Below are 54,883 nucleotides of genomic sequence, written 5' to 3' on the forward strand. Positions count from 1 at the left end.
GATGGCCCCCATCGGCGGGCTGTTGGGGCTCTATGGCGGCTGGCAGCGGGCCCTGGGCCTGGTGGGGGAGGACGGCGGGGTGGTCCGTCCCACCGCCGAGGCCGCCCTGGCCGGTGACTATCCCCTGACGCGCCCCCTCTATCTCTACCTCAACCTGGTCCCCGGCGAGCCCTGGCCGCCCCTGGAGCGCGCCTTTATCGAGCTGGTGCTCTCCGCCGAGGGGCAGGCCATCGTCGAGGAGCTGGGGTTCGTGGCCCTGCCGCCGCCGCGCCTGGCGGCGATTCGCCGAGAGATCGGCCTGGCGCCGCCCTGATCGCTGTCATCGTTTTGTCATCATCCTGACCTAGAGTCACGCTACCTCCATGCCACTCTTCGCTTCCCACGGGCCCCGGCCATGATCGACTTCTCCTCGCTCGCCGTGCGCAGGCGCCAGCGCTGGCGCCGGGTCCGGGATCGCCTGGCGACCCTGCTGATCAGCGCCTGCGGCATCGGCGTGATCGTCGCCGTGCTGGCCATCGGCGTCTTCCTGGTGATGGCCGCCTGGCCGCTCTTCTCCGCCCCACGGGTGACCGCCGAGCCGGCGATGCCCGGCATCGAGGCGGCCCATCCCCTGCAGGCGCCGTTGCCCGCCGGGCTCGAGGCCTGGCTGCGGGAGCAGCGGCTGGAGCGATTGCCGCGCGCCCTGGACGAGCGACTCTGGCTGGCCGAGGCGCATCGCCTGGCGAGGATCGACCTGGTGGGGGAGGCGCCGAGGCTGGTGGCGCGGCTGCCGGTGGTGGCCCCCGAACGGCGCATCAGCGCGGTGGCGAGCCTGGCCGGGGGGCGCAGCCTGATCATCGCCGACGACGCCGGTGGCCTGCGCCGCTGGCTCGTCGAGGAGCGCCCCCCCTGGCTGCGCCTGGCCAAGACCTATCGTGAGCGGGGCGCGACCATCGAGGCCCTCTGGGTACGCCCCGGATCGCGCCAGTTCCTGGTCCGGGATGCCGCGGGGCTGAGCCTCTACGACGCCCTGGCCGGGGAGCGCTGGCGCGGCGAGCTCCCCGCCGGCGAGGCCCTGGGCTTCGATGGCGAGGGGCACCTGCTATGGCGAGGCGAGGAAGACCTCCGGCGCCTGGCCATCGAGGCACCCCATGCCGAGATCGACTGGCACACCCTCTGGCTGCCGCAGCCCTACGAGGGCCATGCCGCCCCCCAGCAACGCTGGCAGAGCGCCGGCGAGGGTAGCCTGGACGAGCCCAAGTATGGCCTGACCCCGCTGGCCTGGGGCACCCTCAAGGCGGCGGCCTATGCCCTGCTGTTCGCCGTGCCCCTGGCCCTGGGGGCGGCGGTCTCCAGCGCCTGCTACCTGCCGCGGCGACTGCGCCATCGCCTCAAGCCGACCCTGGAGTTGATGGAGGCGCTGCCCGGGGTGGTGATCGGCTTTATCGCCGGCCTGGTGCTGGCGCCCTTCGTCGAGCGCCACCTGGCCGGCAGCCTGGCGCTGATCCTGCTGCTGCCGCTGGCGATGCTGCTGGCGGGAGGGCTGTGGGCCTGGCTGCCCGCGGCGCTGCGCCGCCGCCTGCCCCTGGGCTGGGCGGGGCTCTGGCTGATGCCCTGGCTGGCGCTGTGGGTGACCCTGGCGCTGTGGGCCTCGCCCTGGCTGGAGGCGGCCTGGTTCGGCGGCGACCTGCGCGGCTGGCTGGCGGCCTCCCTGGGGGTCGACGTCGAGCAGCGCAACGCCCTGATCGTCGGCCTGGCCATGGGCTTCGCGGTGATTCCTTCCATCTTCGCCCTGGCCGAGGATGCCCTCTCCGGGGTGCCGGCGAGCCTCGGCGAGGGGGCCCAGGCCCTGGGCGCCACCCGCTGGCAGACCCTGTGGAAGGTGCTGCTGCCCGCCGCCGGGCCGGGGGTCTTCTCGGCGGTGATGATCGGCGCCGGGCGCGCCGTGGGCGAGACCATGATCGTACTGATGGCCACCGGCAATACCGCCCTGATGAGCGTCAATCCCCTGGAGGGCCTGCGCTCCTTCGCCGCCAACCTGGCCATCGAACTGCCCGAGGCGGTACCCGGCGGCACCCACTATCGGGTACTGCTGCTCAGCGCCCTGCTGCTGTTCCTCTTCACCTTCGTCGTCAACACCCTGGCGGAGCTGGTGCGGCGACGCCTCAAGCGCCGCTATCGGCGCCTGGGGGCGGGACGATGAGACTCCCGTCGATGCGCCGTGCCGGGCGACCCCGGGGCGAGGGGCCCTGGCCCTGGCTGGCCGCCGGCAGCCTGGCCCTGTCGCTGCTGATGCTGGTGGCCCTCTTGCTGCTGCTGGCGGGGCGCGGCCTGGGGCATTTCTGGCCGGCGCCGGTGACGCTGGTGACCCTCGATGACGGGCACCAGCTGGCCGGTCAGCCGGTGCGCGAGGAGCGCCGGCGCACCCTGGAAGGGCACTGGGTGCACGAGCGCCTCTACCGGGTCGGCAACCGCGACCTGGACGGCGAGGCCTGGCGCTGGGTCGAGGTCGGGCGCATCGTCGCCGAGGAGGCCCCCGAGGCGTGGGCGGTGATCGAACGCCGACGCTGGGGCGAGCTGATCGTGCGTCCCCTGGCCCTGGAGGAGGCGGGACGGCGACTGACGGAGCCGCTATGGCCGGCCTTCGAGGCCCGCCTGGCCCGGGTCCGGGGGCTGGTCGAGGAGCGCGATGCCCTGCGCGAGGAGGTGATCGCACCGCTGGCGCGGCGCCTGGCGGCGGACCATGACGACGCCGCGGCCCGCGAGCGGTTGGCCGCGGCTCGAGCGCGGGTCGCCGAACTGCAGGCGGCCATGGCGCGGGATGCCCTGGTAGTGGAGAGCGCCGCCGGCGAGCGCCTGAGCGTACCCCTGGCCGAGATGACGGCCGCCTGGCGGCCCAATGCCATGTCGCCGGTGGAAAAGCTGCTGGCCTGGGCGGCCAACCTCTGGCACTTCCTCAGCGAGGGGCCCGAGGCCGCCAATAGCGCCGGCGGCGTCTGGCCGGCGATCTTCGGTACCGTGCTGATGGTGCTGCTGATGTCGGCCCTGGTGACCCCCTTCGGGGTGCTGGCGGCGGTCTACCTGCACGAGGTGGCCCCCCAGGGACGGCTGACCGGGTGGGTGCGTATCGCCGTGCGCAACCTGGCCGGGGTGCCCTCCATCGTCTATGGCGTCTTCGGCCTCGGGGTCTTCGTCTATGGCCTCGGCGGGCGCCTCGATGCGTGGTTCTTCGCCGAGTCCTTGCCGTCGCCCACCTTCGGCACCGGGGGCCTGCTGTGGGCCTCCCTGACCCTGGCCCTGCTGACCCTGCCGGTGGTGATCGTGGCCACCGAGGAGGGGCTGGCGCGCATCCCCGATCAGCAGCGCGAGGCGGCCCTGGCCCTCGGCGCCACCCGCGCCGAGATGCTGCGCCGGGTGGTACTGCCCATGGCCCTGCCGGCGATGCTCACCGGGGTGATCCTGGCCATCGCCCGGGCCGCCGGCGAGGTGGCGCCCTTGATGCTGGTGGGAGTGGCCAAGCTGGCGCCCCAGGTGCCGGTGGACGGGGACTTCCCCTACCTGCACCTGGAGCGGAAGTTCATGCATCTGGGCTACCATGTCTTCGATGTCGGTTTTCATGGCGGCGACGTGGAGGCGGCCCTGCCGCTGGTCTATGCCACGGCGCTGCTGCTGGTGGGAGTGATCCTGGTGCTTAACCTGACTGCAATATTGCTGCGGCATCATCTGAGGGCGCGGCATGCGGCGCCGGGGGCCCGATGAGTCGAGCCATGTCCGAGACGCTGCTTTCCCGGGCGGCCGGGGAGACCCGCTCGGCGATCATCGAGATCCCGGCGGCCCAGGGCTGCCTGGAGATCGATGACCTCTCCCTGCGCTATGGCGAGCAGCCGGCGCTCCGGGGCTTGTCGCTGCGGGTACCGCGACACAGCGTCACCGCCTTTATCGGCCCCTCGGGCTGTGGCAAGTCGACCCTGCTGCGGGCCCTCAATCGGCTGCATGATCTCAATGACGAGGTCACCCAGAGCGGCCGGGTGCTGCTGGAGGGGGAGGATATCCACGGGCCGGGGGTGGCGGTGGCACAGCTGCGTCGCCGGGTGGGGATGGTCTTCCAGACCCCCAACCCCTTCCCCATGTCGATCTACGAGAACGTGGCCTTCGGGCTGCGACTCCAGGCGCCGCTGAAAAAGCGCCGCCGCGACGAGATCATCGAGTGGGCGCTGGTCTCCGCGGCCCTCTGGGACGAGGTCAAGGATCGCCTGCACGACTCCGCCTGGACCCTCTCGGGGGGGCAGCAGCAGCGCCTGGTGATCGCCCGGACCCTGGCGGTGCAGCCCGAGGTGCTGCTGCTCGACGAGCCCGCCTCGGCCCTGGACCCGATCTCCTCGCTGAAGATCGAGGAGCTGATCCGCAATCTCAAGTCGCGGCTCTCGGTGATCCTGGTCACCCACAACATGCAGCAGGCGGCCCGGGTCTCCGACTACACCGCCTTCCTGGAGGGCGGCGAACTGGTGGAGTATGCCGCCACCGATGACCTGTTCACCAATCCGCGGCTGACCCGCACCGAAGACTACATCACCGGCCGGATGAGCTGATCCGGCGGCTTCAGGAGAGTCCCATGGACATCACCAGCGATACCCATAGCCAGCATATTTCCCGCCAGTTCAACCAGGAGCTCGAGGAGCTCAAGACCCACCTGATGGCCATGGGGGGCCTGGTGGAGCAGCAGATCCAGGAGGCGGTGAGCGCCCTGCTGGACGGCGACAGCCGCCTCGCCGAGCGGGTCCGCGACAACGACAAGGCGGTCAACGACATGCAGTTGAAGATCGACGACGAGTGCACCCGGGTGCTGGCCCGTCGTCAGCCCGCCGCCTCCGACCTGCGCCTGGTGCTGGCGGTGATCCGCGCCACCTCCGACCTGGAGCGCATCGGCGACGAGGCCAGCAAGATCGCCCGCAATGCCCTGGCATTGATCGAGTCGAGCCAGAACGCCAAGGGCGTGGTGGAGGTGCGCCATATCAGCGAGCACGTGCGCAAGATGCTGCGCGATGCCCTGACCGCCTTCGCCCGCTTCGATATCGAGCTGGCCCTGGAGGTGGTGCGCGAGGACGACTCGGTGGACAGCGAGTATGCCAGCGCCATGCGCTCGCTGATGACCTTCATGATGGAGGATCCGCGCTCCATCTCCTCGGTGCTCAGCGTGATGTGGATCCTGCGTGCCCTGGAGCGTATCGGCGATCATGCCGACAACCTGGCGGAATACGTGGTCTATCTGGTCAAGGGGCTGGATATCCGCCATGTCGATCCCGAGACGCTGGATGAGGCCGCCATCAAGCGGTAGGCCGTTCACAGGAGCATTAAAGTAGGAATGGCTCAGGGGCGCTGGGGGGAGGCCGGAGTAAAGCGTCTTTTTCAGGGACGAAAAAGTCGAGTGTCCATGGACGGATTCACAGCGTCTTTGCGTAGTGCCTCCCCCCTGGATAGCCCCGGGCCGCCATGGATGATGGTGTCTGGCCGCAGTTGATGGCCGCGGGGCTTGACCGCCGGGGCGCGAGCCCCTCCAATGCAGCGACCGCCGCGAGTGCCGGCGGTCGCTGTCGTTTTGAGGAGAGATACCCCCATGCTCGATGCCCTGACCGCGGTGCTGCGTGGCACCCGCCTGGTATTCCGCCCCGGCCTGCGCCGCTACGTGTTCGTTCCCATCGCCATCAACCTGGTGGTCTATGCGCTGCTGCTGCGCTATGTGCTGAGCCATTTCGGCGGCTGGCTGGATGGCTGGATGGCGATGGTGCCGGCCTGGCTCGACTGGCTGAGCTGGTTGATCTGGCCGCTGTTCCTGATCAGCCTGGTGGTGATGGTCTTCTTTACCTTTACCCTGGTGACCCACCTGATCGCCGCGCCCTTCTACGGCTTCCTCGCCGCCAGGGTGGAGGTGCTGACCACCGGCCGCGAACCCCTGGACGATCGCGGGCTGCTGCGCACCGCGGTGGATGCCCTGGGCCGTGAACTGGTCAAGCTGGCCTATATCCTGCCGCGCATGGCGCTGCTCTTCCTGATCGGCTGGATTCCCGGCCTCAACCTGTTCGCGCCCCTGCTCTGGGCGCTCTTCTCCGCCTGGATCATGGCCATCACCTACCTGGATTACCCCATGGACAACAACCAGGTGAGCTTCGCCGAGATGCGCCGGCGCCTGGCACGGCGCCGCTGGCCGACCCTCACCTACGGCGGCTGGGTCACCCTGATCACCTGGATCCCCCTGGCCAACCTGATCCTGCTGCCCGGCGCCGTGGCCGGCGCGGTGCTGATGTGGGACGCCCACTACCGCGGCCTGACGATGCGCCAAGAGGGTAGCTGAGAGGGAGAATGGGAAGGGGCGCCGGGGACAAGCCGTAGCGAAGCGTCATTATCAGGGACGAGAATGCCGAGCGCCCAGGGAAGGGTTTACCGCGTCTTCGCGTGGGTTGTCCCCGGATAGCCCCGATATCGGCTTTTCTGGCGAGTTTGCCAGGGCCGGGGCGGGCAGCAGCCGCTCGGCCGGGAAGTGACAGGGGGATTGATAAAGAGGCGCCCCCTCAGGAGGAGTTTGCCAGGGCCGGGGCGGGCAGCAGCCGCTCGGCGGGGAAGTGGCAGGAGAAGCGGGCCCCCTCGCCGGGGTGGGAGTCGATCTCCAGGCGGGCGTCGTGGCGCAGCAGCACATGCTTGACGATGGCCAGGCCCAGGCCGGTGCCGCCGGTGGCGGTGCTGCGTCCCTTGTCGACCCGGTAGAAGCGCTCGGTGAGGCGCGGCAGATGCACCGGGTCGATGCCCTCGCCGTCGTCCTCCACCTCCAGGCAGGCGCCCTCCGCGGTAAGACGCCAGCACAGGGTGATCCGCGTCCCCTCGCCGGCGTAACGCACCGCATTGAAGACCAGGTTGGAGAGGGCGCTGCGCAGCTCCTGGGCATTGCCCAGCAGCCGCTCCGTCGCCGGGGCCTCCACCGCCAGTTGGTGCACTCCTCCGGAGAGGGCCTCGCCGTCGCGGCGTACCGCCGCCATCAGTTCGCCGAGGTCCACCGCTTCGGCGGGTTCCCGATGCTGCTCGTTCTCCAGGCGTGACAGCAGCAGCAGGTCTTCCACCAGGGTCTGCATGCGGGTGGCCTGCTGCTGCATCTGCCCCAGGCCCCGGGCGAAACGCGGCGGCAGCAGGTCGGCGTGGTCGGCGTAGGTCTCCAGGTAGCCGGTCATCACCGTCAGGGGGGTGCGCAGCTCGTGGGAGACATTGGCCACGAAGTCGCGGCGCATCATCTCCAGGCGGTGCAGGCGCGAGATATCCCGCGCCATCAGCAGGCGCTCGTTGTCGCCATAGAGGGTGATCTGGAACTGCAGGATCAGGTCTTCGCGCAGCGGCGAGGGCAGGGTCAAGGGTTCCTGGTAGTCGCGGGCATTGAAGTAGCCGATAAAGCGCGGGTCGCGCAGCAGGTTGGTGATGTGCTGGCCGCGGTCATGGGAGGCCTTGAGGCCCAGCATGCGCTCGGCGGCGCTGTTCCACCACTCCAGGTCGCCGTGGGAGTCGAGCATCACCACGCTGTCGGTCATCGCCTCGGAGGAGTCCTGGATGCGCTTGAGGGTATCGCGCAGGCGGCGCTGGGTGAGGCGCTGGCCCTTCTGGTACTTGTAGAGGCGATCGAAGAGCTCCCCCCACAGGCCGCTGGCGGCGGGGGGCTCGTCCTGGGGGCGCTCGCTCAGCCAGCGATGCAGGGCGCGCAACTGCCAGAGCTGGCGTCCCAGGCCCAGGGCCAGCCCCAGGGCCAGGCCGGCGGCGGGATGCCCCAGGGGCCAGCCCAGCAGGCCGAAGCCTGTGATCAACAGGCCGAGTCGCCAGAGTTCGCGATGCCAGTTATGCACGGACGGGCTCCGCAGGTCGGAGGTTCAGGGGGCGGTGGTCAGCACCGCTTTTGGCATCAGAATACTAGGCTTCGACGGAAAAGTCGGTGGCCCAGCGTCTAGGCCTTGGCGGAGAAGCGGTAGCCGGTACCGCGCACCGTCTGCACCAGGTGCTGATGGTGCTCGCCCAGGGCCTTGCGCAGGCGGCGGATATGCACGTCCACGGTGCGCTCCTCCACGTAGACGTTGCCGCCCCACACCTGGTCGAGGAGCTGGCTGCGGGTATAGGCGCGCTCCTGGTGGGTCATGAAGAACTGCAGCAGGCGGTACTCGGTGGGGCCCATCTCCACCGCCCGGCCGTTGGCGCTGACCCGGTGGCTGGCGGGATCCAGCACCAGGCCCTCCACCTCGACGGCCTCCTCGACTCCCTTGGGGGTGGTGCGGCGCAGCACGGCCTTGAGGCGGGCCACCAGCTCCCGGGGCGAGAAGGGCTTGGTGATGTAGTCGTCGGCGCCGGCCTCCAGCCCCTGGATCTTGTTGTCCTCCTCGCCCTTAGCGGTGAGCAGGATGATCGGCAGTTCGGAGGTGGTGGTCTCGCGCTTGAGGCGCCGGGCCAGTTCGATGCCGCTGGTGCCGGGCATCATCCAGTCCAGCAGCAGCAGGTCGGGCTGGTGGTCGACGATCATGGCGTGGGCGTCCTGGGCGTTGTCGGCCTCGAGCACCCGATAGTCGGCCATCTCCAGGGCCACGGCGATCATCTCGCGGATGGACGCTTCGTCATCGACGATCAGAACGGTCTTGGCGGTCATCTTGGGCCTCGGCTGGCTATGACGGTGTGATGACGATTAGAGCCTGACAATATGACAGCACCATGACAAGGCGAGTTTGTCTCGGGGCTAACCTGAGGGCAGGCACTCCGGAAGGCCGGCCCCGCGCAAAGACGCTGTGAATCCTTCCCTGGACGCTCGACTTTTTCGTCCCTGAAAAAGACGCTTTGCTCCGACCTGCCCCCAGCGCCCCTCACGTTCAAAGCTCTAACAGTATGTCCAGGTGGCCAATTAACCCTGGGGCCAGAGGCTTAGCGCCAGGCCGGCGAAGAGCACCAGCCCCGACCAGTGGTTGTTGAGGAAGGCCTGGAAGCAGCGTTCCCGGGAGCGGTCATGGATCAGCGCCTGCTGGTGGACGAAGGTGGCCGCCATGGCCGCCAGCCCCAGCCAGAAGAAACCGCCCAGCCCCAGGCCCCGACCCGCCCAACCGAGCAGGCCCAGGGTGGTCAGCTGCAGCAGGCCGATGATCGCCTTGTCGGCGCGACCGAAGAGCACCGCCGTGGACTTGATGCCGATCTTCAGGTCGTCGTCCCGGTCGACCATGGCGTACTGGGTGTCGTAGGCCACCGTCCAGGCGACATTGGCGGCGAACAGCAGCCAGGCCTCCATCGGGATATGGCCCAGCGCGGCGCCGAAGGCCATGGGGATGGCCCAGGAGAAGGCCGCCCCCAGGAACAACTGAGGCAGGTGGGTATAGCGCTTCATAAAGGGGTAGATAAAGGCCAGGCCCACCCCCACGAAGGCCAGCAGGATGGTAAAGAGGTTGGTGAAGAGCACCAGCACGAAGGACGCCACCACCAGGGCGGCGAACAGCGTCTTGGCTTCCTTCTCGGTGATCCGCCCCGTGGCCAGGGGACGCTCCTTGGTGCGCTTCACATGGCCGTCCAGGTGGCGGTCGGCGAAGTCGTTGATCACGCAGCCGGCGGCGCGCATCAGGTAGACCCCGGCGATAAAGATCAGCAGCAGCTTGCGCTCGGGAATGCCCTCGCTGGCCACCCACAGCGCCCAGAGGGTGGGCCACATCAGCAACCAGGTGCCGATGGGCCGGTCGAGGCGCATCAGGCGCAGGAAATCGGGCAGGCGGCGCAGGCCGCGGGGCTGGGTCGAGTCCATCGTGTCCTCCTGAAGCGATGGCGCTAATCCTAGCAGCCTAGCCGGGCTAAGCCGACAGCCTCCTAGCGCGATGGCAGCCCCAGCTCCTCGGCCATCGATGCCAGGAAGTACTCCTGCACCAGTACCATGAAGTCGCCGTGGCGGAAGACCGAGCGGCGCCCCCAGGGGCCATGCCCCGGGTGGAAGGGGGCCGGCCGCCGGGTCAGCTCGATGGGGCCGCGCTCCAGGTCCGGCTGGCGGAACAGCCAGCTGCCCAGGGAGCGCTCCCCCAGGCCGTCCAGGCGCTGGCCACGTAGCTGGGTCAGGGGGGCCACCGAGCGGGCCACCACCCAGGGGCGCTCGCCCAGGCACAGGGCGACCTCGCGCAGCCAGGCCAGGCGACGCGGCGCCAGCCCCAGGGCCCGGGCCTCGTCGCGCCGGGGCACTCCCGGGCGCTGACTCAGCAGGCGCACCCGGAAGGGGCGCTCGCCGCCGGCGGCGGTCAGGCGCTCGGTCAATGAGTCCTGGGACGCCAGCCACTGCCACCAGGGGGCGCTGATCAAGGGCCTGAAGGCCGCGGCGGGTTGCCAGTGGGGGATGGCGATGGGAAGAAGTGGCCTGTCGCGCACCGTGCCGCTCCGGGTCGAGTCAAGGGGCGGCTAGTGTACCATGGGGGGCCATCCCCTCTCGCTGCCAGGAGCCCCATGGACACGCCCCTGATCATCCTCGGAACCGGTATGGCCGGCCTGGGTCTGGCCCGCCAGTGGCGGGCCAGGAATCCCGACCATCCCTTGACCCTGATCACCGCCGATAGCGGCGACGACTATTCCAAGCCGCTGCTCTCCACCGGCTTCGCCAAGGGCCTGCCCCCGGAGCGGCTGGCCCAGCGTTCGGCCCTCGAGGTGGCCGAGCAACTGGGCGCCGTGGTGCGTACTCACACCCGGGTCACCGCCCTCGACCCCGAGGCCCGCTGCCTGTGGATCGGTGAGGAGCGCCTCGACTACGGGCAACTGGTGCTGGCCACCGGTGCCGCGCCGCGACCGCCCTTCGCCATCCCCGCGGGGCTCGCCGACCGGGTCTTTACCATCAATGACCTGGACGACTATCGCGCCTTTCAGACGGCCCTGGCGGGTCTCGGCCGTCCGGCCCGGGTGGCGATCATCGGCAGCGGCCTGGTGGGCTGCGAGTTCGCCAATGACCTGCAGGCCGGCGGCCATCGGGTGGCGCTGGTCGCCCCGGAGCCGGCGCCCCTGGCGCGGCTGCTGCCGGAGCCCCTGGGGCGAGCCCTGGGCGAGGCAATGGCAGAAGCAGGTATCGCCCTGCATGCGGGGCGCTCGCTGATGGCCATGGAAGCCGAGGCGCAGGGCCTGGTCCTGAGCCTGGATAATGGTCACTCCCTGACCGCGGACCTGGTGCTGGTGGCCACCGGCCTGGCGCCGCGGGTCGAGCTGGCCGAGGCGGCGGGGCTGACGACCGGCGCCGAAGGCATCGTCACCGATCGCTACCTGGCGACCTCGGCGGCGGGCATCTATGCCCTGGGCGATGCGGCCTGCGTGGCCGGTATCAACGCCATGTATGTGCAGCCCCTGCAGGCGGCCGCCAAGGCATTGGCGGCGACCCTGAGCGGTGCCCCGACCCCGGTGAGCTATGGTCCCTGGCCGGTGCTGGTCAAGACGCCGCTGCTGCCGGTGGTGTCGCTGCCGCCCAGAGAGGCACCGGCGCGCTGGCGTATCGAGGGGGAGGGGCGAGATCTCGCGGCCCTGGCCGAGGATGTAGACGGACGTTTGATGGGTTTCGCGTTGACAGGCGCCGCCGTGAGGCGGAAAGTTGAGCTGGCGCGAGCCGCACCGCCGTTGCTAGTCTAGTGACGTTACGCGTGGGGAGGGCTCCCGCCGGTATCCCCGGGGGTCGCCCCCTTCGGGGCTTCGATTACCGTTACCCTTGAAGAACAACGAGAGCGGCGGATGCCGCCTTGCATATCCAAACCAGGAGGGCTGTATGCGCAAACCAGAACTCGCCTCGGCGATCGCCGATCGTGCCGATCTTTCCAAGGACAAGGCCAGCCAGGTGTTGAACGTGATTCTCGACGAGATCACCGGCAGCGTGGCCAAGGGGCAGGATGTCTCGCTGATCGGCTTCGGCTCCTTCACCGTGCGCGAGCGTGCCGCGCGCACCGGCAAGAACCCTCAGACCGGCCAGCCGCTGACCATTCCGGCCAGCAAGACCGTGGCCTTCAAGCCGGGCAAGGCGCTCAAGGACGCCGTCGCCAAGTAAGGTCGTCCATCGCGGGCCCGGCAGCCAGCCGCGCCGGGTCCGGGTTCTCGCCTCGCAAGGAACGCCATGAAGCTGCGTCTGATGTTGTGGATCCTGGGTTGGTTGCTCAAGCGCGCCCTGCGCCGCAAGCCGGCCTTCCGCGAGTCCCTGAGCCAGGCCAGGGGGCTCGACTGGGGGATCGCCACCGAAGACCTCTCCATCGCCCGCTATTATCGGATGTCGCCCCGTGACATCCAGACCGGCAAGGGATTGCCGGTGGATCTCGACCTGGAGCTGCGCTTCGAGGACGAGGCCGCCGCCCTCAAGGTCCTGCGCAAACCGACCCAGCAGGCCTTCCTCGACGGCATGATGGCAGGCACCGTGCGCCTGGTCGGCGACTCCGCCGATCTCACCAAGCTGCAGAAGCTGCTAAAACACCTCTAAGCGCAGAGCTACAAGGGTCAAGGGCCTTCGGCTGCAAGCTACAAGGAAACCCTGGTAATCAGCCGTGTGAGGGGATACTTGCTCCTTGCTCCTTGCTCCTTGCTCCTTGCTCCTTGCTCCTTGGCGTTACACCTGCCCATAACGCCCGGCTTCATCGCCGAGCCAGCGCTGAATCAGCGGATCGCTGGCCTCCGGGGCCTGCTCCAGCAGGGCCTTGGCCAGCTCGGTGACCCGTTCCAGCAGGTCCCGGTCCCGCTCCAGGTCGGCGATCTTCATCTGCGCCAGGCCGGTCTGGCGGGTGCCCAGCACCTCGCCGGGGCCGCGCAGCTCCAGGTCCTTCTCGGCGATGCGGAAGCCGTCGGTGGTCTCGCGCATCACCGCCAGGCGCTCCCGGGAGTGGGCCGACAGCGGCGGATGGTAGAGCAGCACGCAGAAGCTCTCGGTGGCGCCGCGCCCCACCCGGCCACGCAACTGGTGCAACTGGGAGAGCCCCAGCCGCTCCGGGTTCTCGATGATCATCAGGCTGGCATTGGGCACGTCCACCCCCACCTCGATCACCGTGGTGGCCACCAGCAGGTCCAGCTCGCCGGCCTTGAAGGCCGCCATCACCTCGGCCTTCTCCGCCGCCTTCATGCGCCCGTGGACCAGGCCGATGGCGAGTTCCGGGAGCCGCTCGGTGAGCTCGTCCCGGGTCGCCTCGGCGGCCTGGCACTGCAGCGCCTCGGACTCCTCGATCAGGGTGCAGACCCAGTAGGCCTGGCGCCCCTCGGCGCAGGCATGGCGAATACGCGCCACCACCTCCGGGCGGCGCTCGTCGGGCACCGCCACCGTCTGCACCGGGGTGCGCCCCGGGGGCAGTTCGTCGATCACCGACAGGTCCAGGTCGGCGTAGGCGCTCATCGCCAGGGTGCGGGGGATCGGCGTGGCGGTCATCACCAGCTGGTGGGGCGTCAGGCCGGCGGCCTCGCCCTTCTCGCGCAGGGCCAGGCGCTGGTGAACGCCGAAGCGGTGCTGCTCGTCGATGATCGCCAGTCCAAGACGCTGGAAGTGGACGTCGTCCTGGAAGAGGGCGTGGGTGCCCACCACCAGCTGGGCGCGGCCGTCCAGCAGCGCCGCCTTGGTGTCCAGGCGCGCCTTGCCCTTGAGCTTGCCGGCCAGCCAGGCCACCTCGATGCCCAGCGGCTCGAACCAGGCGCGAAAGGTGCGGAAGTGCTGCTCGGCGAGGATCTCGGTGGGCGCCATCACCGCCGCCTGGCAGCCGCCGGCGATGGCGGCGAGTGCAGCCAGGGCCGCCACCACCGTCTTGCCGGAGCCCACGTCCCCCTGCACCAGGCGCAGCATGGGCAGGGGGCGCTGCAGGTCGGCGGCGATCTCGTCGAGCACCCGGCGCTGGGCGCCGGTCAGGCTGAAGGGCAGCTGGGCGACGAAGCGCGCCTGCAGGCCGCGGCCGGAGGGCAGTTCGGGGGCGCCATCGGCCTGGATGCGCAGGCGTACCTGGCGCAGGCTGAGCTGATGGGCCAGCAGCTCCTCCAGGGCCAGGCGGCGAATGGCCGGGTGGTGACCATCGGCCAGGCTGTCGAGATCGGCCTCCGGGGGCGGCTCATGCAGGGCATGCAGGCAGTGGCGCAGCTCCGGCAGGCCGAAACGCTCCCGCAGGGGCTCGGGAATCCAGTCGCGCAGGTCGTCGGGATGACGATCCAGCAGCGCTAGGGCCTGGCCGATCAGGGCCCGCAGCCGCGCCTGGTTGAGTCCCTCGGTGGTCGGGTAAATGGGCGTCAGGTGCTCCTCCACCGGGGCCTCGCCGCTGGCCAGCAGGCGGTACTCCGGGTGGTAAATCTCCAGGCCGGTGGCCCCGGCCCGGGCCTCGCCGAAGGCGCGCAGGGGCACCCCGGGGCGAAACTGCTGCTGCTGGGCCGGCGAGAAGTGGAAGAAGCGCAGGCTGATGATGCCGGAGCCATCCTTGAGCCGCACCAGCAGGCTGCGGCGCCGCCCCTGAACCACGCTGGCGGCGGCCACCTCGCCCTCGATCACCGCCTCCTGGCCCGCCTTGAGGGTGCCCATGGGGGTGATACGGGTGCGGTCCTGATAGCGCAGCGGCAGGTGAAAGAGCAGGTCCGCCAGGGTGGCGATACGCAGCCGGGCCAGCTTGGTGGCCAGCGCCTCGCCGACCCCCTTGAGCGCGGTGACCGGCTGCTGCAGCTCGTTCATGAAGTCCGCCGCTGACGGCACTTGGCGATCGCCTCGGTGAGGGTATCGATGGCCTTGGGCCGTGGGAAGCTGGCCCGCCAGGCGATGGCCACGGTGCGTGACGGCGCCGGGTCGCTGAAGGGGCGACTCTCCACGCCCCCCTGCTCGTAGCGGCCGGTGCCGATGGCGGAGTGGGGCAGCACCGTCACCCCCAGCCGCGAGGCGACCATATAGCGGATGGTCTCCAGGGAGCCGCCCTCGGCGGTCAGGGTGTTGCTGGGGCTATTGAGCTTGGCGCTGATCGCCGGACAGGCCTCGAGGATCTGGTCGCGGAAGCAGTGGCCCTCGCCGAGCAGCAGCAGGCGCTCGCCGAGCAGCTCCTCCTTGTCGATGCTGGCCTTCTCGGTCCAGGGGTGGCTGGCCGGCATCAGCACCTCGAACTCCTCGTCATAGAGGCGCTTGGTCAGCACATCGGTCTCGGTGAAGGGCAGCGAGATGATGATGGCGTCCAGCTCGCCGCTGCGCAGCTTGCGGCGCAGGGTGGCGGTGAAGCCCTCCTCGATATAGAGCGGCATCTGGGGGGCGCTGCGGGCCAGCTCGGGAATCAGGTCGGGAAACAGGTAGGGACCGATGGTGTAGATGGCGCCGATACGCAGCGGGCTCGCCAACTGGTCCTTGCCGGCATTGGCCAGCTCCCGGATCACGCTGCTCTGTTCCAGCACCCGTTGGGCCTGCTCGACGATGCGCTCGCCCAGGGGGGTGACCTGCACCGTGGACTTGGAGCGCTCGAAGAGGGGCACGCCCAGCTCCTCCTCGAGCTTCTTCACCGCCACCGACAGGGTCGGCTGGGAGACGTGGCAGCGCTCGGCGGCGCGCCCGAAATGGCGCTCCTGGGCCAAGGTTACGATGTAGCGGAGTTCTGTTAGAGTCATGATGGTGCCTCGGCGGCATCCTCTCGGGGCAGTAATGTGTTATCCGATAGGGACTTTTTATCAAGGGGCAAGGGAAAGGTGAAGAAAACAACGACATTGATCGTCGGTTGCGGCGATATCGGCATCACCCTGGCACGGCAACTCAAGGCCCAAGGCACGAGCGTCACCGGCGTGCGGCGCCGCCCCCAGGCCCTGACCGAGGCGGGCATCGCCGCGGTGGCCGCGGACGTCCAGGACGCCGAGAGCCTGGCGACCCTGCCGGACGCCGAGGTGCTGGTCTATGTGATCAGCGCCGACCGCTTCGAGGAGGAGGCCTATCGGGCCGCCTACCCGGACGGGCTCAAGGCGGTGCTGGCCGAGTATGCCGGCCGCAAGCGGCCGCCTAAGCGGGTCTTCTTCGTCTCGTCCACCAGCGTCTATGCCCAGCAGGCAGGCGAGACCGTGGACGAGCACAGCGAGGTGGCGCCCCATGGCTTCTCGGGGCAGCTGATGCTGGAGGCGGAGCAGGCGCTGCTGGCCCATGACCTGCCGGGCACCGTGGTGCGTTTCTCCGGCATCTATGGACCGGGGCGCGATCGCCTGATTCGCCAGGTCCGCGAGGGGCGCATCGCGCCGGCCAGCCCGGCGATGTACTCCAACCGTATCCATCGTGACGATTGCACCGGAGTGCTGGCCCACCTGATCGACCTGGCCCTGGCCGACCAGCCCCTGGAACCCCTCTACCTGGCCTCCGACTGCGAGCCGGCGCCGCTGCACGAGGTGATGCAGTGGCTGGCCGACAAGCTCAGGGTGGAGCCCAGCCAGGTGATCCAGTCGCCGCTGCGGCGCCGGGCCAGCAAGCGCTGCGACAACGCCCTGCTGCTCGAGAGCGGCTACCGCTTCCGCTACCCCAGCTTCCGGGAGGGCTATGCCCAGGTACTGGAGGCGGGCGGCTTCCTGCCCAAGCCCAAGTAAGTCGGATAAACGAGCCACAGGCGAGAGCATCCGATGTGGTCTAGCCGCCGCCGCGGAGCTCGTTGGGTGTGCTCGCCTTGGCTCGCGTACCCAACCTACAACGCCAGGCGGTAGTTCAGTGAGTAGACCTCGAAGCCGCCGACTGGAGAGGGGGGCGTTTTGTGCCGTCTGCTCCGGCAGGATTCAGAACGCCAGGCGGTAGTTCAGTGAGTAGACCTCGAAGCCGTCATTGGGCCGCTTTATCCGCCCATTGGAATAGTGGGTGGCGCTGAGGCCCAGCTCGCCGCCATGGGCCAGTCGCCATCCCGCCGCCAGTCGGTTCTCGAACTGGAAGGCGGTGGAGAGGGCCCGGTACTCCAGGCGCGTCTCGAGGAAGAGGCCGGCGCCGAGTCCCGCCTCCAGATAGGCCCCGCCGGGCGCGCCCAGGTCGTAACGGAAGGCCGGCGTCACCACCCAGGCGGCGTTATCGTCCGCATCATCGCCGGGCAGCAGCAGCACCCCCGTGGCCAGGCGCAGGTCGAGACGCGGGTGCCAGCGGCTAAGGTCGAATTCCCGATCCAGGGTCAGGCGCAGCGCCGGCGTGCTCTCGCTGGTATAGCCGAGGCCGACGTTCAGATCGGCCGGGGCCGGCGCGCTCAGTGCCAGCAGGGCCACGGCGATGCCGGCTCCTGGTGCATGATGTCTTGGCATGTTCCCTCTCTCCCTCGGCGGCAATATCAGTGCCGGCCACTGCTGGCCAGGCCACGGTATCGGTGGCGCCCTCCTTCGGCCAGCGACTGAACCAGCTCGATTCCAGTGTAGTGCCAGTCGAGGCGTGGGCGCGGCAGCCTGGCCAGGACGCAGGGATCACGTTTCTCCGGGGCGGCGTGGCGCAGCAGGGTGACATGGGGCAGGAAGGGGCGCCGGGGCGGGGCGAAGCCCAGCGGCGTCAGGGCCTGCCAGAGGTCGTGGTGGAGCGCCTCCAACGGAGGGCAGGGGCGGCTCGAGCCGAGCCAGAGGATGCCACCACGGGGGAAGCTGCCATAGCGATCCGCAGACCAATGGCCGGAGGGGCAGGGGAATGCCTCGGTGAGCCGAATCAGGGCATCGAGGCGGGATTCGGGCACCTCACCGAGGAAGGCCAGGGTCAGGTGCAGTGAGGCGCGAGGGGTGGCACGCCCGCCGCAGTGGCGGCGGGCCTGCTCGGCCAGGGCGGCGAGGCGCTCGCCGAGGGCCGGGTCGGGGCGCAGGGCGAAGAAGAGCCGCACGCCGGGTCGGCTCAGTCGCCGATGACCATCACCGCTTCGGCCTCTACCTGGCTGCCCTTGGGCAGGGCCTTGACGCCCACCGCGGCGCGGGCCGGGAAGGGGGCGCTGAAGAACTCCTCCATCACCTGGTTGACGATGGCGAAGTTGCCGAGGTCGACCAGGTAGAGGTTGATCTTGACGATCTCGCCCAGGGAGCCGGCGGCTTCCTCGCAGACCGCCTTGAGGTTGGTGAAGACCTGGCGGGCCTGGGCCTCGAAGTCATCGGAGACCAGCTCCATGGTGGCCGGGTCCAGGGGGATCTGGCCGGACAGGTAGACGGTGTTGCCGGCCTTGATGGCCTGGGAGTAGGGGCCGATGGCGGCGGGTGCCTTGTCGGTGTTGATCACGGCCTTGTTGCTCATGGGGGTGTCCTCGCTGTGGTTGTGTAGGAAAAAGCGGGCCCCGCCGCCCGGCAGGGGCGGCGGGGCCGGAGGTTGTCGATCAATTGCGGACGCGGCCGACGCGGCCCACCTGGGGCAGGTTGCGAATCCGCTTGATGATGCGCGCCAGATGGATCCGGCCGCGTACCGCCAGGGTCAGGTTGACGATGGCCAGGCGCGCGTCGCGCTCCTCGATGCCGATGCGCTCGATATTGGCATCGGCATCGGTGACCAGGCTGGCCAGCTCCGCCACCAGGCCGCGCCGGGTCTCCATCTCGATGCGCAGCGCCACCGGGAAGTCCTCGGCGATCGTCTCCGACCATTCCAGGGGGAAGAGTTTTTCCGGTTCCCCCTTGAGGTCGTTCAGATTGCGGCAGTCGGCGCGGTGTACCACGATGCCCTTGCCCACCGAGAGATGCCCCAGCACCGGGTCGCCGGGCAGCGGGTGACAGCAGCGGGCGAACTTGATCACCATGCCCTCGGCGCCGCTGATCACCACCGGGCTGTTGCCCTGGGCGGCCCGAGGGGCAAGGGGCGCCTCGCGTCCCTCCGGCAGGGCCTCCACCAGCTGGCGGGCCAGGGCATAGGCCATGCGGGTCCCCAGGCCGATGGATTCCAGCAGCTCGTCCTCGTGCTTGACCGAGAGCGCCTCCAGCTGGGCGGCCAGGTGCCCTTCCGGCAGCTCCTCGAGGCTGGTCTCGAAATCCGCCAGCGCCTTGTTGAGCAGGCGACGGCCGAGCTGCACCGACTCGGTATGCTGCTGGTGCTTGAGGGCGTGGCGAATCGCCGAGCGCGCCTTGGCGGTGACCACGAAGGAGAGCCAGGTGGTATTGGGCTTGGCCCCCGGGGCGGTGATGATCTCCAGGGTCTGACCGCTCTCCAGGCGGGTGGAGAGCGGCGCCAGGTGACGATCGATGCGGCAGGCGATACAGCTGTTGCCGATATCGGTATGCACGCTGTAGGCGAAGTCGATCACCGTGGCGCCCTGGGGCAGCTCCATGATGTCGCCCTTGGGGGTGAAGACGTAGATATCGTCGGGGAAGAGGTCGTTCTTGACGTGCTCGATGAACTCCAGCGAGTCCCCGGCGTGACGCTGCATCTCCAGCAGCCCCTTGACCCACTGCCGGGCCCGGGCGTGGCTGCCCTCGGCGATGGGGTGATCGGTCTGGCCGGCCTTGTAGAGCCAATGGGCGGCGATGCCGTTGTTGGCCATGGCCTCCATCTCGCGGGTGCGGATCTGCACCTCGATGGGCATGCCGCTGGCGCCGAACAGGGTGGTATGCAGGCTCTGGTAGCCGTTGGCCTTGGGGATGGCGATATAGTCCTTGAAGCGCCCCGGGACCGGCTTGTAGAGGTTATGCACCACGCCGAGGATGCGGTAGCAGCTGTCGACGCTGTCGGTGATGATGCGGAAGCCGAAGACGTCCATGATCTCGGCGAAGGACTTCTGCTGATCGCGCATCTTGCGGTAGATGGAGAGCAGGTGCTTCTGGCGACCCACCACGTTGCCGGCCAGGCCCTCGTCGTCCAGGCACTGCTGGAGGCTGGTCTGGAGCTGGCGAATCGCCGAGCGGCGATGCCCCCGGGCCTTGCTCACCGCCCGCTTGATGCGCTCGGCGCGCATCGGGTAGATGGCCTGGAAGGAGAGGTCCTCCAGCTCCACGCGGATGGTATTGATGCCCAGGCGGCTGGCCACGCGGGCGTAGATCTCCAGGGTCTCGCGGGCGATGCGGCGCTTCTTCTCCGGGCGCAGGGCGCCCAGGGTGCGCATGTTGTGCAGGCGGTCGGCGAGCTTGACGATGATCACCCGGATATCCCGGGACATCGCCAGCACCATCTTCTGGAAGTTCTCCGCCTGGGCCACCGCCTTGTCCTCGAAGGCGATCTGGGTCAGCTTGGAGACGCCGTCGACCAGTTCCGCCACCGGCTCGCCGAACTGGGCGGCCAGGGCCTCCTTGGGCACGCCGGTATCCTCGATGACGTCGTGCAGCATGGCGGCCATCAGGCTCTGATGGTCCATGTGCATATTGGCGAGGATATTGGCCACCGCCAGGGGGTGGGTCACATAGGGCTCGCCGGAGCGGCGACGCTGACCGTCGTGGGCCTGCTCGGCGTAATAGAAGGCGCGCTTGACCTGCTGGACTTCCTCGGCGGGAAGGTAGCTACCGAGGCGGTCGGCCAGGTCGTCGATGGTAAACATGGGCGCGCCTTATTGCTGCGAAGGGAAGGAAGACACGAGGAACGGCGGCGCCGTTACTCGCCGTAGCCTGCTTCCGCTTCCGGCCGCGGACGCACCGGCGCCTCCACCGGTTCGTTGAGCACCTGGTCGTCGATCTTGCCGGCGGCGATCTCGCGCAGGGCCATCACGGTGGGCTTGTCGTTGTCCCAGGGCAGCAGGGCATCACGGGAACCGCGGGCCAGCTGACGGGCGCGCTGGGTGGAGATCATCACCAGCTTGAAACGGTTTTCCACGTGATCCAGACAATCTTCAACGGTAACTCGCGCCATGAACGGTATCCTGATGTTGCACTGCCGGCGTGCGCGCGGCGTGTATTCGGGGGGACAAAAAAGTCTACTCGACCCCATGATCCTGTGACAAGAGCGCCTCGATCAGCGTCGCCTGGCCGGCGCGAACCCGCGCCAGCCGGCTGCGACTCGTCAGCACCAGGGCGCACAGCTCGTCCAGGGCCACGGCGAAGTCATCATTGATGATCACATGATCATACTCGTCATAGTGTGACATTTCGCTGATGGCGTCGCGCATGCGCCGGGCGATCACCTCGGCATCGTCGGTGCCGCGGCCGGTGAGGCGTTCTTCCAGGGCCGCCCGGGAGGGGGGCAGGATAAACACCGACTGGGCCTCGGGGAACTGCTCGCGGACCTGACGGGCGCCCTGCCAGTCGATCTCCAGGATCACGTCCTGGCCGGCGGCCAGGCGCGCCTGCACCGCCGGACGCGAGGTGCCGTAGTAGTTGTCGAAGACCCGGGCGTGCTCGACGAAGTCGCCGCGCTCGATCATCGCCTCGAAGGCGGGGACATCCACGAAGTGGTAGTTGACCCCGTCGACTTCGCCGGGGCGCTTGGACCGGGTGGTATGGGAGACGCTCACCTCGATGCCGTCGAGGCGCTCGAGCAGGGCGCGCACCAGGCTGGTCTTGCCGGCGCCGGAGGGGGCGGAAACGATAAAGAGGGTGCCTTGGGACATGTCGGGCTCCGGGTCGCGGGGCGAGGGGCGGCGGGGCCGCCCGCAACGGAAGCCAGGCATTATACGCCCCCGGAGGGCGGGCCGTCATGGCCCGCCGTGCCCGGTTCAGGGCGTCCCGGGCGCGGGGACGGCGGCGCGTCGCTCCAGGCGACGCCCCACCAGGAAGACCCCCAAGCCGCCGGCGGCCAGCGCCGCGCCGACCAGGCCGCTGGCGGACCACACCGCCCCGGCCTGGATCACCAGCGCCGCCAGCCAGGCGCCCAGGGCGTTGGCGCAGTTGAAGGCGGCATGATTCATCGAGGCGGCCATGGTCTGGGCATCGCCGGCCACGTCCATCAGGCGGGTCTGCAGCGCCGGGCCCAGGGCAATGCTGGTGCCCACCAGGCCGACGAACAGCAGGCCGGTGACCAGGTGGTTGGCGGCGAAATAGAAGCCGCCCTGGACCAGTAGGCACCATAGCAGGGTGCCCGGGATCGCTCGGTTCAGGTCGCGGTCGGCGGCTCGGGCGCCTACCAGGTTGCCGGCGATGGTGCCGACCCCGAAGATCGCCAGTGCCAGGGGACCCAGGGACTCGCGCATGCCGGCCTGGCTGGCCAGGGTCGGCATCACGTAGCTGAACACCGCGAACATGCCGCCGAAGCCGATGCCGGCGATGCCCAGGGTGATCAATACCCGGGGCTTGGCCAGGGCGGAGAGCTCGCGGCGCGGACTGGCGGTGGCGTCACGCGGCTGGGGCGGGACCCAGAGGTGAATCAGCGCCGCAGTGGTCAGGGCGATCCCGCCGACGCCGACGAAGGCGCTGGGCCAGCCCAGCCACTGGCCCAGCCAGGTGGCCAGCGGGGCCCCCGCCAGGATGGCGCCGGTCAGGCCCAGCATCACCCGGCCGATGGCTCGGGCGCGCTGGTCGACGGGCACCGCCGCCGCGGCGACCAGGGCGGCGACGCCGAAGTAGGCGCCGTGGGGCAGGCCGGCCAGGAAACGCAGGCCGACGAAGGGCCAGAAGGCCGTCGCCAGGGCGCTGGCGATATTGCCCACGGCAAACACCAGCATCAGGGCGATCAGCAGGGTGCGGCGCGGCACCCGGGCGGCCAGGGCGGCGATCAACGGGGCCCCCACCACCACGCCCAGGGCATAGCTGGAGATGGCATAGCCCACCTCGGCGGTGGCCACCTGCAGGTCGGCGGCGACCCGCGGCATCAGGCCCATGATCACGAACTCGCTGGTACCGATGCCGAAGCCGCCCAGGGCCAGGGCGAATTCGGCCAGCCGGGGGTGGCGCGCCGCGGTGGCGGAAGGGGCGGGTGACGTCATGAAGCCTCCAGAAAAGCGAACGACTCCGGCGGCGGGCCGGAGTCGCGTAGTAATAATACGAAATTATAGGGCAAAGACGATTAGGAGGCGAATCGTCCCTGCCGGGGGGAGCGGCAGATCAGGCACCGCCGGATGGGCGCCCGCACTATATATTCTCGTATATGGACAGCCCCGGGGCCGCGAAATAGGTTGGCAGGGTGTTCGGGCACCCCCGAACCCAACAACAACCAGCAATCGCGAGGAAGCCATGGGACGCCTGACGAACAAGGTCGCCTTGATCACCGGCGGTGCGGGGGGCTGCGGCCGGGCCGCCGCCGAACTCTTTGCGCGAGAAGGGGCCAGGGTCGCCATTCTCGATCTGCCGATCAGCGACGGAGAGAATGTCGCCGCCGGCATCAATGATGCGGGAGGCACGGCCTGCTTCGTGCCGGCCGATGTCTCCGATGCCGAGCAGGTTAACCAGGCGGTCACCCGGGCCGAAGCAAATTTCGGCGCCATCACCGTGTTGATGAACCATGCCGGCACCATCGCTGCCGGCCCCTTCCTGGAGACTCGAGAAGCCGACTGGGACCGCCTGATGAACATCAACGTCAAGGGGATGTTCCTGACCACCCAGGCCGTGCTGCCGGGCATGATCGCCGCGGGCGGCGGCAGCATCATCTGTACCTCCTCCATCTCTGGCGTCGTCGGCACCCCGATGGAGGTGCTCTACTGCACGACCAAGGGCGCCTGCCACATGTTCGCCCGAGCTATTTCGGTCGAGTACCGCGACCAGGGCATCCGCAGCAACGCCATCTGTCCCGGCTTCATCGGCACTGACCATGGCCACCGAGAGATCACATCTAGTTCCTCGCGCTGGAAGGCCACTTCCTTCAACACGTTGGCCTTGGTCGCTTCCAGCAGGGCATCGAGCCGGCGCAGTACCACCATCGGCAGGATCACGTCACGGTACTTGCCACGCACGTAGACGTCGCGCAGGCAGTCGTCGGCGATCGACCAGATGAAGGAAACCAGCTTGTTATGGGCGGCGTGATTCATGGTGTTGGGGCTTTCCCTGGCTTATTCGATGTTCTGAATCTGCTCGCGCATCTGCTCGATCAGCACCTTGAGCTCCACGGCGCAGCGGGTCGTCTCGGCCACCACCGACTTGGAGGAGAGGGTGTTGGCCTCGCGGTTGAGCTCCTGCATCAGGAAGTCGAGGCGCCGGCCCACGGGCCCCTGCTGGGTCAACTGGCGCTCCACCTCGGCCACGTGGGTCTCCAGGCGGTCGAGCTCCTCGTCCACGTCGGCCTTCTGGGCCAGCAGGGCGATCTCCGCCTCCAGGCGCTGGGGGTCGAGCTCGGCCTGGAGGGCGGTCAGGCGCTCCTGGAGCTGGCTGCGCTGGCGCTCGAGGATCGTCGGCAGCAGGCCGCGCACCGTGGCGACCTGCTCACCGATGCCGGCCAGGCGCTCGCGGATCAGCTCGGCCAGCTTGGCGCCTTCCCGGGCGCGGCCTTCGATCAGGTCGTCCAGCGCCGCCTCGAAGAGTTCGCCGGCCGCGGCCTTGATCGCCTCCAGGTCCGGCTCGGCGGCCTCGACGACGCCGGGGTGGTCGAGCAGCGCCAGGGCGTCCGGCATGGGGGCGTCGGGGATCTCGGCGCGGACCTGCTGCAGGGCGAAGCCGAGGGCGGCCAGGCGCGAGCGGTTGATGGTCAGCGCCTCGCCCTCGCCGGCGGACTCGAAGCGCAGGCTGCACTCCACCTTGCCCCGGGCCAGGCGGCGGCGCAGGGTCTCGCGGAAGGCCGGTTCCAGGTCGCGCAGGCTGTCGGGGAGACGGAAATGGGGTTCCAGGTAGCGCTGGTTCACGGAGCGCAGCTCCAGGTGCAGGCTACCCCAGGCGGCGTCCCGGCTCAGCCGGGTGAAGGCGGTCATGCTGTGAACCATGGGAACTCCTGATGGCGGGCGCAGGGAGGCGACAGTGTAACCGATTAAGGGTGTAGAATAAGCGCCCTGCCAGAGGTTCCAGGGCCATTGTCGCTAGCATCATGGCCGAGGCGCGCTGGGAGCAGGTCGAAGCGAAGCGTCATTATCAGGGACGAGAATGCCGAGCGCCCAGGGAGGGGTTCACAGCGTCTTCGCGGAGTTGCCTGCTCCCAGGTGACCCCGAGCCCCATGCTGGATGATGGCTCGGCCCAGAGATTTCACCCGAAGATGAGAGGTTCTATGCGCCCCAGCGGACGACAGCCCGACCAGCCCCGCGAGATTCGCCTGACCCGCGACTACACCCGCCACGCCGAGGGCTCGGTGCTGGTGGAGTTCGGCGACACCAAGGTGCTGTGCAACGCCAGCGTCGAGGCCGGGGTGCCGCGCTGGCTGCGCGGCAAGGGCCAGGGCTGGATCACCGCCGAGTACGGCATGCTGCCCCGGGCCACCCACACCCGGGGCGGTCGCGAGGCGGCGCGGGGCAAGCAGGGCGGTCGCACCCTGGAGATCCAGCGGCTGATCGGCCGCTCGCTGCGCGCCGCGGTCAACCTGAAGAAGCTCGGCGAATTCACCATCACCGTGGATTGCGACGTCATCCAGGCCGATGGCGGCACCCGCACCGCCTCCATCACCGGTGGCTGCGTGGCCCTGGTGGACGCCATCCGCTACCTGCAGCGCAAGAAGCTGATCAAGTCCGATCCCCTCCAGCAACTGGTCGCCTCCATCTCGGTGGGGCTGTTCAAGGGCCAGCCGGTGGTGGACCTGGACTACCCGGAGGATAGCGGCGCCGATACCGATATGAACGTGGTGATGACCGAGGGGGGCGGCCTGATCGAGGTGCAGGGCACCGCCGAGGCGGGCCAGTTCAGCCGCGCCGAGCTCAATGCCATGCTCGAGCTGGCCGAGGGCGCCGGGGCGACCCTCTTCGCCCGTCAGCGCGAGGCCCTGGGCATTCGCGATTGAAGTCGGCGCCCGGAACGCATCACGCCGGCTGAGTCAGCCGGCGTGATGGGCCCCGGAGGGGTGGCGACGGAGGCGGGATTACAGCGTCAGATCATATTCCACGATCAGCGGCGCGAACTCCGAGAAGGTGGCGTCGTGATCGATCCAGGCGTCGACCACATGGCGGCGGAAGTTGGGGCCCACCACCTGGTAGTCGAGGCGCCAGCCCTCCTGGCGGGAGCGCGGCACCTCCTGGTCGAGCTTGGGCCACCAGGTGTATTCGCCGGCGTCGCGGTTGATCTCGCGGAAGGTGTCGATAAAGCCGGTGGGACCGAACAGCTGGTCCATCCAGGCCCGCTCCTCGGGCTTGAAGCCCGGGGTGGTCTGGTTATCGGCCCAGTTCTCCAGGTCGATGGTCTTGTGGGCGACATGCCAGGTGCCGCAGATGATGTACTCGCGGCGCTTGCGGGCCATCTTGGCCAGGTACTCCTGGTACTGGGCCATGAAGGCCTGCTTGGCCTGGGGGTCGCTGCCGTCGGGCATCAGGAAGCTGACGATGCTGAAGCGATCGTAGTCGGCCTGCAGGAAGCGCGCCTCGTTGTCGCACTGGGGGAAGCCCAGGCCATACATGATCGCCTTGGGGATCTTCCGGCAGTAGATGCCCACGCCGGAGAAGCCATCCTCCTCGGCGTCCAGGAAATAGCCCTCGTAGCCCTCCGGGTAGAGGATGCTATCGTCGAGCTCGAAACTCTTGGTCTTCAGGTTCTGCACGCAAACGACATCGGCGTCCTGGTTGGCGAGCCAATCCAGAAAGCCGCGGCTCACCGCTTCGCGGATGCCGTTCACATTAATGGTCGCGATCTTCATCACATAGTCCCTTTACCGTCGCGCGTGTATGATACCTGACGTTTCGACGTTTGGGTAAATGGCCCGTAGTGATTAATCATGATAGGGGGAAGCGTGGCGGACAGCATGCAGCCATATCAGCGAGAATTCATCGAATTCGCCATCGAGCAGGGCGTCCTGCGCTTCGGTGAGTTCACCCTCAAGTCCGGCCGGGTCAGTCCCTACTTCTTCAATGCCGGCCTGTTCAAGAGCGGCGCGGCCCTGGCGCGCCTGGGGCGTTGCTACGCCCAGGCCATCGCCGACAGCGGCCTCGACTTCGACGTGCTCTTCGGCCCGGCCTACAAGGGTATCCCCCTGGCCGCCACCACCGCCGTGGCCCTGGCCGACGGCCATGACCGCGATACCCCCTTCGCCTTCAATCGCAAGGAGGCCAAGGATCACGGCGAGGGCGGCAATATCGTCGGCGCCGACCTGGCGGGGCGTATCCTGATCATCGACGACGTCATTACCGCCGGCACCGCCATCGGCGAGGTGATGCAACTGATCGATGGCGCCGGGGCCAAGGCCGCCGGGGTGGTGATCGCCCTGGACCGCCAGGAGCGCGGCAAGGGCGAGCAGAGCGCCATCCAGGAGGTCGAGGCGCGCTACGGCATGCCGGTGGTGAGCATTGTCACCCTCGACCTGGTACTCGAGTACCTGGAAGAACACGCCGGCGAGGAGCTCAAGGCGCATGCCGCGGCGATTCGTGACTACCGCGCCCGTTACGGCGTCTGAGGCCGACGTCGCCACGCCGTGACCCTCGCCGCTCGGGCCCCGTGAAGGGGCCCGAGTGCGTTGTGCCGATGATCGTTTCAGGAAGCGCTTATGCTTGATGTGGTGCTCTACCAGCCCGAGATCCCGCCCAATACCGGCAACCTGATCCGCCTGTGTGCCAATACCGGCTTCCGGCTGCACCTGATCGAGCCGCTGGGCTTCGTGCTGGACGACAAGCGGCTGCGCCGCGCCGGCCTCGACTACCACGAGTGGGCGCGGGTGCGGGTGCACCCCGGCTGGGAGGCCTTCCTCGAGGCGGTGGCGCCGGAGCGGCTCTTCGCGGTCTCCACCCGCGGCGGCACCGGTTACCACGAGCCCCGCTACCGGGAGGGCGACGCCCTGGTGTTCGGCCCCGAGACCCGCGGCCTGCCCCAGGCGCTGCTGGAGGCCCTGCCCGAGTCCCGGCGGCTGCGTATCCCCATGCGCGCGGACAGCCGCAGCCTCAACCTCTCCAATGCCTGCGCGGTGCTGGTCTATGAGGCCTGGCGCCAGCTGGGCTTTCCCGGGGCGGGCCTCGCGGGGGCCGAGCCGTCCGGCGGCCCCAAGGAGTAAGTGATGTCGATTCAACAACGGCTGGCCAAGCTCAACCCCCGCCAGCGGGAAGCGGTGCGCTATATCGACGGCCCCTGCCTGGTGCTGGCCGGGGCCGGCTCCGGCAAGACCAGCGTGATCACCACCAAGATCGCTTACCTGGTGCAGGAGTGCGGCATGAGCGCCCGGCGCATCGCCGCGGTGACCTTCACCAACAAGGCCGCCCGGGAGATGAAGGAGCGGGTCGGCCAGATGCTCAAGGGCAAGGAGGGCCACGGCCTCACCGTCTCCACCTTCCACACCCTGGGCCTGACCATTATCCGCAGCGAGCTCAAGACCCTCGGCTACAAGCCGGGCTTCTCGCTGTTCGACCCGGACGATGCCAAGGCGCTGCTGCGCGACCTGATGAACAAGGACGCCCAGGTGGATGCCGACCAGATCAACCGGATCCAGGCCACCATCTCCAACTGGAAGAACGACCTGATCCTGCCGGGCCAGGCGCTGTCCCACGCCGCCGACGAGGACGAGCTGTTCGCCGCCCGGGTCTATGAGGCCTACAACCGCCACCTCAAGGCCTACAACGCGGTGGACTTCGACGACCTGATCCTGCTGCCGGTGGTGCTGCTGCGCGACGACCCGGAGGCCCTGGCGCGCTGGCGCAAGCGCATCCACTACATGCTGGTGGACGAGTACCAGGACACCAACGTCAGCCAGTACCTGCTGGTCAAGCTGCTGATGGGCGAACGCCAGACCTTCACCGTGGTGGGCGACGACGACCAGTCGATCTACGCCTGGCGCGGGGCCCGCCCCGAGAACCTGGTGACCCTCGGCGAGGACTTCCCGCGCCTGCAGGTGATCAAGCTGGAGCAGAACTACCGCTCCACCGGCACCATCCTGCGCGCCGCCAATACCCTGATTGCCAACAACCCCCACGTCTATGACAAGACGCTGTGGTCGGAGATGGGCCCCGGCGAGCCGATCCGCGTGGTGGTCAACCGCCACGAGGAGGCCGAGGCGGAGCGGGTGGCCAGCGAGATCCTCACCCGGCGCATCAAGGAGTCCGCCGAGTGGCGCGACTTCGCGGTGCTCTACCGGGGCAACTTCCAGGCCCGACTGCTGGAGCTCAAGCTGCAGCACTACCAGATCCCCTACAAGCTCTCCGGCGGCACCTCCTTCTTCTCGCGCAACGAGATCAAGGACGCCATGGCCTACCTGCGCCTGCTGATCAATCCCGCCGACGACAACGCCTTCCTGCGCATCGTCAACGTGCCGCGCCGGGAGATCGGCCCCGGGACCCTGGAGAAGCTCGCCAACTACGCCACCGAGCGGGGCGGCTCGCTGTTCGCCGCCTGCGGCGAGATGGGCCTGGCCGAGCAGCTGCCGACCCGCGCCGTGGAGCGCCTGGGCCGCTTCACCCACTTTATCGAGGCGGTGCGCCGGCGCATGGATGGCGGCGATGCCATCGCCGCCATCCGCGAGATGATCCGCGAGATGGATTACGAGGCCTGGCTCTATCAGAACGCCAGCGCCCCGACCATCGCCGAGCGGCGCATGGCCAACGTCTGGATCCTCATCGATCAGCTCGAGAAGTCGATGGAGCGCGACGAGGAGAGCAGCGCCTCCGAGGAGACCGAGACCGATAGCGTGGAGGCGGCCATCTCGCGGCTGGTGCTGCGGGATATCCTCGAGCAGCAGGCCGAGGAGGACGATTCCGACCGGGTCCAGTTGCTGACCATGCACGCCTCCAAGGGGCTGGAGTTCCCGCATGTCTATCTGATGGGGCTCGAGGAGGAGCTGCTGCCGCACCGCAACGCCATCGAGGTGGGCACCGTGGAGGAGGAGCGGCGCCTGGCCTATGTGGGCATCACCCGGGCGCGCCGGACCCTGACCCTGACCCTGGCGCGCCAGCGCAAGGCCTATGGCGAGCTGATGGACTGCACCCCGAGCCGCTTCCTGGACGAGCTGCCCGCCGACGACCTGGAGTGGGAGGGCCGCGCCGACAAGGAAGACCCGGACAAGAAGCAGGCCCGGGGCAAGGATGCCATCGCCGGGCTGCGCTCTTTATTGGGCTGACGGCTCCCCGCCCGGTTAACGGGGACGCCGGAACGACGAAGGGGGCGCCGAGTGGCGCCCCCTTCGTCTGCGGTCGACAGGCCGTCGGCCTTACTGGGCCTGGCTGACCATGTAGTCGACGATGGCCATCACCTCTTCGTCGGCCAGGCCGGCGTTACCGCCCTTGGGCGGCATGGCGCCCTTGCCGTTGAGGGCGCTCTGGTAGAGGGTCTCGACGCCCTGGTCGATGCGCGGGCCCCAGGCCTCGGCATTGCCCAGCACCGGGGCGCCGGCCACGCCGGCACCGTGGCAGGCGGCGCAGCCGCTGCTGCCGTAGAGGGCCTCGCCGTCCAGGTCGCTGGCGCCGGCGGAAGCGGAGGCCGCCTCCTCGGTGGCGGCCTCGTCACCGCCGCCGATTTCCGGCAGGTCGCCGTCGAAGACCGGCTCCACCAGGTGGTTGACCGCCGCCTTCACCTCATCGTCGGAGAGGTTGGGGTTGCCGCCCCGGGCCGGCATCGCATTGAAGCCGCCGATGGCGTGGGTGTAGAGGGTCTCGATGCCCTGATCCAGGCGCGCCGCCCAGGCATCGGCCTCGCCGCGCTTGGGTGCGCCGGCGGCGCCGGTGTCGTGACAGGCCATGCAGACGCTGCCATAGACCTCGGCGCCATCCACGGCGCCGCCGCTGCTACCGCCGCTGGGGGCCGCGCTGGCGATGCCGCACTCTTCGCCCTGCAGGCAGAGCTGGCCTACCGGCGCGAGTCGCTCGGCGATCGCCTCGCGCTCGCTATCGCTCTGGGCTTGTGCGGTCGTGGCCAGGCCTGCGGCCAGGCCCAGGGCGGCCAGGCACCCCATGATCAGCTTGCTGGATTTCACTCTCACCACCTCGTCGACGGTCCTGTTATTCGAAATCGGGTCGCGCGCTGCGCAAGTGGCGGACAGTATACCGGCATCCTTCTGGCCAGGAAAATGCCATCCTTCGCCCAATGCGCATGTACCGGCGGCCGGTGGGCTGGACAGCGGCCGGGGGGGAAGGTAGGATGACGACCGCCTGGCCACCGCGCCGGGCATCGCGCGCCCGTAGCTCAGCTGGATAGAGTACTGCCCTCCGAAGGCAGGGGTCGCAGGTTCGAATCCTGCCGGGCGCGCCACGCTTTCCGAGAAGGGCCCGCGAGAGATCGCGGGCCCTTCGTCGTTTGTGGCCATCCTTCGGCCAAATATCAGCAATTCATAATGTATTTCAGTGGGGTACAGTTCTCTCCTGTGGTGGCCGATGATTCACTAGAGCCCTTTCGCCGAGGAGTCCCCCATGCGTTTTCCCGTCCCGTTCTTGCCGCTGATCCTGTTGAGCCTGTGGCTGCTGGGCATGACCCAGGCCCAGGCCCAGGCTCAGGTTCAGGCTCAGGCCCAGGCCCAGGTTCAGGAGAGCCCCGTGCTCACCCTGAGTCGGGGCGGTGAGCGCCGCTCCCTGAGCCTCGCCGAGATCGAGCGCCACGGCCTCCATGAGGTGGAAATGCGTCACTTCGAGGGGCCGGAGGGGCGCTTCGCCGGGGTCTGGCTGAATGACTTCCTGGCCGCCGAGGGACTGGATGACGCCTCCCGGCTGCGCTTTATCGCCCTCGACAACTACACCACCTTCCTGACCCCGGCCGAGCGGGCGGAGAAGGCCTACCTGCTGGTGACCCGCCTCGATGGCGAGCCCCTCGGCCGCGACCAGTTCGGCCCGCTGATGCTGGTGGTGCCGGCCGATACCGAGGCGGTACTGGCCGGTGAGGAGCCCATGTCGCGCTGGATCTGGTCGATCCGCGAGGTGAGTGCTCGGTGATGGTGGGGCGCCGCCTGGCGTTTGGCATGGCGGGTGCCTTCGCCCTGCTGGTGGCGCTGAGCCTGTTGGCGGTGAGTACTTATATCACCGAGGCGCGCCGCCATGTGGGGGCCGACTACACGGCCATGACCACCGACGTGGTGCGTGCCCAGGAAGACGCGGTGCGCCTGCGCCTGACCCTGGATAATCTCCGGGACGGCGGCGATGCGCTGCATATGGCGCAACTGGAGCAACTGCTCTGGGTCATCGAGCTGCGTATCCGCGGCATCACCAGGTTGCTGCAGCGCAGCCAGCTGCCCCGGGAAGAGTACCGGCCCCTGGTCGAGGAGCTCGCCCGTCTGGAGTCGCGGCTACCGGCCCTGCGCCGGGCCCTGGCGGCCTTGGCGGCGGGGCGCGATCCGCGGCGCCTGATGGAGGTCGGCGGCGAGCTGGAGGAGGGCCTGGCCTGGTCCTATAGCGAGCTCAATGAACTCCTGCACCTGGCCTCGGCGACCCAGCGGCGGATGATGGAGCGCCTGACCCTGGCGGTGATCGCCCTGGCGGGGGTGGCGGTGCTGATGATCGGTGGCCTGATGCTGGCCCTGTGGCGTATCTACCAGCAGCGCGAGGCGCTGATCCAGCAGAGTCGCACCGACCCCCTCACCGGCCTGGACAACCGGCGCCATCTCTACGAGGTGGCCGCCCAGGAGTTCGCCCGCTATCGCCGGGGCGCCGCCCCCCCCAGCCTGGTGTTGATCGACCTGGATCACTTCAAGCGCATCAATGATGCCTATGGTCATCCCACCGGGGATGCCGTCCTGGTGGCCCTGGCCCGGACCCTGTTGAGCGAGGTGCGGGAGGTGGATCGGGTGGCGCGCCTGGGGGGAGAGGAGTTCGCCGTGCTGCTGCCCGATAGCGACCCCGCTGGGGCCACCCGCCTGGCCGAGCGGATTCGCGCGCGTATCGCTTGCCTCGCGTTGCCCGATCGAGCGACGGGGGAGCGGTTGACCGCCAGTTTCGGCGTGGCCACCGCCACCCCGCGGATGGTGGGTCTCGAGGCCCTCTATGCGGTGGCCGACCGACGGCTCTACCGGGCCAAGGCGGAGGGCCGGGATCGGGTCGTCGCCGGCGCGGAGGGCGAGGCACGCGGTGCCTCCCCGGCGAGCCCTCAGGCCCAGCGGGTCAGGTCGAGTCCTTGAGTCCCAATCGCCTGGCCAGACGATGCAGGTTCCCCGGGTCCACGGCCAGGCGCCGGGCGGCGCCGGCCCAGTTATGGCCCTCCGCGGCCAGTGCCCGGGCGATATAGTCGCGCTGGAAGGCGTCGCGGGCCTCGCTCAGCGGGCGTATCGGCGCCTGGGAAGGCGCCAGTACGGCCTCCTCCGCCGGTGTGGCGGAGGCGCCCTCGGGCAGTGCCAGGTGCCGGCACTCGATGCTGATCGGGGCGCGGCGTCGCGCCTCGTCACCGCGCTCGGCCAGGGCGCGCAGCGCCGCCCGGGCCAGGGTATGCTCCAGCTCGCGAATATTGCCCGGCCACTGCCAGTCGATCAGGGCCGTGCTCGCCGCCGGGGTGAGGCGCAGGTTGGCCAGCCCCAGGCGGATGCGGTTGATCTCCAGGAAGTGGCCGGCCAGCAGCGGAATATCCTCGCGACGCCGGCGCAGCGGCGGCACCTCCAGGGGAAAGGCGCCGAGGCGATGATAGAGGTCCTCACGGAAGCGGCCGGCGGCCACCTCCGCCGCCAGGTCGCGATTGGTCACCGCCACGATGCGCACGTCCACCGGCTCCGGGCGTTCCTGGCCCAGGGGCTGGATCTCCCCCTCCTGCAGTACCCGCAGCAGCTTGGCCTGCAGCGCCAGGGGCAGCTCGCCGATCTCGTCCAGCATCAGGGTGCCGCCGTCGGCCATGCGGAAGTGGCCGCGGTGATCCTGCACCGCCCCGGAGAAGGCGCCGCGGCGGTGACCGAAGAGGGCGCTCTCCGCCAGGCTCTCCGATAGGGCGGCACAGTTGACCTGAACCAGGGGCCCCTGGTGGCGTTCGGAGCGGGCGTGCAGGCCGCGGGCGATCAGCTCCTTGCCGACCCCGGTCTCGCCGTGCAGCAGCACGCTCATGGCGGTGGGGGCCACCAGGGCCACGTTGGCCATCAGCTGGCGCATGACGGGACTGTGCCAGTGCTGGATTCCCGTCGGGGGCGCCTCCTGTTCCAGGGCCTCGTTGAGCCGCGAGCGGGTGGCGCTGAGGCGCCCGGCCAGGCGCAGACAGGTGCCCAGCAGGTGGGCGGCGGCGGCCAGCTCCGCTTCGTCCAGCGCGGCCAGGGCGCCGGGGGTCAGGGCATCCAGGGTCAGCAGGCCGGTGAGGCGCTCGTCGTCGTCGCGCAGCGCCACCCCCAGGCAGTCGTGGACCGGGTTGAGGGCCTCGTCGAGCAGGCCATCGAAGGGGTCGGGGAGCTCGCTGCCCAGGGGGAAGCGACACACCCCGGGGTGGGCGGCGATGGCCGCCAGGCGCGGGTGCTCGGCGAGGCGGAAGCGCCGCCCGCGGACCTCCTCGGGGAGCCCCAGTACCGCCACCGGGCGCAGGCTCTCCTCCTCCAGCACCATCAGGGTACTGGCATCGGCGGGGTAGTCCCCCACCAGGGTCTCCAGCAGCCGGGCCCAGGCGGCCTGGGCGGGGGCCTCATGGGTCAGCTGGGTCAGCAGATGGCGCAGGGCCTCCAGGAAGTCGGTCATCAGTGTCGCTCGAACAATGCCATTGTCACTATAACAGCATTAATAAGGTCAAAATAACACTCTCAGGCCTGCCCCCAGGAAAGCCCCGGGCCTCAACAAAGCGGGCACCTGGCTTAATGGGGCGAGTCGGCACCACCGGGCGGGAGGTTGGCATGGCGTTTGCTGTAGGGAATAGGCAGAGCGCCAACCCACTCGATAACCAAGGAACGCCATGCTGACTCACGACCAGGAACGGCTGATCGCCGCCACCGCCCCGGTGGTCGCCGAACACCTCGATGCCATCACCCAGCGCTTCTATCCGCTGATGTTCGACCGCTACCCGGAGGTCAAGGCCCTCTTCAACCCGGCGCACCAGGCCAGCGCCGCCCAGCCCCGCGCCCTGGCCGGCGCGGTGCTCGCCTATGTGCAGCTGCGTGGCGAGCCGGCCCGGGCCCGGGCGGCGCTGGCCACGGCGATCGGCAAGCATGTCTCCCTGGGCATCGCCCCGGAGCAGTACCCCATCGTCGGCGAATGCCTGATGGCGGCCATCGGCGAGGTGCTGGGCGAGGCGCTGACGGCGGAGATCGCCGGCGCCTGGGGGGCCCTCTACGAGGAGCTGGCGGGGCTGCTGATCGAGCTGGAATCCTACCACTACCACGCCTTCGCGAGTCTCCCCGGTGGCTGGCAGGGGACCCGCACCTTCCGCCTCGCCGAGCGCCGCGAGGAGAGCGAGGTGATCACCTCCTTCCTGCTCGAGCCGGTGGACGGCGGCCCGGTGGCGGACTTCCAGCCGGGGCAGTATATCGGCGTCAAGCTGAGCCTGGACGGCGAGACCCACTATCGTCACTACAGCCTCTCCGCCTACCCCAACGGCCAGGGCTATCGCCTCTCCATCAAGCGTGAGCCCGGCGGCCGGGTCAGCGAGCACTTTCATGCACGGATGGCGCTGGGCGATACCCTGGAGCTGCTGCCGCCGGCCGGCGACCTGACCCTGGTACCCGGCGCCGCCCCGGTGATGCTGCTCAGCGGCGGCGTGGGTCAGACCCCGATGCTGCCCCTGGCCCGCCAGGCCCTGGAGCAGGGGCGACGGGTGATCTATGTGCATGCCGCCCGCGACGCCGCCCATCACGCCTTCGGCGAGGAGCTGGCGGCGCTAGGTCGCGCCTTTCCCCGGCAACTCGATACTACCCTGCTCTACGAGGAGGGCGAGGGGGCCGACCACCGCGGGCGCCTCGATCGTGTCCTGCTGGAGCGCCTGCTGCCCGAGGGCGAGGTGCACTGCTACTTCGTCGGCCCCCAGGGGTTCATGAGCGCGGTGAATGCTCACCTGGAGGTCCTCGGCGTGCCCGCCGAGCGGCGTCACTTCGAGCACTTCGGGCCGGCCCGTCCGCTGGACGTCGTCGCCTGATCCGCCGCCGCCTCCCGGGCCTCGGGAGGCGGAAAGTCCACCTCGAAGCCCCGCACATCCAACTGGCGGATCCGCGCCGGGCGCCCCTGGTCATCCAGTTCCACCAGGCCCAGGCCGCTGCCGTTCCATAGTCGTTCGCCGGCTTCGGCGCGGTCCGGGTCCCGGGGCGTGATGCGCATGGGGCGCCGCTGGGTAAACCAGTTGAGCGGCGAACGCGGCGCATAGAGCCAGCGATTGAGCCGATCGAAGGTACTGAGCAGCGGCTCCGGGAAGCCGTTCTTGATGCCGCTGGAGGTGATCTGCCAGAGTCGCGGCCCGCGGCGGCGGTGGCGGATGCGGATGTCGTAGACGAAGGAGTAGTGGACGTCCCCGGAGAGGATCACGTAGTTGCCGGGGGTCTGGCTGTGTCGAAAGATATTGAGCATCACGCTGGCGGCGCCGCGATGGGCCATCCAGTTCTCGGCATCCACCATCAGCGGCTTGCCGGCCAGCACGAAGAGCTTCTGGATGCTCTCGATCAGCTTGACCCCGAACATCGGCGCCGGCGAGACGATCACCACCGACTCGCTGCCCAGCAGCGCCTGCTGCAGCTCGCATAGCGCCTCCCAGTCCATCAGCCCCGAGGGGCGTCCCGGGCGGCGCTCGTTGCGCCAGCGCCGGGTGCGGGTGTCCAGCACCAGCAGCGGCGGCGCGCCGGGCACCCGGAAGCCCCAGTCGCGATGGCCGCGCAGCGCCTCCAGCAGGGCATCCTGGGTCGGCGCCGGCAGCCCCTCCTGCCGCTCGTGGGCCTCCCTCAGCAGCGCCTCGGCGCCTTCGACCAGCCCGGCCATCCCCTCGGGATCGTTGCCCCAGCCCTGGCACAGCAGGTAACCCCAGAGGGCGTTGCCGAGGATGCGTCGCGAGAAGGGATGGCCGTAGGCGCAGGCCTCCCACTCGGCGGTCAGGTTCCAGTCGTCGGTGACGTCGTGATCGTCGAAGATCATCAGCGAAGGCAGATGCGCCAGCAGGCGGGCGGCCTGGGGCAGCCCGGCCACGAAGGCCTCGATGACCGCTTGCTCCTCGTCGTAGCGTGCGGCCAGCTCGTCGGTCAGGGCGGGGCGCGGCGGGTCGATCAGCCGCCAGGGCACCGGCGACCACACCAGCAGGTACATGGCCATCATCTCGGCGAAGGTGATCAGATGGTTATGGGCGTTGGCCGAGGTGAAGACCGGCTTGCGGGCGCCGCCGAAGAAGCGCTCGCGCAGCGCCGCGTTGATGGTGATATCGGGGAGCAGCGATTCGCGGCGGTAGTAGCCGGCGGGCTCGGCGTAGAGGGCCTGGCTATCCGCCACGGTGGCGCCCTCCAGTGCCTCGTCCACCAGCCCCAGGCGGCGGATCAGCGCATGGATGGCGGCCAGCATGGGGCCGGCCACGTCGTCGGCATAGATCTGGTCGCCGGTCATCAGCAGCCAGGCGGGCCACTCTGCGGGCCGCTCGCGGCGTTCGGCCAGCCAGGCGTCGCCCCGCACCAGGCCATCCTCGTCCTGATGATGGGGCTTGCGGCAGGAGCCGTGGAGCAGGCGGCGCTGGTCCTCGGCGAGCACGAAGGCGGGGCGGGTCTCGCCGTCATGGCAGAGGTGGGGGGCCCAGTCGGCGATGCCCGGGGCGCCGTCGCGGTCCTCCAGGCGCAGGTCATAACCGATGCGCCGGCCCCGGGGCAGGGGCGTGGCGAGGGACACCTCGATCAGGTGCAGCCAGGCGTGGCGGCCCACCGGGATACGCCGCAGGCGCTCCCCGCCGAGCCGCAGGCGCCGCGGTGTGGCGCCCTCCGGATGGAGGTGCAGGCCGAGTTCCAGGGGGCGGGAACCCACCAGCCAGAGCACCAGGCGCTCCGGGCTCAGGCGGCGCAGCAGGGGGCCGGCGAGGATATCGGGAAGGGGCTGATCGTCCATGGGCAAGGGCATCGCAGTTGGCTGGAGGCGTCGTCGCGCCGCGGGGGCGCCGGAGGCTCAGCATCCCCGATCGGCCCGGGGCCTGGCAAGCCGGCCCGTCCCCGGCGCTCCTCGGACCGAGTGGGAGCGTTGATGGCGGGGCTGGGCCTTCCGACTACGCTTACTGGATCGACGATTGAACGGTCATTTAATTGCCACTCGAGGGACATCCGCTGGCCGCACAATCGTGAAGTTGTTCACTGCTGTCGACTATCACCTGTTCACGGAGAGAGCCATGTCGATCACGCGTCGTCGTTTCCTCAAGGGGTCCCTGGCGGCGGGCGCCGCCGCCACGGCGCCCGCCTTCTATATCAACAGCGCCCTGGCCCAGGAGCAGACCCTGCGCATCTATGCCTGGGCCGGCTACTTCACCGATGCCATGCTGGCGGACTTCACCGAGAAGACCGGCATCCGCGCCACCTTCACCCCCTATGGCACCAACGACGAGCTGATGAACTCCCTGCGCGCCACCGACGGCAGCGGCTTCGACGTCATCATGCCCACCGTGGACCGGGTGCCCGGCTACCTGGACTATGACCTGGTCCAGCCCCTGGACACCTCCCGCATCAACTGGGACGGCGCCCTGGAGAGCGCCATCGAGGGCTCCGAGGTGGGCGGCGTGGTGGACGGGCGCCGCTACTTCGCGCCCAGCGACTGGGGCACCGAGGCGATCACCTGGCACCGCCGCTACGCCAATATCGATCGCGCCACCCTCAGCTATGCCGACCTATGGAACCCGGAGCATGGCCAGGGGGTGACGGTGCGCGGTCACTCGGCCCTGGTGGGCATCGGCCTGTGGTTGGAGCGGGAGGGCCGGCTGCCCTTCCCGCTGCTCGACTCCTACAAGAGCGAGGAGGCGATGCGCGCCAACTTCGACGTCATCCTCGAGGAGGCGGTCAAGCACAAGCAGATGCTGGTGCAGTTCTGGGACACCGAGAACGAGGCCCAGGCCGCCTTCCGCACCAACGGCGCCATCATCGGCCAGACCTGGGACTCCACCGCCTTCCGCTTGCAGCAGGAGGGCGAGGATATCGCCTATGGCGCGCCCCGGGAGGGGGCCCTGGCGTGGATGGAGGGCTTCGTGATTCCCAAGAACGCCCAGAACCCGGATGCCGTCTACGAGCTGATCAACTGGTACTACACCCCGGAGGCGGGGGCCATGTTCGTCGAGGCCACCGGCTACAACTCCACCGCCAAGGGCGCCACCGAGCTGTTGCCGGAGGCCACCCGCCGGTTCTTCACCGACTCCTACAGCGAGGCCGACCTGGCCAACCTCTGGTGGTGGCCGATCCAGGAGCCCTGGTACGTGGCGCTGCGCAACGAGTATCAGGATCGCTACCTGAGCGCCTGAGTGAGCGCCCGAGCGAGCGGCCCCCGGCATTCCGGGGGCCGTGCTTCCGTGAGTCGAAGAAGGCAAATGCGCAATGGACGCTAGTGTCGAACTGGATCGGGTGGTGATGCGCTTCGGCGACTTCACCGCCATCGAGGAGACCTCCCTGGCCATCGCCTCCGGGGAGTTCTTCAGCTTCCTCGGCCCCTCGGGCTGCGGCAAGACCACCCTGCTCAATATCGTCAGCGGCTTCCTGACCCCCACGGCCGGGACGGTGCGCATCGGCGGCGAGGCCATGGCCGGGGTCTCGGTGAATCGCCGTCCCACGGCGATGATCTTCCAGAACCTGGCGCTCTTCCCGCTGATGACGGTATTCGAGAACATCGAGTTCGGCCTCGAGGTGCGCGGCGTCGACCGCAGGACGCGCCGCGCCACCTCGGAGCGGCTGCTGGCCCTGGTGGCCCTGGAGGGCAGCGGCCCCAAGCGAGTCACCGAGCTCTCCGGCGGCCAGAAGCAGCGGGTGGCCATCGCCCGGGCCCTGGCGGTGGAACCCCGGGTGCTGCTGCTCGACGAGCCCCTCTCGGCCCTGGACCTCAAGCTGCGCCAGCATATGCGGGTGGAGCTCAAGGCGATCCAGCGCAAGACCGGCATCACCTTTATCTATATCACCCACGATCAGGGCGAGGCCCTCAACATGTCGGACCGGGTGGCGGTGATGTCGGCGGGGCGCATCCAGCAGGTGGCCGACCCCATGACCCTCTACCGTGCGCCCCAGACCGGCTTCGTGGCCGCCTTCGTGGGCGAGAACAATCGCCTGGAGGCCAAGGTCATCGACCGGCAGGGCGAGCGGGTGCGCCTGGACGGCGGCGCCCTGGGCGAGCTGAGCGGGCGCGCCACCGCGCCCGGGCCCCTGGCCAATGGCGCCGCCGCGGCCCTCTATGTACGCCCCGAGCACCTGCGCCCGGTGGCCCCGGGCCAGGGGCTCGAGGCCACCATCGAGGCGCTGCACTTCGAGGGCGCCTGGGTGATGCTGGAGACGCGGCTCGCCGCCAGCGGCGAGAAGCTCCGCGTGCAGCTGGGTCACGAGCTCTCCCGCCAGCACCTGGAGGCGCTGCGGCCGGGACAGAACGCCCACTTCGGCTTCGACCCCGAGGACGCGGTGGTGCTGCCCGACGATGGCGGCCCGGCGCTGGACGAGGCCACCGGCGAGGTGGTGGAGGGCGCCCATGTTTAGGCAGTTGCGGGCGCGCTTCGGCGGCCCCCTGGCGGCGGCGATCCTGGCCCTGCTGGGGATCTGGCTGATCGTCATGGTCACCCTGCCCCAGCTGCAGATGATCGACTACTCGCTGCGCCCCAACCTGCTGCCGGCCCAGCTCGGCGGACCCGAGGACCGCTGGACCCTGACCAACTACGTCACCCTGTTCAACAACGAGATCCACCGGGCGATCTTCTTCAAGACGCTCTGGTCCAGCGTGCTGGTGACCCTGCTGACCCTCGCGGTCAGCTACCCGCTGGCCTACTACCTGGCCAAGCTGGCCAGTCCCCGGCAGGCGGCGCTGTGCCTGCTGTTATTGATTATTCCCTTCTGGATCAACGAGATCCTGCGCACCTACTCGTGGTTTATCATCCTGGCGTTTCGCGGCCCACTCAACGAGGTGCTGATGATGCTGGGGCTGATCGAGCGCCCCATCCGCTTCCTCAGCGGCGACGCCGGGGTCATGGTGGGCATGGTCTACGCCTATATCCTGTTTATGGTCTTCCCCATCTACAACGCCATCGAGAGCCTCGACGACAACCAGGTGCGGGCCGCCCGGGACCTGGGCGCCGGCACCCTGCGCACCCATCGGCGCATCATCATTCCCCATGCCAAGCCGGGCATCGCCACCGGTTGCATCATGACCTTTATGCTGGCGGCGGGCAGCTATGCGGTGCCGGCCCTGCTGGGCTCGCCGGGCAGCCGCTGGTTCACCCAGATCATCTACAACTGGTTCTTCGAGGGCGGCAACTGGAACCAGGGCGCGGCCTACGCCTTCCTGCTGCTGATCCTGTGCATCGGCTTCATGTCGCTGGTGATGAAGGTCTTCAAGGTGGGGCTGGGGGATATCGCCAAGTAGGCTTCGGGAGCGGGATGCAGCGGCTTGTCCGAGGAACCACCTCGGCGCCGCTTGCCGGGATATCAAAGGATGAGTGGATGAGTTCGCAACGACTGATGAGCTGGGCCCTGCGCGGCTATGTGGTGGTGTTCTTCGCCTACCTCTTCCTGCCGCTGCTGGTGATGGCGGCGGCCACCTTCAACGACAGCCGCTTCCCCACCGTGACCCCCTGGGACGGCACCACCCTGCGCTGGTTCGGCGAGCTGGCCGCCGATGGCGGCATGTGGCAGGCGCTCGCCAACAGCCTGATCGTCGCCGCCGGGGTGCTGGTGGTGGCGGTGCCCATCGGCATCGCCACGGCGCTCTTCCTCAACACGGTGTCGAGCCGCGCCAAGCCCTTCCTCTATGCGCTGATCCTCTCGCCGCTGCTCACGCCGGGGGTGATCATCGGCATCTCGACGCTGATCTTCTGGCGCCAGTGGGGGGTGAGCGGCGGCATCCTGCTCACCGTGCTGGGTCAGGCCACCTTTATCGCCGCCTATGTGATGCTGATGGTCACCGCCCGGCTGCAGCGCTTCGACCGCACCATGGAGCGCGCCGCCCTGGACCTGGGCGCCAGCCAGTGGCAGATGTTCCGGCGCATCCTGCTGCCCTACCTCCGGCCGGCGATCCTCTCGGCGGCGGTGATCGCCTTCCTGCAATCCTTCGAGAACTACAACACCACCCTCTTCGTGGTGGGCTATGACACCACCCTCACCGTCTATATCGCCTCCAAGGTGCGCACCGGCCTGACCCCGGCGGTCAACGCCCTGGGGCTGATCCTGATCCTGGTCACGGTGCTGCTGGCCATCGCCTACGAGGTCAAGCGGCGCCGGGAGGCCCGGCTGCCCGACGTCTCGTGACAACTCGCGGCGCCATTCGCGTCGATCGGGGGCGGATTCTGGCCGGATAATGGCGAGAAAGGCTACAATGCGTCGCCTTGTGAATACTGGATGGCGCATTGCGTCATTTTTACCCGAGGGCTTCGCCCACCATAGGGGCGTGCCTGTCGCCGAATCCATGCCTATCTCCGCCCTGGGGCCATTGACAGGCCTGACCCTGGCCCCGGCGGATCATCCGTCCGTTGCGTGAACGGCTAGTCTCACAATCTCCGCCGCGCCGGGGCTTGCGACACTGTCCGAGGCTCACGACAACGGCTCGAGGAGCCGAGATGTCCGACCATCACGACGACCCCAGTCAGACGGGGCCGCTGAACCCCGCCGCGCTACAGATTCAGCAGCGAGGCCTGCTCAAGGGCGCCCACCGCGGCATGACCCTGACCGCCGCCGCCATTATCCTGGCCTTCGTGCTGTTCACCGCCTTCGATACCTCCCTGGCCGGTACCGTCTTCGGCAGCGCCCGGGCCTGGATCGAGAGCACCTTCAGCGCCTACTACATCATCACCCTGGTGTTCCTGATCGCCGTCTGCTTCGGCCTGATGCTGAGCCCCTTCGGCAAGGTGCGCCTGGGCGACGACGATAGCCGCCCGGAGTTCTCCACCTTCGCCTGGATCGCCATGCTCTTCTCCGCGGGCATCGGCATCGGCATCCTCTTCTTCGGCGTCGCCGAGCCGCTCTTCTACCTGGATACCAGCGCGGCCTTCGGCTACCCCAACAACCCCTATGCGGACCTGGCCGGGGCCACCGCGCTGGGCCATGAGCGGGCGGTCTCGGCGCTGGCGGTCACCTACTTCCACTGGGGCCTGCATGGCTGGGCGGTCTATGTGCTGGTGGGCCTGTCGCTGGCCTACTTCGCCTACCGCAAGAAGCTGCCCCTGGCGCTGCGCTCGGCGCTCTATCCGTTTATCGGCGAGCGCATCTACGGCCCCATCGGCCATCTGGTGGATATCCTGGCGGTGTTCGGCGCCGTCTTCGGGGTGGCCACCTCCCTGGGGCTGGGGGTGAGTCAGATCGCCACCGGCCTGGAGCGACTGTTCGGCATCGACCCGGGCAACCCCACCCAGCTGGCGCTGATCGCCATCATCAGCGCGCTGTCGATTCTCTCGGCGGTCTCCGGGGTGGGACGCGGCATCAAGCTGCTCTCCCAGTGGAACATCATCCTCTCGGTGCTGCTGCTGGGCTTCTTCCTGTTCGCCGGCCCCACCGGCTGGTTGCTGGGCATGTTCGGCGACTCCCTGGGTCACTACCTGGGCAACTTCGTGCAGATGGGGCTGTGGTTCCCCGAGGAGCCGGGCCCCTCCCAGTGGCAGGGCGACTGGACCATCTTCTACTGGGGCTGGTGGCTGGCCTGGGCGCCCTTCGTCGGCCTCTTTATCGCACGCATCTCCAAGGGGCGTACCCTGCGCGAGTACATGGCCTGCGTGATGATCATCCCCACCGCCATCATCATCGGCTGGCTCTGCGTCTTCGGCGGCGTGGCCCTGCATCAGGAGCTGACCGCCGGCGGCGAGGCCGGGCTGATCACCCTGGTGCAGAACTGGAACCTGCCGGCGGCCCTCTACGGCACCATCGACGGCCTGGCGGCCACGCCCTGGCTGGCCTGGGCGGTGTCGGCGCTGGCCACCCTGCTGCTGGCCAGCTGGTTTATCACTTCCTCCGACTCCGGGACCCTGGTGATCACCACCATCCTGTCGCTGGGCAACGACGAGCCCTCCCGGCCGATGCGCATCTTCTGGGGGGCGGTGATCGGCGCCGTGGCGGCGGTGCTGCTGCTGGCCGGTGGCCTCGGCGCCCTGCAGACCGCCTCCATCGCCGCGGCCCTGCCGCTGAGCGTGGTGATCATCCTGATGACCCTGGGGGTGCTCAAGTCGCTGATCCAGAACCCCGCCGCGGTGCGCCGCCGGCGTCGGGCGGCCCGGGCCGGCGCGGCCATGGGGCAGGACTGACGCCATGCGCCTGGCGTACGCGGGCCCATTGCCCGAGACCGTCGGCTTCCTGCTGCTGCCGCGTTTCTCGATGATGGCCTTCTTCTCGGCGGTGGAGCCGCTGCGCATCGCCAACCGAATCAGCGGCCGGCCGCTCTTCGACTGGACCCTGATCAGCGAGAGCGGCGGGCCGGTCACCGCCTCCAATGGCATGACCCTGATGAGCGACCAGGCCATCGGCGAGGTGCACCACCTGCCGTCCCTGGCGGTATGCAGCGGCTTCGAGCCGGAGGCGCACCTCAGCCGGCCCTTGATGGCCTGGCTGCACCGCCTGGATCAGGCCGGCTGCGTGCTGGGCGGCCTGGATACCGGCTGCTTCCTGCTGGCGGCGGCCGGCCTGCTGGAGGAGGAGCGGGTCACCCTGCACTGGGAGAGCCTGCCCGCCTTCCGCGAGCGCTTCCCCGGGGTGCCCACCTCGGACGAGCTCTTCGAGCTGGGTCGGCGGCGCTTCTCCTGTGCCGGCGGCGCCGCCGCCATGGACATGGCCCTGGCGGTGATCGGCCGGCGCCACGGGGCGCGGCTGGCCGTCGATGTCTCCGAGCAGCTGATCCACGAGCGCATCCGCACCCGCAGTGACCAGCAGCGCATGACATTGGCGCGGCGCCTGGGCACCCACAAGCGCCACCTGGTGGAGGCGGTGGCGCTGATGGAGCGCCACCTGGAGGAGCCGCTGAGCCTCGCCGAGGTGGCGCGGCGCGGCGGCGTCTCGCCGCGCCAGCTGCAGCGCCTCTTCGACCAGGAGCTGGGCTGCTCGCCCCGCCACTACTACCTCAAGCTGCGCCTGGAGCGGGCCCGCCGCCTGCTCGACGAGACCGAGCTGGATATCCTCTCGGTGGGCCTGGCCTGCGGCTTCACCTCCAGCTCCAGCTTCTCCCGGGCCTTCCGGGGCTTCCACGGCCACTCGCCGCGCCAGGCGCGGCGGGGCGGCTAGCCCGGCAGGGTCACCCGCTTGGGTTCCAGATAGGCCGCGAGTCCCGCCTCGCCGAGCTCGCGGCCGATGCCGCTGCCCTTCATGCCGCCCCAACTGGCGTGGGGCGGCGCCACCTGGTCGCAGTTGATCCAGACGTTGCCCGCCTCCAGGCGCCGGGCGAGGGCCTCGGCCCGGTTCGGGTCGCCGCTGACCACGCTGGCGGCCAGGCCGTAGTCGCTGTCGTTGGCCAGGGCGATGGCTTCCTCGTCGCTGGCGAAGCGCCGCGCACAGAGCAGTGGCCCGAAGATCTCCTCCCGCCACAGCCGGCTGGTGGTCGGCACCTCGCGATAGAGGCGCGGGGCCACGAAGCAGCCCCGCTCGGGCAGGGCGAGCGCCGGGGTCTCGCTGGTCAGCCCCTCGGCCTCGGCCAGGGCCACATAGCCCCGCACCCGGTCGCGCTGGGCGGCGTTGACCAGGGGGCCCATCGCGGTCTCCGCGGCCAGGGGATCGCCCAGGCGCAGGGTGCCCATGGCCGCGTCGATGGCCGCATAGAGGGCATCCGCCAGGCGCTCGTGGACCAGCAGCCGGCTGGTGGCCGAGCACATCTGGCCGGCGTTGTAGCAGATGCCGGCCATCACCAGGTCCCGGGCCCGGGCCAGGTCGGCGTCCTCGGTGACCAGGATCGGCGACTTGCCGCCCAGCTCCAGGGAGACCGGCCGCACGCCCTGGGCGGCGGCCCGCATCACCGTCTCGCCCACCGGGTTGCTGCCGGTGAAGGAGAGTTTGTCGATGCCCGGGTGGCGGCTCAGGGGCGCGCCGATGCCCGGGCCGTCCCCATGCAGCAGGTTGACCACCCCCGGGGGCAGGCCCGCCTCCCGGACGATCTCCGCCAGGACGCGCTCCGGCAGGGGCGTGACCTCGGAGGGCTTGAACACCACCGTGCAGCCGGCGGCCAGCGCCGGGGCCAGCTTCCAGGCGCTGCTGACCAGGGGGAAGTTCCAGGGGGTGATCAGCCCCACCACGCCGATGGGCTCCCAGTAGCGCCGCGCCGTCAGGCCGTCGATGCCGCCGTCGTCGCGCTGCCCCTGGCGCTCGCCCAGGGCGCGGGCCCGGGTGGCGTAGTAGCGGTAGCAGGCGATGGCGTCCTCCAGGTCCTGGTGCGCCTCGGCCAGCGGCTTGCCGTTGTTGCGGCTCGACAGTTCGGCCAGCGCCTCGCGGCGCCTCTCGAGTCCCGCGGCGATGGCGTCCAGAGAGTCGCCGCGGCGGGCCTCGGGGGGCGCCCGCCAGCCGGGCAGGGCACGGCGGGCGGCGGCCACCGCCGCCTCCACGTCGGCGGGATCGCCGGCGGTTACCTCGCCGATCGGCTCCTCCCGGTAGGGATCGATCAGGGGGTGGCGGGCCGTGGCCCGGCTGGCCACCCAGGCGTTATCGATGAATTGCTCGGTCAGGGCGTGCATCGGCCGCTCCTCGCTCAGCGAATGGGTAGCCAGCGGCGCCGGGTCGGGCGCATGCCGGGGAAATTCAGCTCCACCAGGCGCAGCCCCAGGGTCAGCACGATGGTGGTGGCCAGGTAGATGCCGGCGATCAGCAGCAGCGGCTCGTAGACCAGGAAGGTCTCGTCGCGAATGATATTGGCCGCCTGCAGCAGGTCCATCAGGGCGATGGTGGAGACCAGCGGCACCGACTTGAGCAGCAGGATCATCTCGCCGGTCAGGGTCGGCAGGCAGAGCTGGATGGCCCGGGGCAGCCACAGCCGATAGAGCACCTGGAAGCCGGAGAGGCCGAAGGCGCGGCCGGCCTCCAGTTCGCCCCGGGGCACGCTCTGCATGGCGCCGCGGATCACCTCGCCGGAGTAGGCGCCGACGCTGAGGATGAAGGTCACGGCGCCGAAGAAGAAGGGGTCGCGCAGCAGCGGCCAGAAGAGGCTGTCGCGGATGCCCGGGACCCCCTCCAGCAGCCGGCCCACCCCGTAGTAGAAGAAGAACAGCTGCACCAGCAGCGGGGTGCCGCGAATCACGGTGGTAAAGGCCCAGACCAGCCAGGCCAGGGGGCGCGGGCCACGCAGCCGGGCCAGGGCCACCGCCACGGCGAGGAGCAGGCCGCCCACCGCCGAGACCAGCAGCAGCCACAGGGTATTGACGAAGCCCTCCCACAGGTAGGCCTGGTAGAAGGGGTCGCTCAGCCAGGAAAAGTCCATCTCAGGCCTCCGTGGGTTGGCCGCGGCGCACATGACGCTCGAGGCGGGCGAAGAGCGCGGTGGAGGTCAGGGTCATCAGCAGGTAGATGACGCCGGCGGCGGCATAGAAGAGGAAATAGGCGCGACTGCTGGCGGCGGCCTGCTGGATGGTGAAGAACAGCTCGTTGAAGCCGATCACGCTGATCAGGGCGGTGTCCTTGATCAGGATCAGCCACAGGTTGGACATCCCCGGCAGGGCATTGGGCAGCATTCCCGGCAGCACGATGCGGTGGAAGCGGGTCCAGCGCGAGAAGCCGTAGGCATCGGCGGCTTCCAGCTGGCCGTGGGGGATGGCCAGGATGGCGGCGCGGAACACCTCGGTCATGTAGGCGCCCTGGACGAAGGCCAGCACGCCCACGGCGGTGGCGAAGCCGGTGATCTGCACGGCGCCGGCCATGCCGAGCCTGGCCAGCAGGGCATCCAGGGCCTGGGCGCCGGCATAGTAGAGCAGGATGATCAGCAGCAGCTCGGGCACCGCGCGGATCAGGGTGGAGTAGGCGGTGGCCAGGCCGCGCAGGGGCGCCCAGGGGCTGAGTCGGGCGCTGGCCCCCAGCAACCCCAGCAGCAGGCCGATGGCGTAGGCCAGCACGGCGATCTCCATCGTGGTCAGGGCCCCGGCCAGGATGGGGCCGGCCCAGTCGCCGAGTCCCTCCGGTGTCATCGAAGTCATGGTTGAGTCTTTCCTCGGTCACGCGACGAAATCCCCCGGCGCCGTCGGCGCCGGGGGCATGGCAGCCGTCGATGGCTCAGTCGTAGACGCAGACGTCGGTGCCCAGGAACTGCTCGGAGAGCTCGCCGCAGGTGCCGTCCTCGATGACCGCGGCGATGGCCGTGTTCAGGGCCTCGCGCAGCGCGTCGTCCTCCTGGCGCAGGCCGATGCCGACGCCCTCGCCATAGGCCTCGTGATGAGGCGCGGTGGCCTTGACCTCGAAGTCGGCCGCCTCGTCCCGCTCGAGGAACTGCCGCATGGCGATCTCGTCGGCAAGGACCAGGTCCAGGCGCCCGGCCAGCAGGTCGTTGTTGACCTGCTCCGCCTGGTCATAGAGGCGGATGTCCACGCCGCTGTCGCGCAGCTCGCGACGCGCGTAGGTGGCGTTGGTGGTGGCGCTCTGCACCCCCATGATCAGGCCGTCCAGGCCGTCGGGGATGGCGATCTCGCGCGCCTCGGCGGCCACATAGGCGCCGGGGGTGAAGTAGTAGGGGCGGGTGAAGTCGATGACCCGCTGGCGCTGCTCGGTGATCGACATGGAGTTCATGATCATGTCGATGCGCCCGGCATTGAGGGAGGGAATGATGCCGCTCCAGCCGGTGGGGGTGATCTCGCAGTCGCGACCCATGGCGTCACACAGGCGCTGGGCCAGCTCCACCTCGAAGCCGGTCCAGTCACCGCTGGCGGCCCGGAAGGTGAAGGGCGGGTAGGGTTCGCCGGAGATGCCCACCTTGAGGGGAGCGTCGGCCTGGGCGGTGAGGCCCAGGCTCAGGGTGGCGGCGGCGGTGGCGATCATCAGGGGGAATTTCATGGTCTTCTCCTGTCGTTATGGTTAGCGGAGTGTTCAGGCCGCGGGCGCCACGAAGTGGCGGCAGCGGGGATCCTCGAAGACGTCTTGCGGGCACCCGGAGACGGCGATGCGGCCCTGGTCGAGGTAGACCAGCTGGTCGGAGACCTCGCGGGCGAAGTGCATCTCGTGGGTGACCAGCAGCATGGTGCGGCCCTCGTCGGCCAGGCCGCGGATCACCCCCAGCACCTCGTTGACCCGCTCCGGGTCGAGGGCCGAGGTGGGCTCGTCGAAGAGCAGCAGGCGCGGCTCCATGGCCAGGGCGCGGGCGATGGCCACCCGCTGCTGCTGGCCGCCGGAGAGGAAGGCGGGGTAGGCGTCGCGCTTGTCGGCCATGCCGACCCGCTCCAGGTAGTGCTCGCCGAGGACGGTGGCGCGCCGGCGGGAGAGCCCCTTGACCCGCATGGGGGCCTCGATGACGTTGCCCAGCACGCTGAGGTGGGGCCAGAGGTTGAACTGCTGGAAGACCATGGTCACCTTGGCGCGCAGCCGCTGCAACTGGCGCCGATCCAGGCCGGTGATGTCGCCCTGGGGATTGCGGGCGAAGCGAATCGCCTCGTCCGCAATCGCCAGTTCGCCGCGGTCGGGGCGTTCCAGCAGGTTCATGCAGCGCAGCAGGGTGCTCTTGCCGGAACCGCTGGCGCCGATGATCGAGGTGACGGTGCCTTCGGGGACGCTCAGGGAGACGCCCTTGAGCACCTCCAGGTCGCCATAGCGCTTGATCAGGTGGTCGGCCACCACCGCATCGGCGGTGGCGGCCCGGGGACGGAGGGGGAGTTCGAGTGATGATGTCATAGGCAATCGGCCTCCGGGGCCGCGGTGGGTGACAGGGCAGGCGGGGCGCCGGCATCGCGGGCGCGCTCCGCGCAGGCCGCCAGGCGGCGGCAGGCGGCGGCGAGGCGCTCGGCCTCTACGGTCAGGCTGAGGCGCACGAAGCCCGCCGCCGAGGGGCCGAAGGCCTCGCCGGAGAGCACCGAGATGCCCTCCTCGTCGAGCAGGCGGTCGGCGAAGGCCTGGGAGGAGAGGCCGGTGGCGCGGATATCCACCATCAGGAACATCCCCGCCGGCGGGCGGATCGCCGTGACCGCCGGGCTCTCGGCCAGGGCCGCACAGGCGGCGTAGCGGCGCCCCCGATAGGTCTCGCGCATCGCCTGCAGCTCGGCGGGCGGCGCGGTCAGGGCGTCGCAGGCGGCGTCCTGGATAAAGTCGGGGCAGCCGTAGAGCATGCACAGCGCCAGGTGGGTCAGGTGCTGGATCAGCGCCTCGGGGCCCAGCACCCAGCCCAGGCGCCAGCCGGTCATGGCGTGGGACTTGGAGAGGCTGCTGATCACCACGCAGCGCTCGGCCATCTCCGGCAGGCCGGCGGGGCAGAGGTGCTCGCCCTCGAAGATCAGCTCGGCATAGACCTCGTCGGAGATCAGCCAGAGGTCATAACGCCGGCACAGGGTGGCGATCGCCGCCCAGGTCTCGGCGTCGATCAACTGGCCGGTGGGGTTATGGGGGCTGTTGAGCAGGATGGCCCGGGTGCGCGGGGTGATGGCCGCCTCCAGGGCCGCCGGGTCGAGGCGGAAGTCCGCCTCGCCGTCCAGCGGCACCTGTACCAGGTCGGCGCCGGTGGCGCGCAGCACCGCCTCGTAGGTGACATAGCTGGGCTCGGGGACCAGCACCTCGTCGCCGGGATCGAGCAGGCACTGGGCGGCGGCATAGAGGCCGCACTGGGCGCCGGCCATGACGATGACGTTGTCCGGGCCCGCGGCGATGCCCCGGCGCCGGTAGCCGTCGGCGATGGCCTGGCGCAGCGCCAGCTTGCCCTGCACGTCCGAGTAGTGGGTGGCGCCGCCGCGCAGGCTGGCCACGGCGCTCTCGACGATGGGCGCCGGGGTGGCGAAGTCGGGATCGCCCACCGAGAGCACGGTGATCTCCTCGCCGGCGGCCTGGCGGGCCAGGGCGCGGTAGTGGATATCCCAGGCCGCGGCCCCTTCGCCGGCGATGCGGTCGGTCAGTCGGGAATAGCGCATATCGGGGTTCCTTGGTGGTGTTGGCGTGGTGCTCACAGCGCCTGGGCCCAGGCGGCGGCATCGACCTCGATCAGCAGCGGCGAGGTCGCCTCGTCGAGTCGGCCCAGGGCCTCGCCGAGGGCGGCCGGGTCGCCCACCGCCCGGTAGCGGCAGGCGTAGGCCGCGGCCAGGCCGGCGAAGTCCGGCGGCGCCAGGTCGACGCCGAGCCGGGGCACCTCGTGCATGGCCATGTAGCGGCGGATCTCGTCGTAGCCCTGGTTGTTCCAGATCACCACCGCCACCGGCTGACCCAGGTCGCGGGCGGTGGCCAGCTCGCCGAGCACGAACTGCAGGCCGCCGTCGCCGACCAGGGCGACCACCGGCCGCTCCGGGCAGGCCAGGGCGGCGCCCAGGGCCGCCGGCAGGCCATAGCCCAGGGTGCCGTAGCCGGTGGCGGCATTGAACCAGCGCCGCGGTGCCGGCAGCGAGGCGAGGAAGTTGCCGGCATAGACCGGCCCGGTGGAGTCGCCCACCAGGATCGCCTCGGGCACTGCCGCCCGCAGGGTGGCGTAGAGGGGCGCATAGGGGGCCAGCTCCGGGTCCACCTCGAGGGCCAGGGCGTCGCGCACCGCCGCGGCGCGGCCATCCCCGGCGCGTGCCGGCAGGGCCTCGGCCAGGTCCTGCATCACCTGGCCCACGTCGGCCAACAGGGCCAGGTCGGCGGCCTGGTTGCGGGCCAGCTGCTGGGGGTCGATATCCACCCGGATCAGCCGCCCGTCGAGGCGGAAGCCGTCATCGAACACCAGGTCATAGTCGGTCTCGCCCAGCTCGGTACCCAGCGCCAGCACCACATCCGCCTCGGCGGCCAGGCGGCGCGCGGCGGGCAGGCTGGCGGTGGCACCCAGGTCCAGGGGGTGATCCTGGCCCAGCACCCCCTTGGCGTTGATGGTGGTCAGCACCGGCGCCTGCAGGCGCTCCACCAGGGTACGGGCCGCCTGGGGAGCATCGGCACAGCCGCCGCCCAGCAGCAGCAGGGGACGCTCGGCGCCGGCCAGCCAGTCGGCGGCCTGGGCGATGGCCGCCGCCGGGGCCGCCGGCGGATAGACCCGCAGCGGGCGCGGCGCCGGGGCCTCCAGGGGCGCGGCCAGCAGGTCCAGGGGGATCTCGATATGCACCGGCCCCGGGCGGGCGCCCTGGAAGATCGCGAAGGCCCGCCCCAGCACCTCCGGCAGCGCCGCCGGGTCGAGCAGGGTATGGCTGAAGACGCTGACCCCGGCCAGGGTCTCGCGCTGGCCGGGCAGCTCGTGGAGCCGGCCCTGGCCGCGGCCCAGGGTATCGCGCCGGTTGACGCTGGAGATCACCAGCATGGGGATGGAGTCGGCCAGGGCCTGCCCCATGGCGGTGGCGATATTGGTCATGCCGGGGCCGGTAATGATAAAGCAGGCGGCGGGTTTGCCGCTGGCCCGGGCATAGCCGTCGGCCATGAAGCCGGCGCCTTGCTCGTGGCGTGGGGTGACGTGGCGGATGGCGCTGTCGCCCAGGCTACGGTAGAGCTCGATGGTATGCACCCCGGGAATCCCGAAGGCGGTATCGATCCCGTAGGCCTCCAATAGCCGCAATAGATAGCTGGCACAGGTCTGGTTCATCGCGAGAACTCCTTGATCGAGATACCGCCTGCGGTATCGATGCCCTTACTCAGGACTTCCAGCAGCCGCAATAAATAGTTGGCACGGGTCTGGCTCATCGCGGGGTCTCCTCGTCGGCCGGGGAAATCGGGTCGGGCAGGCCACCGAAGGGCGGACGCCCCAGGACCCGCTCCACCAGGGGCAGGAAGTGGCTCAGCGGCAGGGTGTCGTAGTCGGGATCGAAGCTGGTCTGGTCCCAGTCGTCGCAGAAACGCACGGTGCGCGCATAGGCGGGGTGATCCCGGTACGCCTCCCGGGCGTGGCGATCGAGGCCGAAGTAGTGGCGATAATGGTAGCCCTGGAAGAGCTCGTGGTGACGAATCATCCAGGCATTGAGGGGATCGATAAAGGGCTCGAGGATGGCCGCGGCGATCTCGGCGTGGTTGGCCGGGGCCAGGTCATCGCCGATATCGTGGAGCAGGGCGCAGACCACCATCTCCTCGTCGGCGCCGTCGCGCAGCGCCCGGGTGGCGGTCTGCAGGGAGTGCTCGTAGCGGTCCACCGGGTAGCCGTGGGTGTCCCCGGCCAGGTTGTTCAGGTGGGCCAGCACCCGGCGCGGCGCATCGGCCACATAGTCGCGGAAGCGGGCATCGATCAGCGCCCAGTCGTCGCGCTGGGCCTCGCCGAAGTGGCGAAAGCGGGCCTGGGTCATGCGGGTTCTCCTTGGGCATGGGGCTCGGCCTGGCGGCGCAATACCCGGCGGCGGCTGGCGGTGCTGTCACGGTCCACATAGCCCTGGCGCAGGTGGCGCACGCCGCCGGCCAGCTGATAGGCGCGCCGGCCGTGGAACAGCCGGTAGTTGTCCATGATCAGCATCTGCCCCGGCGCCAGCTTGAGGTGCAGGGTCAGCTCGTCGCCGGTGATCAGCTCATAGAAGGCGCGGCGGGCGGCGTAGTAGGTGTCCAGCGTCTCGGGGGCCAGGGCCGGCACCCGTTCGGTGCGGTTGGAGTAGCGCACGCGGACCGGCTCGCCCTGGCGATCCAGTTCGATCAGCGGCCCCTCGCTCTCCAGGTGGGTGGTGTCGTCCCGGTAGCGGAAGCCCGGGCGCACCCGGGTCAGGCAGTCGAAGGCCACGGGGTCGCGCTCGCGGAGCCGGCGCGCCGCCATATAGCCGTCCACCAGGGTGTTGTCGCCACCCTCGGCGGCATTGCTCAGGCAGTGCAGCCAGATATAGCCGGGGATGGGGTCCCGGTAGGGGTTGTCGGTGTGCGGCTCCAGGCCGCGCTGGGTCATGGTCAGGTCGTAGGCATCGGCCACCGACTTGACGTCGGCGATGCCGCCCCAGTTGGTGCGCCGCAGCGGACCGATGCGGTCGATCAGCGGGCGCATGCCATCCTCCTCGGCGGGGACCCCGGAGACCAGCACGAAGCCGTCCCGGTGCAGCGCCTCCAGCAGCGCCAGCAGGGCGCCGTCGTCGTGCAGAGCGGCGGTGAAGTCGGCCTGGGGGCTAGGGGCGTCGGCGGCGTCCCAGAGCCGCCGGGGTGGATCGATGGGTGCCTCGAGCAGCTCCGCCAGCGGCACCTCGCAGCGGTGACCATCGGCGAAGCGCAGCGCCAGGCCGGCGCCGCTGACCTCGGCGGCCTCGAGGCGCAGGTCCAGGGGCAGCTCGGCGGCCTCGATCAGGCGCTGGCCGGTGCGTGGGTCCCGGGTCTGGGGATCGGGACTGCGTTCGCGCAGCCACAGGGCGGTGAACTCCCGCGATTGGTCCCGATGGTCGAGTACCAGGCGTTGGCCCTGGGCCCGGAGCCTGACGTGGGTCATGACGGCGTCTCCACAAGATTCGGTCACTGGCATTGGCGTGAGTGCTTATTACCTTATCCGCGGTTTCGCCCCTGGACTTGATTAAATTGGCCATATACTTGAACTTATTGGCCATGATGGAACCCTATCCCGATGAATGGCCCTATCCGCGTCCCGACTCGCCGCCCCTGCTGACCCCCGAGGAGGCCGAGCACACCCTGGATGTGTGGCTGGTGCCCAAGTTCTCGATGCTGACCCTGTTCTGCCTGCTGGAGCCGCTGCGGGTGGCCAATCGCTTCGGGCGCGACCTCTTCGCCTGGCGGCTGCGCTCCGCCACCGGCCAGGCGGTGGTGGCCAGCAACGGGGTGCGTATCGACGTGGACGACTCCCTCGAGACCCTGGCCGATGATGCCGGCCTGATCGTGGTCTCCTCCTATGAGGCGGAACTGACGGTGGGGGCGGCGGAGCGCGCCGTGTTGCGGCGCATCGCCGCCCATGGTGGCTGGCTGGGGGGACTGGACACGGCGCCCTTTATCCTCGCCCGGGCGGGGGTGCTGGAGGGGCACCGGGTGGCCCTGCACTGGGAGAGCGTGCCGGCCTTTCGCCAGGAGTTTCCTCACCTGGCCATCAGCCAGGCCCGCTACGAGTTCGATAGCGAGCGCCTGACCGGCTCCGGGGGCTC

General features: G+C 69.5%; 52 protein-coding genes, 1 tRNA gene and 1 pseudogene (1 of these 54 cut by a window edge). 26 read left to right on the forward strand and 28 right to left on the reverse strand.

All coding sequences use genetic code 11. The features are described 5' to 3' along the window. The 6 genes from NFU04_RS09000 to cysZ all read left to right on the forward strand — a co-directional run. On the forward strand, positions 1-313 hold a 313-nt coding region (locus NFU04_RS09000), incomplete at its 5' end, for a PstS family phosphate ABC transporter substrate-binding protein (RefSeq protein ID WP_459382077.1). 798 nt (positions 314-1,111) lie between these two features. After that, positions 1,112-2,182: an ABC transporter permease subunit gene (locus NFU04_RS16505; RefSeq protein ID WP_459382079.1), complete on the forward strand. Its 1,071-nt coding sequence runs from the start codon at positions 1,112-1,114 to the stop codon at positions 2,180-2,182. Further along, the gene (gene pstA / locus NFU04_RS09015) at positions 2,179-3,738 is read left to right on the forward strand and encodes a phosphate ABC transporter permease PstA (protein ID WP_251309127.1); all 1,560 of its coding nucleotides are present in this window, start codon (positions 2,179-2,181) and stop codon (positions 3,736-3,738) included. Before NFU04_RS16505 ends, pstA begins: the two co-directional genes overlap by 4 nt. A gap of 8 nt (positions 3,739-3,746) precedes the next feature. Next, entirely contained in the window at positions 3,747-4,568 is an 822-nt protein-coding gene (gene pstB, locus NFU04_RS09020; protein ID WP_198057910.1) for a phosphate ABC transporter ATP-binding protein PstB, read from the forward strand. A gap of 23 nt (positions 4,569-4,591) precedes the next feature. Then, positions 4,592-5,314, forward strand: coding sequence for a phosphate signaling complex protein PhoU (phoU, locus tag NFU04_RS09025; protein WP_251309128.1), 723 nt, complete (start codon positions 4,592-4,594; stop codon positions 5,312-5,314). Positions 5,315-5,593: 279 nt separating this feature from the next. After that, positions 5,594-6,328 carry a sulfate transporter CysZ gene (cysZ, locus tag NFU04_RS09030; RefSeq protein ID WP_251309129.1) on the forward strand — a complete coding sequence of 245 codons (735 nt, stop codon included), beginning with the start codon at positions 5,594-5,596 and terminating at the stop codon, positions 6,326-6,328. 217 nt (positions 6,329-6,545) lie between these two features. Here the strand turns inward: cysZ and phoR are convergent, their stop codons facing one another. The 4 genes from phoR to NFU04_RS09050 all read right to left on the reverse strand — a co-directional run bounded on the left by phoR (position 6,546) and on the right by NFU04_RS09050 (position 10,383). Continuing rightward, positions 6,546-7,856, reverse strand: coding sequence for a phosphate regulon sensor histidine kinase PhoR (gene phoR / locus NFU04_RS09035; RefSeq protein ID WP_251309130.1), 1,311 nt, complete (start codon positions 7,854-7,856; stop codon positions 6,546-6,548). Positions 7,857-7,954: 98 nt separating this feature from the next. After that, on the reverse strand, positions 7,955-8,644 hold the full coding sequence (gene phoB / locus NFU04_RS09040) for a phosphate regulon transcriptional regulator PhoB (protein WP_251309131.1): 690 nt from the start codon (positions 8,642-8,644) through the stop codon (positions 7,955-7,957). A 249-nt stretch (positions 8,645-8,893) separates the two neighbouring features. Continuing rightward, positions 8,894-9,775, reverse strand: a complete 882-nt coding sequence (gene ubiA / locus NFU04_RS09045) for a 4-hydroxybenzoate octaprenyltransferase (RefSeq protein ID WP_251309132.1) — start codon at positions 9,773-9,775, stop codon at positions 8,894-8,896. 62 nt (positions 9,776-9,837) lie between these two features. After that, the gene (locus NFU04_RS09050) at positions 9,838-10,383 is read right to left on the reverse strand and encodes a chorismate--pyruvate lyase family protein (RefSeq protein WP_251309133.1); all 546 of its coding nucleotides are present in this window, start codon (positions 10,381-10,383) and stop codon (positions 9,838-9,840) included. A 75-nt stretch (positions 10,384-10,458) separates the two neighbouring features. Between NFU04_RS09050 and NFU04_RS09055 the strand changes: the two genes are divergently transcribed. From NFU04_RS09055 to NFU04_RS09065, 3 genes are all read left to right on the forward strand, one after another. After that, on the forward strand, positions 10,459-11,619 hold the full coding sequence (locus NFU04_RS09055; protein WP_251309134.1) for an NAD(P)/FAD-dependent oxidoreductase: 1,161 nt from the start codon (positions 10,459-10,461) through the stop codon (positions 11,617-11,619). A 133-nt stretch (positions 11,620-11,752) separates the two neighbouring features. After that, positions 11,753-12,028, forward strand: coding sequence for an HU family DNA-binding protein (locus NFU04_RS09060; RefSeq protein ID WP_251309135.1), 276 nt, complete (start codon positions 11,753-11,755; stop codon positions 12,026-12,028). Positions 12,029-12,094: 66 nt separating this feature from the next. After that, complete coding sequence (locus NFU04_RS09065; RefSeq protein WP_251309136.1) at positions 12,095-12,451, forward strand: hypothetical protein; 357 nt, start codon at positions 12,095-12,097, stop codon at positions 12,449-12,451. Between the two features lie 126 nt (positions 12,452-12,577). Here the strand turns inward: NFU04_RS09065 and recG are convergent, their stop codons facing one another. Beyond that, the gene (recG, locus tag NFU04_RS09070; RefSeq protein WP_251309137.1) at positions 12,578-14,659 is read right to left on the reverse strand and encodes an ATP-dependent DNA helicase RecG; all 2,082 of its coding nucleotides are present in this window, start codon (positions 14,657-14,659) and stop codon (positions 12,578-12,580) included. After that, positions 14,656-15,570: a hydrogen peroxide-inducible genes activator gene (locus NFU04_RS09075; RefSeq protein WP_146802477.1), complete on the reverse strand. Its 915-nt coding sequence runs from the start codon at positions 15,568-15,570 to the stop codon at positions 14,656-14,658. Before NFU04_RS09075 ends, recG begins: the two co-directional genes overlap by 4 nt. Positions 15,571-15,648: 78 nt before the next feature. Here NFU04_RS09075 and NFU04_RS09080 point away from each other — a divergent pair, with 78 nt between their 5' ends. Next, positions 15,649-16,524 (forward strand): SDR family oxidoreductase, encoded by an 876-nt coding sequence (locus tag NFU04_RS09080; RefSeq protein WP_251309138.1) that lies wholly within the window; start codon positions 15,649-15,651, stop codon positions 16,522-16,524. 183 nt (positions 16,525-16,707) lie between these two features. Here NFU04_RS09080 and NFU04_RS09085 read toward each other — a convergent pair whose 3' ends face one another. From NFU04_RS09085 to NFU04_RS09115, 7 genes are all read right to left on the reverse strand, one after another. Continuing rightward, a complete protein-coding gene (locus NFU04_RS09085; protein ID WP_251309139.1) occupies positions 16,708-17,214 on the reverse strand; it encodes an acyloxyacyl hydrolase in 507 nt (168 codons plus the stop codon). A 26-nt stretch (positions 17,215-17,240) separates the two neighbouring features. Then, positions 17,241-17,771, reverse strand: coding sequence for an RNA 2',3'-cyclic phosphodiesterase (gene thpR / locus NFU04_RS09090; RefSeq protein ID WP_251309140.1), 531 nt, complete (start codon positions 17,769-17,771; stop codon positions 17,241-17,243). A gap of 11 nt (positions 17,772-17,782) precedes the next feature. After that, entirely contained in the window at positions 17,783-18,172 is a 390-nt protein-coding gene (locus NFU04_RS09095; protein WP_146802481.1) for a RidA family protein, read from the reverse strand. 79 nt (positions 18,173-18,251) lie between these two features. Further along, a complete protein-coding gene (locus NFU04_RS09100) occupies positions 18,252-20,390 on the reverse strand; it encodes a RelA/SpoT family protein (RefSeq protein ID WP_251309141.1) in 2,139 nt (712 codons plus the stop codon). A gap of 53 nt (positions 20,391-20,443) precedes the next feature. Beyond that, positions 20,444-20,698 (reverse strand): DNA-directed RNA polymerase subunit omega, encoded by a 255-nt coding sequence (rpoZ, locus tag NFU04_RS09105; RefSeq protein ID WP_146802483.1) that lies wholly within the window; start codon positions 20,696-20,698, stop codon positions 20,444-20,446. A 64-nt stretch (positions 20,699-20,762) separates the two neighbouring features. Next, positions 20,763-21,395, reverse strand: a complete 633-nt coding sequence (gene gmk, locus NFU04_RS09110) for a guanylate kinase (protein ID WP_251309142.1) — start codon at positions 21,393-21,395, stop codon at positions 20,763-20,765. Positions 21,396-21,500: 105 nt separating this feature from the next. Continuing rightward, positions 21,501-22,706, reverse strand: coding sequence for an MFS transporter (locus tag NFU04_RS09115; protein WP_251309143.1), 1,206 nt, complete (start codon positions 22,704-22,706; stop codon positions 21,501-21,503). A 247-nt stretch (positions 22,707-22,953) separates the two neighbouring features. Here NFU04_RS09115 and NFU04_RS09120 point away from each other — a divergent pair, with 247 nt between their 5' ends. Beyond that, complete coding sequence (locus NFU04_RS09120; RefSeq protein WP_251309144.1) at positions 22,954-23,673, forward strand: SDR family NAD(P)-dependent oxidoreductase; 720 nt, start codon at positions 22,954-22,956, stop codon at positions 23,671-23,673. Here the strand turns inward: NFU04_RS09120 and NFU04_RS09125 are convergent. Further along, positions 23,616-23,744: pseudogene (locus NFU04_RS09125) on the reverse strand (type I restriction-modification system subunit M N-terminal domain-containing protein); the annotation flags it as partial. The gene NFU04_RS09120 and the pseudogene NFU04_RS09125 sit on opposite strands and share 58 nt — an antisense overlap. A 21-nt stretch (positions 23,745-23,765) precedes the next feature. After that, entirely contained in the window at positions 23,766-24,629 is an 864-nt protein-coding gene (locus NFU04_RS09130; protein ID WP_251309145.1) for a YicC/YloC family endoribonuclease, read from the reverse strand. Between the two features lie 279 nt (positions 24,630-24,908). Between NFU04_RS09130 and rph the strand changes: the two genes are divergently transcribed. Next, a complete protein-coding gene (gene rph / locus NFU04_RS09135; protein WP_186809950.1) occupies positions 24,909-25,631 on the forward strand; it encodes a ribonuclease PH in 723 nt (240 codons plus the stop codon). Positions 25,632-25,709: 78 nt separating this feature from the next. On the opposite strand, the gene NFU04_RS09140 is transcribed toward rph, so the two are convergent. Next, a complete protein-coding gene (locus NFU04_RS09140) occupies positions 25,710-26,477 on the reverse strand; it encodes an exodeoxyribonuclease III (protein ID WP_251309146.1) in 768 nt (255 codons plus the stop codon). A 105-nt stretch (positions 26,478-26,582) separates the two neighbouring features. Here NFU04_RS09140 and pyrE point away from each other — a divergent pair, with 105 nt between their 5' ends. From pyrE to rep, 3 genes are all read left to right on the forward strand, one after another. Continuing rightward, positions 26,583-27,230, forward strand: a complete 648-nt coding sequence (gene pyrE, locus NFU04_RS09145; RefSeq protein ID WP_251309147.1) for an orotate phosphoribosyltransferase — start codon at positions 26,583-26,585, stop codon at positions 27,228-27,230. 90 nt (positions 27,231-27,320) lie between these two features. Beyond that, entirely contained in the window at positions 27,321-27,821 is a 501-nt protein-coding gene (trmL, locus tag NFU04_RS09150; RefSeq protein ID WP_251309148.1) for a tRNA (uridine(34)/cytosine(34)/5-carboxymethylaminomethyluridine(34)-2'-O)-methyltransferase TrmL, read from the forward strand. A 3-nt stretch (positions 27,822-27,824) separates the two neighbouring features. Further along, positions 27,825-29,873, forward strand: coding sequence for a DNA helicase Rep (rep, locus tag NFU04_RS09155; protein ID WP_251309149.1), 2,049 nt, complete (start codon positions 27,825-27,827; stop codon positions 29,871-29,873). A gap of 90 nt (positions 29,874-29,963) precedes the next feature. Here the strand turns inward: rep and NFU04_RS09160 are convergent, their stop codons facing one another. Then, positions 29,964-30,725, reverse strand: coding sequence for a c-type cytochrome (locus NFU04_RS09160; protein WP_251309150.1), 762 nt, complete (start codon positions 30,723-30,725; stop codon positions 29,964-29,966). Positions 30,726-30,923: 198 nt separating this feature from the next. On the opposite strand from NFU04_RS09160, the gene NFU04_RS09165 reads away from it, so the two are divergent. The 3 genes from NFU04_RS09165 to NFU04_RS09175 all read left to right on the forward strand — a co-directional run bounded on the left by NFU04_RS09165 (position 30,924) and on the right by NFU04_RS09175 (position 32,852). Next, positions 30,924-31,000 (forward strand) — tRNA-Arg (locus tag NFU04_RS09165). A 158-nt stretch (positions 31,001-31,158) separates the two neighbouring features. Then, positions 31,159-31,674, forward strand: a complete 516-nt coding sequence (locus NFU04_RS09170; protein ID WP_251309151.1) for a molybdopterin-dependent oxidoreductase — start codon at positions 31,159-31,161, stop codon at positions 31,672-31,674. A gap of 26 nt (positions 31,675-31,700) precedes the next feature. Further along, entirely contained in the window at positions 31,701-32,852 is a 1,152-nt protein-coding gene (locus tag NFU04_RS09175) for a GGDEF domain-containing protein (protein ID WP_251309152.1), read from the forward strand. Here the strand turns inward: NFU04_RS09175 and norR are convergent. After that, entirely contained in the window at positions 32,836-34,374 is a 1,539-nt protein-coding gene (norR, locus tag NFU04_RS09180; protein ID WP_251309153.1) for a nitric oxide reductase transcriptional regulator NorR, read from the reverse strand. The two genes, NFU04_RS09175 and norR, sit on opposite strands and share 17 nt — an antisense overlap. Positions 34,375-34,585: 211 nt before the next feature. Here norR and NFU04_RS09185 point away from each other — a divergent pair, with 211 nt between their 5' ends. Further along, positions 34,586-35,761, forward strand: coding sequence for a globin domain-containing protein (locus NFU04_RS09185; protein ID WP_251309154.1), 1,176 nt, complete (start codon positions 34,586-34,588; stop codon positions 35,759-35,761). Here the strand turns inward: NFU04_RS09185 and NFU04_RS09190 are convergent. Further along, entirely contained in the window at positions 35,713-37,692 is a 1,980-nt protein-coding gene (locus NFU04_RS09190; protein ID WP_251309155.1) for a metallophosphoesterase family protein, read from the reverse strand. The two genes, NFU04_RS09185 and NFU04_RS09190, sit on opposite strands and share 49 nt — an antisense overlap. Positions 37,693-37,966: 274 nt before the next feature. Between NFU04_RS09190 and NFU04_RS09195 the strand changes: the two genes are divergently transcribed. From NFU04_RS09195 to NFU04_RS09220, 6 genes are all read left to right on the forward strand, one after another. After that, the gene (locus tag NFU04_RS09195; protein WP_251309156.1) at positions 37,967-39,082 is read left to right on the forward strand and encodes an extracellular solute-binding protein; all 1,116 of its coding nucleotides are present in this window, start codon (positions 37,967-37,969) and stop codon (positions 39,080-39,082) included. 73 nt (positions 39,083-39,155) lie between these two features. Further along, positions 39,156-40,295, forward strand: a complete 1,140-nt coding sequence (locus NFU04_RS09200; protein WP_251309157.1) for an ABC transporter ATP-binding protein — start codon at positions 39,156-39,158, stop codon at positions 40,293-40,295. After that, positions 40,288-41,175 (forward strand): ABC transporter permease, encoded by an 888-nt coding sequence (locus NFU04_RS09205; RefSeq protein ID WP_251309158.1) that lies wholly within the window; start codon positions 40,288-40,290, stop codon positions 41,173-41,175. The genes NFU04_RS09200 and NFU04_RS09205 overlap by 8 nt, the downstream gene beginning before the upstream one ends. 77 nt (positions 41,176-41,252) lie before the next feature. Continuing rightward, the gene (locus tag NFU04_RS09210) at positions 41,253-42,056 is read left to right on the forward strand and encodes an ABC transporter permease (RefSeq protein WP_251309159.1); all 804 of its coding nucleotides are present in this window, start codon (positions 41,253-41,255) and stop codon (positions 42,054-42,056) included. 308 nt (positions 42,057-42,364) lie between these two features. Continuing rightward, entirely contained in the window at positions 42,365-44,038 is a 1,674-nt protein-coding gene (locus NFU04_RS09215) for a BCCT family transporter (RefSeq protein WP_251309160.1), read from the forward strand. Positions 44,039-44,042: 4 nt separating this feature from the next. After that, positions 44,043-45,008 (forward strand): GlxA family transcriptional regulator, encoded by a 966-nt coding sequence (locus NFU04_RS09220; RefSeq protein WP_251309161.1) that lies wholly within the window; start codon positions 44,043-44,045, stop codon positions 45,006-45,008. Here the strand turns inward: NFU04_RS09220 and NFU04_RS09225 are convergent. The 9 genes from NFU04_RS09225 to tmpA all read right to left on the reverse strand — a co-directional run bounded on the left by NFU04_RS09225 (position 45,005) and on the right by tmpA (position 54,222). Beyond that, positions 45,005-46,444: an aldehyde dehydrogenase family protein gene (locus NFU04_RS09225; protein ID WP_251309162.1), complete on the reverse strand. Its 1,440-nt coding sequence runs from the start codon at positions 46,442-46,444 to the stop codon at positions 45,005-45,007. The two genes, NFU04_RS09220 and NFU04_RS09225, sit on opposite strands and share 4 nt — an antisense overlap. Positions 46,445-46,458: 14 nt before the next feature. Further along, on the reverse strand, positions 46,459-47,184 hold the full coding sequence (locus NFU04_RS09230) for an ABC transporter permease (protein WP_251309163.1): 726 nt from the start codon (positions 47,182-47,184) through the stop codon (positions 46,459-46,461). Position 47,185: 1 nt separating this feature from the next. Beyond that, entirely contained in the window at positions 47,186-47,893 is a 708-nt protein-coding gene (locus tag NFU04_RS09235; RefSeq protein WP_251309164.1) for an ABC transporter permease, read from the reverse strand. Between the two features lie 76 nt (positions 47,894-47,969). Then, entirely contained in the window at positions 47,970-48,743 is a 774-nt protein-coding gene (locus tag NFU04_RS09240) for a transporter substrate-binding domain-containing protein (RefSeq protein WP_251309165.1), read from the reverse strand. Positions 48,744-48,776: 33 nt separating this feature from the next. After that, on the reverse strand, positions 48,777-49,574 hold the full coding sequence (locus NFU04_RS09245) for an ATP-binding cassette domain-containing protein (RefSeq protein WP_251309166.1): 798 nt from the start codon (positions 49,572-49,574) through the stop codon (positions 48,777-48,779). Next, a complete protein-coding gene (locus NFU04_RS09250) occupies positions 49,571-50,797 on the reverse strand; it encodes a pyridoxal phosphate-dependent aminotransferase (RefSeq protein WP_251309167.1) in 1,227 nt (408 codons plus the stop codon). The genes NFU04_RS09245 and NFU04_RS09250 overlap by 4 nt, the downstream gene beginning before the upstream one ends. A 32-nt stretch (positions 50,798-50,829) precedes the next feature. Then, on the reverse strand, positions 50,830-52,422 hold the full coding sequence (locus NFU04_RS09255) for a 5-guanidino-2-oxopentanoate decarboxylase (RefSeq protein ID WP_251309168.1): 1,593 nt from the start codon (positions 52,420-52,422) through the stop codon (positions 50,830-50,832). Between the two features lie 94 nt (positions 52,423-52,516). Then, positions 52,517-53,113 carry an HD domain-containing protein gene (locus NFU04_RS09260; protein WP_251309169.1) on the reverse strand — a complete coding sequence of 199 codons (597 nt, stop codon included), beginning with the start codon at positions 53,111-53,113 and terminating at the stop codon, positions 52,517-52,519. After that, positions 53,110-54,222: a 2-trimethylaminoethylphosphonate dioxygenase gene (gene tmpA / locus NFU04_RS09265; RefSeq protein ID WP_251309170.1), complete on the reverse strand. Its 1,113-nt coding sequence runs from the start codon at positions 54,220-54,222 to the stop codon at positions 53,110-53,112. Before tmpA ends, NFU04_RS09260 begins: the two co-directional genes overlap by 4 nt. A gap of 113 nt (positions 54,223-54,335) precedes the next feature. Here tmpA and NFU04_RS09270 point away from each other — a divergent pair, with 113 nt between their 5' ends. Next, on the forward strand, positions 54,336-54,883 hold the 5' portion of the coding sequence (locus tag NFU04_RS09270; RefSeq protein ID WP_251309171.1) for a GlxA family transcriptional regulator. The gene runs 472 nt beyond the window's last position; only the first 548 of its 1,020 coding nucleotides appear in the window; the start codon lies at positions 54,336-54,338; its stop codon lies off the right edge, out of view.

It is taken from the genome of Halomonas sp. NCCP-2165 (assembly GCF_023708045.1).
GTDB classification, from domain to species: domain Bacteria; phylum Pseudomonadota; class Gammaproteobacteria; order Pseudomonadales; family Halomonadaceae; genus Bisbaumannia; species Bisbaumannia pacifica.

Excerpts from the sequence above, each read along its gene's own strand:
- rep (WP_251309149.1), top strand. The coding sequence starts at position 27,825 with ATGTCGATTCAACAACGGCTGGCCAAGCTCAACCCCCGCCAGCGGGAA.
- NFU04_RS09175 (WP_251309152.1), top strand. The coding sequence starts at position 31,701 with ATGGCGGGTGCCTTCGCCCTGCTGGTGGCGCTGAGCCTGTTGGCGGTG.
- NFU04_RS09245 (WP_251309166.1), bottom strand. The coding sequence starts at position 49,574 with ATGACATCATCACTCGAACTCCCCCTCCGTCCCCGGGCCGCCACCGCC.
- NFU04_RS09060 (WP_251309135.1), top strand. The coding sequence starts at position 11,753 with ATGCGCAAACCAGAACTCGCCTCGGCGATCGCCGATCGTGCCGATCTT.
- NFU04_RS09225 (WP_251309162.1), bottom strand. The coding sequence starts at position 46,444 with ATGCACGCCCTGACCGAGCAATTCATCGATAACGCCTGGGTGGCCAGC.
- pyrE (WP_251309147.1), top strand. The coding sequence starts at position 26,583 with ATGCAGCCATATCAGCGAGAATTCATCGAATTCGCCATCGAGCAGGGC.
- NFU04_RS09260 (WP_251309169.1), bottom strand. The coding sequence starts at position 53,113 with ATGACCCAGGCCCGCTTTCGCCACTTCGGCGAGGCCCAGCGCGACGAC.
- ubiA (WP_251309132.1), bottom strand. The coding sequence starts at position 9,775 with ATGGACTCGACCCAGCCCCGCGGCCTGCGCCGCCTGCCCGATTTCCTG.
- recG (WP_251309137.1), bottom strand. The coding sequence starts at position 14,659 with ATGAACGAGCTGCAGCAGCCGGTCACCGCGCTCAAGGGGGTCGGCGAG.
- NFU04_RS09240 (WP_251309165.1), bottom strand. The coding sequence starts at position 48,743 with ATGAAATTCCCCCTGATGATCGCCACCGCCGCCGCCACCCTGAGCCTG.
- pstB (WP_198057910.1), top strand. The coding sequence starts at position 3,747 with ATGTCCGAGACGCTGCTTTCCCGGGCGGCCGGGGAGACCCGCTCGGCG.
- NFU04_RS09120 (WP_251309144.1), top strand. The coding sequence starts at position 22,954 with ATGGGACGCCTGACGAACAAGGTCGCCTTGATCACCGGCGGTGCGGGG.
- norR (WP_251309153.1), bottom strand. The coding sequence starts at position 34,374 with ATGACCGACTTCCTGGAGGCCCTGCGCCATCTGCTGACCCAGCTGACC.
- trmL (WP_251309148.1), top strand. The coding sequence starts at position 27,321 with ATGCTTGATGTGGTGCTCTACCAGCCCGAGATCCCGCCCAATACCGGC.
- NFU04_RS09140 (WP_251309146.1), bottom strand. The coding sequence starts at position 26,477 with ATGAAGATCGCGACCATTAATGTGAACGGCATCCGCGAAGCGGTGAGC.
- NFU04_RS09055 (WP_251309134.1), top strand. The coding sequence starts at position 10,459 with ATGGACACGCCCCTGATCATCCTCGGAACCGGTATGGCCGGCCTGGGT.
- NFU04_RS09195 (WP_251309156.1), top strand. The coding sequence starts at position 37,967 with ATGTCGATCACGCGTCGTCGTTTCCTCAAGGGGTCCCTGGCGGCGGGC.
- NFU04_RS09100 (WP_251309141.1), bottom strand. The coding sequence starts at position 20,390 with ATGTTTACCATCGACGACCTGGCCGACCGCCTCGGTAGCTACCTTCCC.
- phoB (WP_251309131.1), bottom strand. The coding sequence starts at position 8,644 with ATGACCGCCAAGACCGTTCTGATCGTCGATGACGAAGCGTCCATCCGC.
- NFU04_RS09250 (WP_251309167.1), bottom strand. The coding sequence starts at position 50,797 with ATGCGCTATTCCCGACTGACCGACCGCATCGCCGGCGAAGGGGCCGCG.
- NFU04_RS09230 (WP_251309163.1), bottom strand. The coding sequence starts at position 47,184 with ATGGACTTTTCCTGGCTGAGCGACCCCTTCTACCAGGCCTACCTGTGG.
- NFU04_RS09170 (WP_251309151.1), top strand. The coding sequence starts at position 31,159 with ATGCGTTTTCCCGTCCCGTTCTTGCCGCTGATCCTGTTGAGCCTGTGG.
- NFU04_RS09200 (WP_251309157.1), top strand. The coding sequence starts at position 39,156 with ATGGACGCTAGTGTCGAACTGGATCGGGTGGTGATGCGCTTCGGCGAC.
- NFU04_RS09095 (WP_146802481.1), bottom strand. The coding sequence starts at position 18,172 with ATGAGCAACAAGGCCGTGATCAACACCGACAAGGCACCCGCCGCCATC.
- rph (WP_186809950.1), top strand. The coding sequence starts at position 24,909 with ATGCGCCCCAGCGGACGACAGCCCGACCAGCCCCGCGAGATTCGCCTG.
- NFU04_RS09190 (WP_251309155.1), bottom strand. The coding sequence starts at position 37,692 with ATGGACGATCAGCCCCTTCCCGATATCCTCGCCGGCCCCCTGCTGCGC.
- NFU04_RS09115 (WP_251309143.1), bottom strand. The coding sequence starts at position 22,706 with ATGACGTCACCCGCCCCTTCCGCCACCGCGGCGCGCCACCCCCGGCTG.
- NFU04_RS09205 (WP_251309158.1), top strand. The coding sequence starts at position 40,288 with ATGTTTAGGCAGTTGCGGGCGCGCTTCGGCGGCCCCCTGGCGGCGGCG.
- NFU04_RS09075 (WP_146802477.1), bottom strand. The coding sequence starts at position 15,570 with ATGACTCTAACAGAACTCCGCTACATCGTAACCTTGGCCCAGGAGCGC.
- NFU04_RS09085 (WP_251309139.1), bottom strand. The coding sequence starts at position 17,214 with ATGCCAAGACATCATGCACCAGGAGCCGGCATCGCCGTGGCCCTGCTG.
- tmpA (WP_251309170.1), bottom strand. The coding sequence starts at position 54,222 with ATGACCCACGTCAGGCTCCGGGCCCAGGGCCAACGCCTGGTACTCGAC.
- cysZ (WP_251309129.1), top strand. The coding sequence starts at position 5,594 with ATGCTCGATGCCCTGACCGCGGTGCTGCGTGGCACCCGCCTGGTATTC.
- NFU04_RS09210 (WP_251309159.1), top strand. The coding sequence starts at position 41,253 with ATGAGTTCGCAACGACTGATGAGCTGGGCCCTGCGCGGCTATGTGGTG.
- phoU (WP_251309128.1), top strand. The coding sequence starts at position 4,592 with ATGGACATCACCAGCGATACCCATAGCCAGCATATTTCCCGCCAGTTC.
- NFU04_RS09255 (WP_251309168.1), bottom strand. The coding sequence starts at position 52,422 with ATGAACCAGACCTGTGCCAGCTATCTATTGCGGCTATTGGAGGCCTAC.
- NFU04_RS09235 (WP_251309164.1), bottom strand. The coding sequence starts at position 47,893 with ATGACTTCGATGACACCGGAGGGACTCGGCGACTGGGCCGGCCCCATC.
- pstA (WP_251309127.1), top strand. The coding sequence starts at position 2,179 with ATGAGACTCCCGTCGATGCGCCGTGCCGGGCGACCCCGGGGCGAGGGG.
- NFU04_RS09185 (WP_251309154.1), top strand. The coding sequence starts at position 34,586 with ATGCTGACTCACGACCAGGAACGGCTGATCGCCGCCACCGCCCCGGTG.
- NFU04_RS09215 (WP_251309160.1), top strand. The coding sequence starts at position 42,365 with ATGTCCGACCATCACGACGACCCCAGTCAGACGGGGCCGCTGAACCCC.
- gmk (WP_251309142.1), bottom strand. The coding sequence starts at position 21,395 with ATGTCCCAAGGCACCCTCTTTATCGTTTCCGCCCCCTCCGGCGCCGGC.
- NFU04_RS09130 (WP_251309145.1), bottom strand. The coding sequence starts at position 24,629 with ATGGTTCACAGCATGACCGCCTTCACCCGGCTGAGCCGGGACGCCGCC.
- NFU04_RS09220 (WP_251309161.1), top strand. The coding sequence starts at position 44,043 with ATGCGCCTGGCGTACGCGGGCCCATTGCCCGAGACCGTCGGCTTCCTG.
- rpoZ (WP_146802483.1), bottom strand. The coding sequence starts at position 20,698 with ATGGCGCGAGTTACCGTTGAAGATTGTCTGGATCACGTGGAAAACCGT.
- NFU04_RS09065 (WP_251309136.1), top strand. The coding sequence starts at position 12,095 with ATGAAGCTGCGTCTGATGTTGTGGATCCTGGGTTGGTTGCTCAAGCGC.